This is a genomic window from Micromonospora sp. NPDC003197 (genome assembly GCF_053590565.1).
On record NZ_JBSFTE010000002.1, the window covers coordinates 165,275 to 222,945 of the forward strand.

The 57,671-nt window shown below is 69.4% G+C and carries 47 protein-coding genes, 1 tRNA gene and 1 riboswitch (2 of these 49 running past the window's edge); of the genes, 34 read left to right on the plus strand and 14 right to left on the minus strand.

What is annotated here, in order from left to right; genetic code table 11:
* On the minus strand, nt 1-4,199 hold the 5' portion of the coding sequence (locus ACWDV4_RS03030) for a DUF6531 domain-containing protein (RefSeq protein ID WP_449974395.1). 436 nt of this gene lie to the left of the window's left edge; 4,199 of the gene's 4,635 nt are visible here — the first part of the coding sequence; it begins with the start codon at nt 4,197-4,199; its stop codon lies off the left edge, out of view.
* A gap of 137 nt (nt 4,200-4,336) precedes the next feature.
* Here ACWDV4_RS03030 and ACWDV4_RS03035 point away from each other — a divergent pair, with 137 nt between their 5' ends.
* The 3 genes from ACWDV4_RS03035 to ACWDV4_RS03045 are packed head-to-tail and all read left to right on the plus strand — an operon-like array spanning nt 4,337 to nt 5,575.
* Nucleotides 4,337-4,636 (plus strand): hypothetical protein, encoded by a 300-nt coding sequence (locus ACWDV4_RS03035; RefSeq protein WP_449974397.1) that lies wholly within the window; start codon nt 4,337-4,339, stop codon nt 4,634-4,636.
* Nucleotides 4,637-4,639: 3 nt separating this feature from the next.
* Entirely contained in the window at nt 4,640-5,260 is a 621-nt protein-coding gene (locus ACWDV4_RS03040) for a hypothetical protein (protein ID WP_449974398.1), read from the plus strand.
* A gap of 15 nt (nt 5,261-5,275) precedes the next feature.
* On the plus strand, nt 5,276-5,575 hold the full coding sequence (locus ACWDV4_RS03045) for a WXG100 family type VII secretion target (protein ID WP_449974399.1): 300 nt from the start codon (nt 5,276-5,278) through the stop codon (nt 5,573-5,575).
* A gap of 64 nt (nt 5,576-5,639) precedes the next feature.
* On the opposite strand, the gene ACWDV4_RS03050 is transcribed toward ACWDV4_RS03045, so the two are convergent.
* The gene (locus tag ACWDV4_RS03050) at nt 5,640-9,968 is read right to left on the minus strand and encodes an FtsK/SpoIIIE domain-containing protein (RefSeq protein ID WP_449974400.1); all 4,329 of its coding nucleotides are present in this window, start codon (nt 9,966-9,968) and stop codon (nt 5,640-5,642) included.
* Nucleotides 9,969-10,171: 203 nt separating this feature from the next.
* Here ACWDV4_RS03050 and ACWDV4_RS03055 point away from each other — a divergent pair, with 203 nt between their 5' ends.
* From ACWDV4_RS03055 to ACWDV4_RS03065, 3 genes are all read left to right on the plus strand, one after another.
* Nucleotides 10,172-11,611: a LysM peptidoglycan-binding domain-containing protein gene (locus tag ACWDV4_RS03055; protein ID WP_449974402.1), complete on the plus strand. Its 1,440-nt coding sequence runs from the start codon at nt 10,172-10,174 to the stop codon at nt 11,609-11,611.
* Nucleotides 11,612-11,667: 56 nt separating this feature from the next.
* Entirely contained in the window at nt 11,668-12,156 is a 489-nt protein-coding gene (locus ACWDV4_RS03060) for a DUF6153 family protein (RefSeq protein ID WP_449974404.1), read from the plus strand.
* 96 nt (nt 12,157-12,252) lie between these two features.
* Nucleotides 12,253-12,912, plus strand: coding sequence for a DUF305 domain-containing protein (locus tag ACWDV4_RS03065; RefSeq protein ID WP_449974405.1), 660 nt, complete (start codon nt 12,253-12,255; stop codon nt 12,910-12,912).
* Between the two features lie 96 nt (nt 12,913-13,008).
* On the opposite strand, the gene ACWDV4_RS03070 is transcribed toward ACWDV4_RS03065, so the two are convergent.
* Complete coding sequence (locus ACWDV4_RS03070) at nt 13,009-14,127, minus strand: winged helix DNA-binding domain-containing protein (RefSeq protein WP_449974407.1); 1,119 nt, start codon at nt 14,125-14,127, stop codon at nt 13,009-13,011.
* 30 nt (nt 14,128-14,157) lie between these two features.
* A complete protein-coding gene (locus tag ACWDV4_RS03075) occupies nt 14,158-17,043 on the minus strand; it encodes an AfsR/SARP family transcriptional regulator (protein ID WP_449974408.1) in 2,886 nt (961 codons plus the stop codon).
* Between the two features lie 188 nt (nt 17,044-17,231).
* On the opposite strand from ACWDV4_RS03075, the gene ACWDV4_RS03080 reads away from it, so the two are divergent.
* On the plus strand, nt 17,232-18,092 hold the full coding sequence (locus ACWDV4_RS03080; RefSeq protein ID WP_449974409.1) for a hypothetical protein: 861 nt from the start codon (nt 17,232-17,234) through the stop codon (nt 18,090-18,092).
* Between the two features lie 235 nt (nt 18,093-18,327).
* Nucleotides 18,328-19,932 carry a hypothetical protein gene (locus ACWDV4_RS03085; protein WP_449974410.1) on the plus strand — a complete coding sequence of 535 codons (1,605 nt, stop codon included), beginning with the start codon at nt 18,328-18,330 and terminating at the stop codon, nt 19,930-19,932.
* Nucleotides 19,933-20,024: 92 nt separating this feature from the next.
* Here ACWDV4_RS03085 and ACWDV4_RS03090 read toward each other — a convergent pair whose 3' ends face one another.
* The 3 genes from ACWDV4_RS03090 to ACWDV4_RS03100 all read right to left on the minus strand — a co-directional run bounded on the left by ACWDV4_RS03090 (nt 20,025) and on the right by ACWDV4_RS03100 (nt 23,252).
* On the minus strand, nt 20,025-21,611 hold the full coding sequence (locus ACWDV4_RS03090) for a multicopper oxidase family protein (protein WP_449974412.1): 1,587 nt from the start codon (nt 21,609-21,611) through the stop codon (nt 20,025-20,027).
* Nucleotides 21,611-22,000 carry a hypothetical protein gene (locus tag ACWDV4_RS03095; protein ID WP_449974413.1) on the minus strand — a complete coding sequence of 130 codons (390 nt, stop codon included), beginning with the start codon at nt 21,998-22,000 and terminating at the stop codon, nt 21,611-21,613. Before ACWDV4_RS03095 ends, ACWDV4_RS03090 begins: the two co-directional genes overlap by 1 nt.
* A 109-nt stretch (nt 22,001-22,109) precedes the next feature.
* Nucleotides 22,110-23,252 (minus strand): amidohydrolase family protein, encoded by a 1,143-nt coding sequence (locus ACWDV4_RS03100; protein WP_449974414.1) that lies wholly within the window; start codon nt 23,250-23,252, stop codon nt 22,110-22,112.
* A gap of 192 nt (nt 23,253-23,444) precedes the next feature.
* On the opposite strand from ACWDV4_RS03100, the gene sigJ reads away from it, so the two are divergent.
* Entirely contained in the window at nt 23,445-24,428 is a 984-nt protein-coding gene (gene sigJ, locus ACWDV4_RS03105; RefSeq protein WP_449974416.1) for an RNA polymerase sigma factor SigJ, read from the plus strand.
* A 74-nt stretch (nt 24,429-24,502) separates the two neighbouring features.
* Nucleotides 24,503-25,690 (plus strand): serine hydrolase domain-containing protein, encoded by a 1,188-nt coding sequence (locus ACWDV4_RS03110; RefSeq protein ID WP_449974418.1) that lies wholly within the window; start codon nt 24,503-24,505, stop codon nt 25,688-25,690.
* 387 nt (nt 25,691-26,077) lie between these two features.
* On the opposite strand, the gene ACWDV4_RS03115 is transcribed toward ACWDV4_RS03110, so the two are convergent.
* Nucleotides 26,078-27,721, minus strand: coding sequence for a dolichyl-phosphate-mannose--protein mannosyltransferase (locus tag ACWDV4_RS03115; protein ID WP_449974419.1), 1,644 nt, complete (start codon nt 27,719-27,721; stop codon nt 26,078-26,080).
* Between the two features lie 26 nt (nt 27,722-27,747).
* Here ACWDV4_RS03115 and rsmI point away from each other — a divergent pair, with 26 nt between their 5' ends.
* Nucleotides 27,748-28,593 carry a 16S rRNA (cytidine(1402)-2'-O)-methyltransferase gene (rsmI, locus tag ACWDV4_RS03120; protein ID WP_449974669.1) on the plus strand — a complete coding sequence of 282 codons (846 nt, stop codon included), beginning with the start codon at nt 27,748-27,750 and terminating at the stop codon, nt 28,591-28,593.
* A gap of 26 nt (nt 28,594-28,619) precedes the next feature.
* Here the strand turns inward: rsmI and ACWDV4_RS03125 are convergent, their stop codons facing one another.
* Nucleotides 28,620-29,594, minus strand: a complete 975-nt coding sequence (locus ACWDV4_RS03125) for a hypothetical protein (RefSeq protein ID WP_449974421.1) — start codon at nt 29,592-29,594, stop codon at nt 28,620-28,622.
* Nucleotides 29,595-29,747: 153 nt separating this feature from the next.
* Between ACWDV4_RS03125 and metG the strand changes: the two genes are divergently transcribed.
* Nucleotides 29,748-31,538 (plus strand): methionine--tRNA ligase, encoded by a 1,791-nt coding sequence (metG, locus tag ACWDV4_RS03130; RefSeq protein ID WP_449974423.1) that lies wholly within the window; start codon nt 29,748-29,750, stop codon nt 31,536-31,538.
* A gap of 175 nt (nt 31,539-31,713) precedes the next feature.
* Here the strand turns inward: metG and ACWDV4_RS03135 are convergent, their stop codons facing one another.
* The gene (locus tag ACWDV4_RS03135) at nt 31,714-32,715 is read right to left on the minus strand and encodes a coiled-coil domain-containing protein (protein WP_449974425.1); all 1,002 of its coding nucleotides are present in this window, start codon (nt 32,713-32,715) and stop codon (nt 31,714-31,716) included.
* A 4-nt stretch (nt 32,716-32,719) separates the two neighbouring features.
* Nucleotides 32,720-32,853, minus strand: a riboswitch (cyclic di-AMP (ydaO/yuaA leader).
* A 269-nt stretch (nt 32,854-33,122) separates the two neighbouring features.
* Between ACWDV4_RS03135 and ACWDV4_RS03140 the strand changes: the two genes are divergently transcribed.
* From ACWDV4_RS03140 to ACWDV4_RS03165, 6 genes are all read left to right on the plus strand, one after another.
* On the plus strand, nt 33,123-34,076 hold the full coding sequence (locus ACWDV4_RS03140) for a TatD family hydrolase (RefSeq protein WP_449974427.1): 954 nt from the start codon (nt 33,123-33,125) through the stop codon (nt 34,074-34,076).
* 74 nt (nt 34,077-34,150) lie between these two features.
* A complete protein-coding gene (rsmA, locus tag ACWDV4_RS03145; RefSeq protein ID WP_449974670.1) occupies nt 34,151-34,996 on the plus strand; it encodes a 16S rRNA (adenine(1518)-N(6)/adenine(1519)-N(6))-dimethyltransferase RsmA in 846 nt (281 codons plus the stop codon).
* 71 nt (nt 34,997-35,067) lie between these two features.
* A complete protein-coding gene (locus ACWDV4_RS03150; protein WP_449974429.1) occupies nt 35,068-36,024 on the plus strand; it encodes a 4-(cytidine 5'-diphospho)-2-C-methyl-D-erythritol kinase in 957 nt (318 codons plus the stop codon).
* 207 nt (nt 36,025-36,231) lie between these two features.
* Nucleotides 36,232-38,046, plus strand: a complete 1,815-nt coding sequence (locus tag ACWDV4_RS03155; RefSeq protein ID WP_449974671.1) for an ABC-F family ATP-binding cassette domain-containing protein — start codon at nt 36,232-36,234, stop codon at nt 38,044-38,046.
* A gap of 142 nt (nt 38,047-38,188) precedes the next feature.
* Nucleotides 38,189-38,644 carry a DUF4383 domain-containing protein gene (locus ACWDV4_RS03160; protein WP_449974431.1) on the plus strand — a complete coding sequence of 152 codons (456 nt, stop codon included), beginning with the start codon at nt 38,189-38,191 and terminating at the stop codon, nt 38,642-38,644.
* Nucleotides 38,645-38,873: 229 nt separating this feature from the next.
* A complete protein-coding gene (locus ACWDV4_RS03165; protein ID WP_449974433.1) occupies nt 38,874-39,359 on the plus strand; it encodes a DUF4383 domain-containing protein in 486 nt (161 codons plus the stop codon).
* A gap of 28 nt (nt 39,360-39,387) precedes the next feature.
* Here the strand turns inward: ACWDV4_RS03165 and ACWDV4_RS03170 are convergent, their stop codons facing one another.
* Both ACWDV4_RS03170 and ACWDV4_RS03175 read right to left on the minus strand, forming a co-directional pair.
* The gene (locus ACWDV4_RS03170) at nt 39,388-39,990 is read right to left on the minus strand and encodes a TetR family transcriptional regulator (RefSeq protein WP_449974673.1); all 603 of its coding nucleotides are present in this window, start codon (nt 39,988-39,990) and stop codon (nt 39,388-39,390) included.
* Between the two features lie 215 nt (nt 39,991-40,205).
* Nucleotides 40,206-41,180 carry an acyl-CoA desaturase gene (locus tag ACWDV4_RS03175; RefSeq protein ID WP_449974435.1) on the minus strand — a complete coding sequence of 325 codons (975 nt, stop codon included), beginning with the start codon at nt 41,178-41,180 and terminating at the stop codon, nt 40,206-40,208.
* A 151-nt stretch (nt 41,181-41,331) separates the two neighbouring features.
* On the opposite strand from ACWDV4_RS03175, the gene ACWDV4_RS03180 reads away from it, so the two are divergent.
* The 15 genes from ACWDV4_RS03180 (at nt 41,332) to ACWDV4_RS03250 (ending at nt 54,379) form a co-directional block, all read left to right on the plus strand.
* Nucleotides 41,332-41,535, plus strand: coding sequence for a hypothetical protein (locus tag ACWDV4_RS03180; RefSeq protein ID WP_449974437.1), 204 nt, complete (start codon nt 41,332-41,334; stop codon nt 41,533-41,535).
* Between the two features lie 126 nt (nt 41,536-41,661).
* Nucleotides 41,662-42,189 carry a hypothetical protein gene (locus ACWDV4_RS03185; protein WP_449974439.1) on the plus strand — a complete coding sequence of 176 codons (528 nt, stop codon included), beginning with the start codon at nt 41,662-41,664 and terminating at the stop codon, nt 42,187-42,189.
* A 24-nt stretch (nt 42,190-42,213) separates the two neighbouring features.
* Nucleotides 42,214-42,285, plus strand: a tRNA-Gln gene (locus ACWDV4_RS03190).
* Nucleotides 42,286-42,383: 98 nt separating this feature from the next.
* Nucleotides 42,384-43,967 carry a bifunctional UDP-N-acetylglucosamine diphosphorylase/glucosamine-1-phosphate N-acetyltransferase GlmU gene (glmU, locus tag ACWDV4_RS03195; RefSeq protein ID WP_449974441.1) on the plus strand — a complete coding sequence of 528 codons (1,584 nt, stop codon included), beginning with the start codon at nt 42,384-42,386 and terminating at the stop codon, nt 43,965-43,967.
* 49 nt (nt 43,968-44,016) lie between these two features.
* On the plus strand, nt 44,017-44,997 hold the full coding sequence (locus ACWDV4_RS03200; RefSeq protein WP_449974443.1) for a ribose-phosphate diphosphokinase: 981 nt from the start codon (nt 44,017-44,019) through the stop codon (nt 44,995-44,997).
* Nucleotides 44,998-45,403: 406 nt separating this feature from the next.
* Complete coding sequence (locus ACWDV4_RS03205) at nt 45,404-46,093, plus strand: 50S ribosomal protein L25/general stress protein Ctc (RefSeq protein ID WP_449974444.1); 690 nt, start codon at nt 45,404-45,406, stop codon at nt 46,091-46,093.
* A 71-nt stretch (nt 46,094-46,164) separates the two neighbouring features.
* Entirely contained in the window at nt 46,165-46,755 is a 591-nt protein-coding gene (gene pth, locus ACWDV4_RS03210; protein ID WP_449974445.1) for an aminoacyl-tRNA hydrolase, read from the plus strand.
* A 173-nt stretch (nt 46,756-46,928) separates the two neighbouring features.
* Nucleotides 46,929-47,762 carry a 3'(2'),5'-bisphosphate nucleotidase CysQ gene (locus ACWDV4_RS03215; protein ID WP_449974447.1) on the plus strand — a complete coding sequence of 278 codons (834 nt, stop codon included), beginning with the start codon at nt 46,929-46,931 and terminating at the stop codon, nt 47,760-47,762.
* Nucleotides 47,763-47,810: 48 nt separating this feature from the next.
* Complete coding sequence (cysD, locus tag ACWDV4_RS03220; RefSeq protein ID WP_449974449.1) at nt 47,811-48,731, plus strand: sulfate adenylyltransferase subunit CysD; 921 nt, start codon at nt 47,811-47,813, stop codon at nt 48,729-48,731.
* Complete coding sequence (gene cysN / locus ACWDV4_RS03225) at nt 48,731-50,047, plus strand: sulfate adenylyltransferase subunit CysN (protein ID WP_449974450.1); 1,317 nt, start codon at nt 48,731-48,733, stop codon at nt 50,045-50,047. The genes cysD and cysN overlap by 1 nt, the downstream gene beginning before the upstream one ends.
* A 59-nt stretch (nt 50,048-50,106) precedes the next feature.
* Nucleotides 50,107-51,102: a hemolysin family protein gene (locus ACWDV4_RS03230; protein WP_449974452.1), complete on the plus strand. Its 996-nt coding sequence runs from the start codon at nt 50,107-50,109 to the stop codon at nt 51,100-51,102.
* A gap of 92 nt (nt 51,103-51,194) precedes the next feature.
* A complete protein-coding gene (trpS, locus tag ACWDV4_RS03235; RefSeq protein ID WP_449974454.1) occupies nt 51,195-52,220 on the plus strand; it encodes a tryptophan--tRNA ligase in 1,026 nt (341 codons plus the stop codon).
* 186 nt (nt 52,221-52,406) lie between these two features.
* A complete protein-coding gene (locus tag ACWDV4_RS03240) occupies nt 52,407-52,922 on the plus strand; it encodes a 2'-5' RNA ligase family protein (RefSeq protein ID WP_449974674.1) in 516 nt (171 codons plus the stop codon).
* 31 nt (nt 52,923-52,953) lie between these two features.
* On the plus strand, nt 52,954-53,874 hold the full coding sequence (locus ACWDV4_RS03245) for a YihY/virulence factor BrkB family protein (protein WP_449974456.1): 921 nt from the start codon (nt 52,954-52,956) through the stop codon (nt 53,872-53,874).
* A gap of 58 nt (nt 53,875-53,932) precedes the next feature.
* Complete coding sequence (locus tag ACWDV4_RS03250) at nt 53,933-54,379, plus strand: hypothetical protein (RefSeq protein ID WP_449974458.1); 447 nt, start codon at nt 53,933-53,935, stop codon at nt 54,377-54,379.
* A 108-nt stretch (nt 54,380-54,487) separates the two neighbouring features.
* On the opposite strand, the gene ACWDV4_RS03255 is transcribed toward ACWDV4_RS03250, so the two are convergent.
* On the minus strand, nt 54,488-56,149 hold the full coding sequence (locus ACWDV4_RS03255) for a glycoside hydrolase family 13 protein (RefSeq protein ID WP_449974460.1): 1,662 nt from the start codon (nt 56,147-56,149) through the stop codon (nt 54,488-54,490).
* 103 nt (nt 56,150-56,252) lie between these two features.
* Nucleotides 56,253-57,329: a LacI family DNA-binding transcriptional regulator gene (locus ACWDV4_RS03260; RefSeq protein WP_449974462.1), complete on the minus strand. Its 1,077-nt coding sequence runs from the start codon at nt 57,327-57,329 to the stop codon at nt 56,253-56,255.
* Nucleotides 57,330-57,523: 194 nt separating this feature from the next.
* On the opposite strand from ACWDV4_RS03260, the gene ACWDV4_RS03265 reads away from it, so the two are divergent.
* Nucleotides 57,524-57,671, plus strand: partial view of a sugar ABC transporter substrate-binding protein gene (locus tag ACWDV4_RS03265; RefSeq protein WP_449974463.1) — the start only. The gene runs 1,100 nt beyond the window's last position; 148 of the gene's 1,248 nt are visible here — the first part of the coding sequence; its start codon is at nt 57,524-57,526; its stop codon lies off the right edge, out of view.

A 57,671-nucleotide genomic window follows, 5' to 3' on the forward strand; every position in this document is an offset into this window, starting at 1 on the left:
TTCTGCTGGTGCAGCTTGATGTCGTAGTGCGCGTCGCTGTTCTTGAACATCGCGTTCGACTTGAGGCCGCTCTCGAAGATGACCTCTGGCCGCACGTCCGAGCCGTGGTAGAGCCAGTCGGGCAGCGCGTCGTTCGGCTGCCGGTCCGGAATGACGTCGAACGGTAACTTGTACGTCACCGGCGGCACCGAATCCCGCCAAGCTAGTCCGATGTCGCCCAACTCGTCGAACGAGTCCAACAGCGCCGCGCTGTCGCCACCGCCGGGAGTGACGTGTGGGACGCTCGACCCGGTGGGGCTGGAGCAGACCAGGCCGAGCGGGTCGGCCTGCAACAGGGGGTTGCTGACGTAGCCGGCCGGGTCAGGGGCGGGTGCCAGGCCGAGCGGGTCCTGGCTCAGGTAGCGGCTGGTCAGCGGGTCGTAGTACCGGTAGACGTTGTAGTGCAGACCGGTCTCGTCGTCCCGATACTGGCCGGGAAAGGCGAGTGGCTGCGCTGCGGCCGAGGTGTCAGTGGCACCCCAGAGCGTGGCGTTCCCCTGCCAGCGCAGGGTGCCGTCCGCACCGAGCAGCTCGGTCGGGGTGCCGACCTGGTCGGTGACCACGGTGGCGTAGTCCAGGTCCGCGCCGATCCGGACGACGCGGGCGACGGGACGGCCGTCGACCGGGTGGTGGTCCCAGGTGGTGACCCGTAGCGTGCCGTCCACGTCGGTGTGCGCCTGTTCGACCAGTGCACTGCCGGACCAGGTGAAGTCGTAGCGTTCGACGGTCACCGGGCCGGTCAGGCGCTGCTTGGAGATCCGGCGGCCCAGCGGGTCGTAGCCGTAGCGCCAGCGGTCCCCGCCCGGGGTGAGCACCTCGACCAGCTGGTCGTCGGCGTTCCAGGTGAAGTGCCAGGTGCCGACGCCGGTCACGGTCCGGGTGGTCATCCGGCCGTGCGCGTCGTAGCTGCCGGAGACCGTGCCGCCGCCGACCAGCAGCGTGCCGTCGTACTCGCCGTCGGGGCGTCCCTGCGGGTAGCGGTAGGTCTCGTCCCGGCCCGGGCCCTGCACCCGGGTGACCCGTCCGGTCTCGTCCAGGCCGAACTCGTGCCGGCCGGTCCAGTCGGCGATGGTGGTCACCACGCCGTCGGCCCGGTACGCGAAACCACGCGCGCCGACCGCAGGCAGATCCTGGTCAAGCAGGTGGCCGTCGGCGTCGTACCGCTGGGACAGGACCGGCTGACCGTCTACCGCCCGGTGCGTCTCCCGGCCCGGCCCATCGTGCCGCAGCAGCACCTCGTGGCCGCCGCTGCTCAGCGCGAACGGGCGACCGAACGGGTCCGCCGCCCAGACGCTGACTGCGCCCGCGGGGGTGTGCCGGGTGACGGTGCCCCGGGTTTCGTCCCGGTCGAGGCGCAGGGTCCGGCCGTTGACCGTCTCGGCGCTGCGGCGTCCGGTCTCGTCCCAGGCGACGGTCAGCTCCGCACCAGGGCTGCGGGCCGCGACGAGACGGCCGTCGCGGTCGTACGTGAAGTGGGTGCTGCCGTCCGGGGTACGCCGCTCGACGAGGTTGCCGAGCGGGTCACGGACGTACTCGACAAGCTCGCCGACGCCGTTGGTGGCGGCGCTGAGGTTGCCGGCCGCATCGTAGGTGAAGTGCCGGGTACGGCCGTTGAAGTCGGTCTCCGCGACGACCCGACCGGCCGGGTCGTACGCGTACCGCCAGACCAGGCCGCCCGGGTCGGTGACCGAGGTGACCCGCAGCTCGGTGTCATAGGTGTACGTGGTCCGCAGCCCGTCCGCGTCCACGGTCGCCAGCACCACGCCGAACGGCCCGTACTCGGTGCGCCGGACATTGCCTGCGGCGTCGGTCCGTTCGACCGGGTAGCCCTCGGGGTCGTAGTGGACGGTCTCGCCTTCGCTGCGTACCGCCCAGCCCGCCAACCCTTCGGCCCGCTCCGGCCGTGCGGGCCGCGAACCGCGCAGCCGGTCCAGGTCGAGGCGGGCCGCGGTACCTGGCAGGTCCACGCTGGGCACGCTCTCCCCGCTGCCGGGAACGGCCACGACACTGCTGGGGACGTCCAGCCCGGTGTCGGAGACGTCCATGACGCTGCCGTCCGGCCGGGTCACCGTGGTCAGCCGACCGTGCTCGTCGTAGACGTACCCGGTGGTGTACCCCAGCGGGTCGGTACGGGAGAGCAGCTGGTTGTGCCGTCCCCAGGTGAAGCGCGTCGTGTTGCCCAGCGGGTCGACGGTGCTGGTCCGGTGGTGGTACTCGTCGAAGGTGTAGACCGTGGCGTGTCCGAGCGAGTCGGTGTAGGTGGTGCGCTCGGGCTCGTACGCGAGCGTCGCGCTGAGGTAGCCGTCCTCGCCCATGGTGCCGACGCAGCGGCCCTGCTCGTCGTACGTGTAGCGGTAGCCGAAGCCGTTGCGGTCGATCCATTGCGTGATCCGGCCATCGTCGTCGTACCGGAACCGGGCCGGCTGCCCCGAGATGTTCGTCACCTCGGTCAGCTGGCCATCGTCGTCGTACCGGAAACCGGCGATCGCGGTCTCCGCGTTGCCGCTGGCGAGGGTGATTCCGGTGATCCGGCCCTCCTCGACGGCGAGCCGGATCCGGCGGCCGGATGGGTGGTGCAGGGCCAACGGGGTGCCGTTCGCGTCGCGTTCGATGTGTAGCTGGTTGCCCACCGGGTCGGTAACTGTGCTCAGTCGGCCGGCGGCGTCGAAGGTGAGCACCTGCTCGCCGGTCTCCAGCCGGGCGCTGTTGTCCGCGGCGACGGTCAGGGGCCAGCGCGGGCCCTCCTCGGGCAGCACCGCCGTACCCGGCTCACCAGCGGGGTAGACCAGGACCATCGCGTCCGCGGCGAAGAAGAGGGTCGCCTGCGTGTCGCTCTCGATCCGCTGGTCCAGCGTGGAGGCCCAGGACGCGCCGAAGAGGCCGCCGGCCCGGTACGACGACAGGTGGGTGCGCTCCAGCGCGAAGGGCAGCGGCGCAGGCAGTTCCAGGTCGACCTCGGGCAGCACCATCTCGCCGGTGGCGACGTCGATCGGGTCGCTCACACACGTCCGGATGTCGATCGAGCGGGACACGTCCTTGGGTACCACCGGCACCTTGACGTGGAACAGGTCGGAGAGCTTGGCCGCGCCCAGGTTGGCGAGGCCGCCGAGGTTCTTGATCAGAGTCAGCGCGTGGGACCCGCCCGCCTTGATCAGGTTCACCATGTCGTTGGCCAGGTTCTTCATGCCGGTGAGAGCGGCCTTGCCGATCTCCTTCAGCCCGCCGGCCTTGTAGAGCGAGCTGAGCTTCGACAGCGACGTCAGCCCCTTGACGCCGGGGATGACGCCGAGCAGGCCGAAGACCAGGTCCATCACCGAGCCCTTGCCCTGCGAGAAGTCCACCACCGCCTTGATCAGCAGAATCGCGCCCGCAGCCAGGGCGACCCAGGCCAACGGGCCACCGATGATCATCGCGATGACGCCGGCGACCAGCGCCACCCACTTGGCGACCTCGCAGATGATTTCCCACAGGTCCTTGAACGCGTCGGCCAGCTTCTCCCAGAAGGAGCGCGGCTGGATGCCCGCGTCCGACGCCTCGTCGATCTCCCGGGCGCAGGTACGCGCAGCGCCGTCGCGCAGCTCCTTGGCCTGCGCCGCCAGCTGCTTGGCCAGGTCCAGCTCGCCCTGTGCGCCGGCGACCGCGCTGCGCGCCTGATCACGTTTCTGCTGTGCGGACTCGGCGTCCCGGACCGCCTGCTTGACCTGCTCCGGGTCCGGTGCTTGGGTCTCCGACCGGGCCCTCTCGGCCGCGTGGGACGCGCCGGTGAAGTCCAGCTCCGCGAGACTCAGGGAACCCTGCAACGAACTCAGCCTGTCGGCCGCGACCCGGCCGTCGGCCAGCGCCCGGTCCGCCTGCGCCTGCGCGTTCTCCAGCATCGGCGCGTACGCCTCCAGCGCGTCACCCACCATCAGGTGCGAGCGGTACAACTTGTTCACCTGGCTGGGAAACTCGCCGAACTGCTCCCGGAAGGCGTCACCAGACTTGCCCACCCAGGTGAGTAGCGCACCGTCGCCCTGCAGCGAGTCGACGGCGAGCTTTGCCCGGTACGCGTTGTCGGCGAAGTCATGGAAGCGCGATGCGAGTAGCCGGACTCGTTCGGGATCACCGGGCGTGGGATCGCTGTCCAGGTCGAGGACCCACCAGTCAGTCGGCCTAGCCATGGATGCCTCCGCTCTCGGTGTGGACGCCGGGAGTCTAACGTGCTCCGTCACTCAGTGTTGAGGTCGTGAGGTTGGATGATCTCGCTTTGGGCACGTACGCTGCGTTCGACGGGCCGATACGACAGAGGCGGGATTGCATGGCTGCCGACCGCTTAACGGTCAATCTGGACGGACTGGCGGAGTTTGCTGCCCAGTTGGAGAGCATTCGGGTCGGTATGGACTCGGCCAAGGCCTGGATGAACGAATTCTCCGGAGATCTTGGCGGCCCCGAGGTCGACAGCGCGATAAGTAACTTTGAGTCACATTGGCGAGACGGTCGAGGCCGTGTCGACGAGAACTGCGCGCAACTGATCAAGATGGCGAACCAGGCCGTCGAGAACCTGCGTAAAGCCGACGACGACCTGGCTGCGGAACTACGTGAGAGCACAAAGGGCTGACCGATGACCAGCACACCCGCCCCGGCCGTCACCGGGTTCTCGATCACCGTCCCGGACTCGTGGTTCGAGGTCGAGCTGCACCCGGACGCCCGCAATGCCGCGATCAACGCGCTTGTCAACGCGCGTCTCAAGGACGTCCCGGACCTCTACGAGCACCGGTCCGCGCTGGCCAAGGTGCTGCGCGAGACATCGCGGCGTGCGTACGACAGCGGTGCCCGGTTCTGCGGCACCATGGTCACCCCCGTCGGCGGGGCGATCATGTCCGCGACGGTGACGGTGACGATCGTGGACGCCCCGGACCAGCAGGGTGCCGCAGACGCGATCACCCCACATCTGACCGCCCGCCCCAAGCGGGGCATCGACTCGCTCTGGCGCGAGGTCGAGTCCGTCGAGATCCCCGGTGCCGGTCGAGTGCCCCGCACGCGGGGCGTCGACGACGTCACGCTCCCCGACGGGGCCGGCTGGGTCCGCTCGCTGATCATGCAGACCTTCGTGCCGTTCCCCGGACCCGAGCCGACCCGGGTGGCACTCATCACCGGCAGTTCCCCAGTGCTGGCGTTGGAGACGGAGTTCTTCGAGGTCTTCGACGCCGTCACCGGCACGTTCCGATTCACCAGCAGCTGACAGGAGAGGTACGACATGGCAAACGTCAATGTGACCTACCAGGAGATGCGTGACGCGGCCAATCGGCTCACGCAGGGCAAGGAAGAGATCCTCAGCAAGCTCACCGAGCTGAAGAACATGGTCAACAACCTGGTCAACGGCGGTTACGTGACCGACGCGTCCAGCAAGCAGTTCGACGAGTCGTACACCGAGTTCAACGAGGGTGCCAGCAAGGTGATCGGGGGCCTGGAGGGCATGGGCAAGTACCTCACCACCGCCGCGGACACCTTCCAGCAGGCCGACGACGAGCTGGCCAAGGCGCTGCGCAGCAACTGACCACGGTGGGAACCGAAGAAAAAGGGCGGGCACCGAGGTGCCCGCCCTTTTTCGGATCACCGGACTACTCCGGCACCTGCACAGTGATCGGCTCGCCGTCGCCGAGGTGCAGCATCGCCCGGCCCGGCCGTACCGGCTGTCCCACCGCCGTACGGGGCAGCCGCAGGCCGATCAGATCCCCGTCGGTGCGGTTCTGCGGCGAGAGCAGCGCGCCACGCCGGCTCCGGCGGGCGTCGACAAGCCAGCCGCTGAACCCGACGCTCAGGTCCTCCGGGTCGCCCGCGTAGATCACCGCGAGCTGCCTCGCCTCGCCCTTCTGGATGATGTCGCGCAGCTCGCCCGACGCGGCCGCGTCGCGCAGCGTGGCCGCGTCGTCGACGACGATCAGCGCCCGCCCGGTGACCTGCGCCAGCGCCTCGTTGAGCTCGTCGGGCGTCACGTCCGTACCGGTGAGGACGGTGATCACGCCGGGGGTACCGGCAAGGTCACGCAGCGGCGAGGTTCGGGGTGCCAGGACGATGACCTGCTGACCGTTCTCCAGAGCGGAGCGGGCCATGCTCGCCAGCATGGTGCTGCGCCCCGACTTTGCCGGACCGCCGATGCCGAACGCCGGTACACCGGTGGCCAGGTCGGGCCCGTACCCCAGGAGCTGGTTCTCCCCACCGACCCCAGCCAGCAGCCAGCCGGCACCGGCAGCCGCGCGGGGCAGCGCCGCGGCCTGGGCGTACCCGATCTGGTTGGGCACCTCGCCCAGCCGGAACGGCCGCAGCGAGCCGGGGACCGCAGCGTCGCGCTGGGTCGCCTGGCGTCCGATCTCCGCGAGCGCCGCAGCCTGCGCCGCGCCGCTCGGGTCGGCGGTCAGCAACGCCACCTGGACCTCGATGCCGCTCTCCGAGCGGAACGCCCGACCCGGAGCGATCTCGTCCGGCAGGTTGCGCGGGTGCAGACCGAGCATCGCCACGTCGGTCTTGTCGGCGAGCCGGAACGCGATCTTGTCCTCGGTGAGGTTGGAGATGCGGCCGCTGAGCACCGACCGGTCGCCGGTGATGACCACGTGTACGCCGACGCTGGCACCCTCCCGCAGGAACGTGAAGACCTTGTCGGTGAGGGTGCCGGCGTCCAGCTCGCCGAGCGAGGAGAGGAACCCCTCCCAGCGGTCGAGCAGCAGGAAGATGTGCGACAGGCGACTCGCCTCGTCGACCGCCGCCCGCTGCTCGGTGACGTCGGCGTAGCCACCGGCCGCCAGCACCCCCTGCCGGCGGCGGATCTCTTCGCCGAGCCGGTCGATCAGGCGGACCGCGCGTTCCACCTCGGTACGGGTGACCACCGCGCCACAGTGCGGCAGGCCGTTGAGCGGCAGCAGCGCGCCGTTGCCGCAGTCCAGTCCGTAGAGGTGTACGTCGGCGCTGGAGTGCGTACGGGCCAGCGAGCCCGCGAGAGTGCGCAGCAACTGCGAGCGGCCGGTGCGGGGCGCGCCGGCGGCGATCAGGTGACCGAACTGCTCAAGCCGTACCGCAGCGGTGCGCTGCGACTGCTGGGCGGGCAGATCCTCCACCCCGTACGGCACCGGCGCGAGCGCGCCCGGTTCGGCCGCAGCGGCAGCCAGCTCGTCCACGATCACGGAGGCGGGCAGCGCCGGCAGCCACGGGCTGTGCTGTGCCGGCACCCCGGCCTGCTCGGCGGCCTCGCGTAGCGCCTCCACCAGGACCTGAAGGTCGGTGACCTCCTCCTGCCGGGTCTGCTGGGTCGGCCGGTTCGTCTCGATCGGCCGGATCAGGTCCGCCCAGTCGAGGATGCGCAGCTCCGGTGGGGCGGTCTCAGTGGGACCGCTCGTCCCGGGGCGGCGGCCACCGACCCGGCCGGACTGGAACGGCACCAGCGAGGCGTGCCCGAGCCGTACGTATGCCCGGCCCGGCGTGCTCTTGGCGATGCGCGCCGCGTCCGGAGCGTTGAGTACGTCCTGGCTTTCCGAGGCGTCGGTGACCCGTAGCGCGATGCGCAGGTTCGTGTTGGCCCGGATCTCCGGCGACACCACGCCGCTGGGCCGCTGGGTGGCGAGCAGCAGGTGGATGCCGAGCGAGCGGCCTCGCTGCGCGATGTTGACCAGACCGGTGACGAAGTCCGGCAGCTCCCGGGCCATCGAGGCGAACTCGTCGATGACGATCAGCAGCCGCGGCAGGGCGACCGAATCGGACTGTCGGGCGGCGACCCGGGTGTAGTCCTCAATGTCCTTGGCTCCGGCTGCGGCCAGCACGTGCTCGCGGCGGCGCAGCTCGGCCGAGAGCGACTCCAGCGCCCGACGGACCAGGTGCTCGTCAAGGTCGGTGACCATACCGACGGTGTGCGGTAGGCGTACGCAGTCGCCGAAGGCGCTGCCGCCCTTGTAGTCGACCAGCACGAAGGTCATCGCATCCGGGCGGTTGGCCACGGCGAGCGCGGCCACGATGGTCTGTAGCAGCTCCGACTTGCCGGAACCGGTGGTCCCGGCGATCAGGCCGTGCGGGCCGTCGCGCCGCAGGTCGATCTCGAACTGCCCGTCGAACGACTCGCCGACCACCGCCGATGTGCTTGCGCCACGAATCGACCAGCGGGCGAGGATGTCCTGCGCCCGGGGCGGGTCCAGCGACAGCACGTCGAGCAGGCGGCTGGAGGCGGGCAACGCGGCGTCGTCCTCGTCGTCGCTCACGTCGCGGATCGGCGCGAGGGACCGGGCCACCCGGGCACACCAGGCCACCGACGGGAAGTCCGGTTCGATTCCGGTCAGCTCGTCCACCCCGGTACGGGAGATGCGCAGCGTGCTGCCCTCGACCACGGCCACTGCCTGGCACTCTGCGGGCAGCAGGCGCTCGTCGGTGTCCAGACAGATCGCGTACACGCCGACGGACGGGCCGTTGCGCAGCAACTGGACCACGCCGGGCAGCGACCGCAACCGGCGTGAGCCGTCCAACACCACCAGCATGTCCGGTTCGCGGAAGCCGGCGGAACCGGTCTCCTTGCGCACCGCGGCACGCTGCTCGATGAGCTCCAGCAGCCCGGCCACCCGGCGGCCCACCGAGTCGGCGTCGAGGCCGATCAGCACCGGCGGCGCGCTCGGGTTGTTCGATCGCGCGTGCGGCAACCACCGCAGCCAGTCCCAGCTCTGCCGGCCCGCCGGATCGGTGAGCACGGTCACCTGTACGTCGGTGGGGCTGTGTAGCACCGCAGTTTGCAGTACGGCCCACCGGCCGAGGGAGCGGGCGCTGTCACCGGGGCCGGCGAAGCCGATCACCCCGTGCTCGCGCAGCGGCAACGTCACCGGTACATCCGGGATGGACCAGTGCACGGTACGCCGATGCTCGTCCTGCTCGGGGTCGTCAAGCGCGACCTCGGCGGGCAGTTCCCCGCTGCCCACCCGCACTAGCAGGTGGTCCTCGTCCCGGCGGCGCCGCTCCCAGAGCCGGCGGCGGGGGCCGGTGGCGATCACCGCGATCAGCGCCGGGTCGGGGCAGAGGTCGCGCCGCTCGATCTTTTCGACCTCGAGGGCGTCGTGGGCGTCCTGCTCGATCCGAGCCTTGCGTTCGGTGTATTCGCGGCGCAGCTGGGCGTACGACTGCTTGCCCTGTCGCCGAGACATGATCCAGTTGCCGACCAGCGACAGCGGGCTGAGCAGCGCGAGTAGCAGCATCGTCTTGTTGCCGGTGATCAGCATCAGCGTGACCGCGCCGACCAGCGGGATGACGGCCATCAGCCAGGGCAGCGGGCTGCGCTGCGGTTCCTTCGGCGGCATCGGCAGCCGGAACCGGGTCTGGTGACGTGTGGGCCGGATCCGCGGCGGTCGGTTGTAGTCCAGGCCGGTGCCGTCCGCAGAGAGCTCCAGCGCCGCGTCGGGCCGGGTGTACTCGACGAGTTCCATCAGCGCGTCACCGATGCGCAGCACCTGGCCGGGACGCCACTCGATGGTGCCGGTGACCTCTTCACTGTCGAGTGTCATCGGCACGCCCGGTGCCGGCTCGATCGTGCAGCGGGCCCGGACGTCCACACTGACCGTGGCAGCGACCGCTGGCAGCGCCGGGTTGTCGACCACCACCCAGCCCTCGGGGTCGCTGCCAAGGTCACCGCCGCCGGTGCTGAGGCGAACGAAGGTTCCGGTGCCGGGCCCGCCGATGATCCGGACCTCGAGCAGGCCGGACTGCTCCGGCGGTGGCCACCCGGCGGGGGCGTCCAGGCCGATGACCACACCGTCGCGTACCGGGGAGGCGACCAGCGGCAGAGCGGGGTCGATCGCCTTGCCGTCGACATAGAGGGTGGCCGATCCGGTGGGGCCGCCGGTGCGTTGCCTCGCATCTCGCAGGAGCTGTTGCGCAGCGTGACCGAGTGCGCCTACGGTGGCATTACCGTCTGTGACTAGCGCCACATCCGCAGCGTCGTCCGTCTTTTGGTCGACAATTGTCAATAATAGCTGCACAGTGCCTCCGGGCAGGGGGGTCCGCGCGGTCGCGGTCCTTCAAAATGGAGGTGGCAGGGGCGCGATGCGCGTGGACGGTCGCCCAACAGTATTGCACAGCGTGAATGTAGGGTGTCGGTGTTGCAATCAGCTCTGCGTGAGGAAGATGCCCAATGGACCGTCCACAACTTCGTCACCGCGGCGTTGTTCTGCTGGGATTGGTGCTCGGCGCGGCGGTAGGCACGACCGCTGCCCCAGCCGTCGCGGCGCCCCTGTCAGCCCCGCCAGGCCGGCACGCGGCTGCGCTCTTCGAGCAGCGTGCCGAGACGAAGTGGTATGAGGTCAAGCCGGCATTCCAGGGCCAGCCGGAGTTCTTGTTTGCCATCGCCGAGCGCCTCCTGGGCGACGGCAATCGGTGGCAGGAGATCTTCGATCTCAACAAGGGACGGGTGCAGCCCGATGGCGGTAGCCTGACTGACCCGACGCGAATCACCGCCGGCTGGATCCTGGTCCTACCGGCGGATGCCAAGGGCGAGGGCGTCCAGACAGGACCACTGCCCACTGCCGGCGCTCCCAGCCCGGCACCGACCAACGGTGGGCCGGCCGCGACCGGCGCTCCCGCAACCGCTGCTCCCGCCGCTGGCCCGCCGGCAGCAGAGGAGGACGGCGGCTCGGCCGGGCTCGTCGTGTCGATCGTCATCGGGCTGCTGGCCCTCGCCGGCATCGGTGCCGGTGCCTGGTGGTTTCTGCGGCACCGCAATGCTGGGGGATCCGCCGGTGCTGCGGCTCTGGGTGCGACGGCCAAGGGTGGCACGTCTGACGCCGTACCCACCCGCACCTTCGACACTGCCGCCGCCTGGACCATCGACCGCGCGCTACAGGCGCTGGTCACCGGTGCCGAGGCCGTCGGCCGTCCGGTGCCCCCGGTGTACGGCGTGTCCCTGGAGGAGAGCCGCGTCGCGCTGCGCCTCGCCGCACCCGACGAGGAACCGATCGAGCCGTGGGAGGCCGTCGAAAACGGCCGGGTCTGGCAGGCCTCGCTGCGCGACGTGCAGTCGCTACCCGTCGACAACGACCTCGCGGCCCCGTGCCCGCGCCTGGTCACCCTCGGTACGGCCGGTGGAGTCCGGGAACTGATCGACCTTGGCCAGGCCACTGGCGTGATCAGCCTGCAGGGTGACAGTGCCGCCGCCCGGGAACTCGTCGCGGCGTGGACGGAGGAGTTGAGTAGCAGCCCGTGGGCGGGCGGGGTCCAGGTCGTTGCTGGCGATATCCGGCCGCACCTGACCGGCGGCGAGCGGGTCAGCGTTCGCGACGCGCTGACCCTCGCCGAGGGCGAGGGGGCCGACACTGCGTACACCCTCCGGGGTGGCGGCGCCGGCGCAGACCGCCGACTGGGCGTGCTGATCCTCGGCTCGGCCCCCGGCAGCCGCGAATTGGAGCGGGCACAAGCCCTGGTGAACCGTCCCGATGCCGCGTGGGTGGTGATCGTGCTGGGCCAGACCCGGTACGACCGGTGGCGGTTCACCGTCGCCGCGGACGGCCAGCTCGACACCGGCGCCCTCGGCATCACGGTCTATACCGGAAGTGCGACCGCCAAAGCTGGGCGCTGAGCACACCGGGCAGACTTGCCAGGTGTCGCCCAGCTCGTCGGCGTAGCATCCCATAGGTGACCGTCACCCGCCGTGACCCGAGCCGCCGTACGAGCGGATCGGCTGTGCGGTGGTGGATGCGGTGGGCTCTGCTGGTGGCGACCCTGGCCGGGCTGGTGGTGATGCATCAACTCGCCGGCGGCCCCGATGCCGAGGCAACTGCCCACGCGGGGGCGATGGCCGTCGCGGAGGCCGGCGATGGGCACTGTTCGACACCTGGTGACGGGTGTCCGGACGACGAGCACCCGGGTGGTAGTGGAAACGTCAGCCGGGACCACCAGCGGGAGCATGACCGGAACGACCCTCGGCACGGACACGCCGGTCAGGTCTGCCAGTTCATCCCACCGACGGGTGGGCCGGTGCCCGTACCGGCGCTCGTCGTCACGCCGGGCGCGGTGGCCACCGCCCCGCCGGTGATCTCGCCCCGGACCGCCGCCGCACAGGCGGCGAACGGGTCCGGGTGCGGGCCACCTTCGTTGCCCCAGCTCTCCGTCTTCCGGATATAGGCCGACTCCTTGCCGGCGCACACCGTCGCGTTCTCGCGGCGGCGTACGCCAACGCGCTCGTACCCCGATTCGAGTTGACCAAGGAGTCGATCCACCATGCGTAACCTTCCGATGATCCGTCGTGCCACCGGCGCGGTGGCAGCCGCCGTGGCTGCCCTCGCCTTCGTCGCCGGCTGTAGCGAGGACTCGCACGACAGCGGGCACGACGGCGGGGCCAGCCCCACCGTGAGCGCATCCGCACAGGCCGGCGCGGAGCAGCACAACCAGGCCGACATCAACTTCGCGCAGGGCATGATCCCGCACCACCAGCAGGCCGTCGAGATGTCGAACCTGGCCGAGACCCGGGCCGGCGCCGAGGTCAAGGCGCTCGCCGCCAAAATCAAGCAGGCACAGGCGCCAGAGATCCAGCAGATGACCGACTGGCTCCGCCAGTGGGGTGCCCCGCTGCCATCCAGTTCGGCCGACGGGCACCACGGCCAGCCCAGCGATGGGCACGGCTCGCACGGCAGCGGCCAGGAGGGCATGCCCGGGATGATGACCGAGCAGGAGATGACCGAACTGACGGCGTCGACCAGCGCGAAGTTCGACCGGATGTTCCTGGAGATGATGATCCGCCACCACGAGGGGGCGGTGCAGATGGCCACCACCGAGCAGCAGCAGGGCCAGAACCCGGCTGCGAAGAAGCTGGCCGGCGAGATCATCAGCGCGCAGAACACCGAAATCCAGGAGATGCGGGCACTGCTGGCCAAGCAATAGCCCTACCGGGGTGCCCGGCGCGGGGCGATGCTGCTCCGCACCGGGCACCCTCACCGCCGTAGTGCGCGACGCCGCTGCGCGCCGGATGCCCTGTCCTCAGTCCGTCCTGATCGATATTGGGAATTCGGTGCCGGCGTACGCGCCGAGACGGGCAACCTCGGCCTCGATCCCGTCCGTCGGCACCGGGCCGGACTCGGCGAACAGTGCGACGTCGAGCGTTCCGTCCTCGACGTCCCAGGTGCCGACCACCCGGCCCCGGTGCAGCACCACTGGGGAGATCCAGCCGGCCGCCCGACTGACCGCACCTCGGCGCGCGGCCGGGATGAGCCGGGTGTCGTTCGTACCCGGGCCGAGCACGTAGTGGTCGAAGGCGGGGAGCAGGCGTACGTCGTCGAACCGTTCGGCACCGGCTATCTCGTCCACGTCGGCCGTCCGGGCGTACGCCGGTTGACCATCCACCTCGACGCGTACCACTGTGCCAGTGTCGACTAGGTTGCCGAACCAGCCCCGCAACGTCACCTTCTTCGTGGCGCCCCGGCAGAGCCACTGGTCGAACACCTCCGGGGTGGTTGGCCCGTATGCGCCGAGATAGTTCGGAATGACGGTCCGCGCCGCAACCTCCGGGGCGGGCAGCCCCGACCAGCCGTCCAGCCACGTGTCGGGCCGGGTGAAGGTGACCCGGTTGCCCTCACTGGGTCCGTTGACCAGCAACCCCTGCCAGGCCAGCGGCTTGAGTACCGCGCCCCAGCCAGAACCGAGATGTGCCTGGAGCGTGACGTCTCCGGTGTGCTCGACGATCTCGGCGGTCAACTCTTCCCGGGTAAGCACTCGGCCATCCAGCACTTTTGCGGTCGCCGCTGCGATGGCGTCCAGCTGTGCCGTGGTGACGAAGGTGCGTTGCCAGGAACCCTTTTCCCAGGTCCGCCCGGCGGCCAGCAGCGACAGGTAGGCGGGGGCGTCGGCCGGCGTGAGCAGGTGCAGGGTGCCACGCATTGCCCAGGTCTTGACCAGTCTGCCGTTGGCGAGTGCCTCGGCCACCAGACCGGGCCGAGGAACCGGCAGCCGAGCGGCGAGCGCGCGCTCGGCTGCCGAGGTGACCTGGGCCTGCAGACCACAGAGCCGCCGTACGACCTGCGTGGTGTCGACCTCCACCGCGCGGTCCAGGTAGTGCCGACGCATCCGCCAAGCCAGAGTGTCGTCCAAGGTCAGTTTCACGTCACGGCTCCACTTTCCAGGTGTCTGCGATCAGACCCTATGGGTTCGCTCCGACAGCACGACCCCGGTCGGCGTGGCGGGCCGGAGCAGATCGGCGATCTTGATACGGAGTTGGTCGGCGTCCGGATGCCCCAACTCGTCGAAGACGAGCAGGGCGTCCCGCCAGTCGATCAGGGCCGCCTCGACGTCACCGGCCGCCCGGTGGGTCTCCCCGAGGTTGACGAGCACCTCGGCCTCGTCGTACCGATCACCGAGGGCACGGTGCAGGTCGAGCGCCCGCTGGTAGCACTCGATCGCCTGGTCGTACTGGCCGAGTTCGTGGTGCACGTAGCCCAGGCTGTCCCAGGTCAGGGCAGCACCGTGCCGGTCACCCGTCTCCTTGTGGAGCAACAGCGCCTGGCGGCACGAGTCGAGCGCCAACCGGTGTTCCCCGAGCCGAGCCTGCAACCAGCCGAGACTGTTCAGCGCCTTGGCCTGCCCCACCTGGTAGTCGGCGGACCGGTACAGAGCGAGCGCCCGACCAGTTTGATCCAGGGCGGCCTGATGCTCGCCCTCGCGGGCGAAGACCCAGCACAGTCCGAGGTGCGTGTGCGCCTGGCCGGTCAGGTCACCCAACTCGCGGTACAGGTCAAGATCTCGCTGGTAGTGCCGGTGCGCGTCCTGGTGTCGGCCCAGCCAGGTGGCGGCGATGGCCAGCCCCCGGTGCGCCTGCGCCTGACCGAATGGATCGGCCCGTCGCTGTGCGGCGTCCAGCGCCGTACGCTGCACCGCGGCGAGATCGTGCCAGTGGCCACGACGGTCCAGATAGGTGGTGGACGCGGCCGCCAGGCGCCAGGCGTGCCCGTCGAACCCGTACCTGGCCGCCTGCTCGACCGAGGCCAGCAGGACGGGGTGCTCGGCGGTGAACCAGTCCATGGCCCGGGTGTGGTCCGCCGGGCCGTCCACGACCGCACCCGGTCGCGGCTCGGTGACGGGCACCGGATGCGCCAGCCGGTACGGGTCGAGCAGTTGGTCGGCCGTCTGCGTGACGTGCAGGTAGTGGTCGAGGAGACGATGTCGGGCCGCCCGCCGTTCCGGCGCGTCGTCGACGGTGTCGCACAGTTCGGCGGCGTAACTACGCAGCAGGTCGTGCTGGCTGTATCGCCCCGGCAGCTGTTCGGTGAGCAGATGCGCCCGGGTCAGGGCGGCCAGCAGCGGACGTACCCGGGACAACGGCAGGCCGACGAGACTGGCCGCCGCCGGCCCAGCCAGGTCCGGGCCCGGATGGAGCCCCAGCAGCCGGAACAGCCGGCCGGTCGGGGCATCGAGCGCGCGGTAGGACCAGGAGAAGACCGCCCGTACGTCGGTGGCCGGATCGCCCACGTCCAGCGCCGCCAGCCGGCCCCCCTGCGCGTCGGCCAGCTCGGTGGCCAGCGCGGCCAGCGAAGCGCCGGGTTCGGCGGCGGCCCGCGCCCCCACCACGGCCAGCGCGAGCGGCAGTCGAGCGCACCGCCGGACGATGTCGTCCACGGCGCTGGGCTCGGCAGCGACCCGTTTCCGACCGAGCCGGCGAGCCAGTAGCTCCCGGGACTCCGCAGCGGACAACAGGTCCAGGGTCAGCGGGCGGGCCCCCTCCGAGGCAACCAGTCCGGTGAGCCGATTTCGGCTGGTCACCACCACCAGACAGGTCGCCGAACCGGGCAGCAGGTCGCGTACCTGCGCCGGGTCGCGGGCGTTGTCCAACACCACCAGCATCCGTTTCCCGGAGAGCAGGGTGCGGTAGAGCGCGGCCTGTCGGGGCAGGTCGGCGGGGAGCCGCTGGGCGGGAACTTGCAACGCTTCCAGGAACCCCCGCAGCGCCTCGCCGGGGGTTACCCCCCGATCCTCGATGTCGAAACCGCGCAGGTTGACGTAGAGCTGCCCGTCCGGGAAACGGTGCGCCACCCGATGTGCCCAGTGCACCGCCAACGCCGTCTTGCCGACGCCGGCCGTACCACCGATCGCGGAGATCACCACCGCTGTGCCGGCCGAGTCGTCGTCGCCGGACAGTAGCGCGTCGAGTTCGCGCAGCGCCGATTCGCGCCCGGTGAACCCGGCGACGTCGGCAGGCAGCTGCGCCGGTGCCGGTGTGTTAGGAAGGGCCCCTTCCAAGGCAGAAAGCGATAAGAGGGGGCCCTTCCTAACATCAGCCGGTGCGGCGACCTCATTACGCAAGACGCGCAGCTGCGCCTCCGCCAACTCGGCAGACGGTTCCACCCCCAGTTCCTCGATCAGTCGGGCCCGGGTCTCGGCGTACACCTGTAGCGCGCGGGCCTGCTGACCGCTGCCGGCCAGAGCGAGCAGATAACGGGCCACCAGGGCTTCCCGTAGCGGATGCGCGGCCACCAGCGGTTCCAGGGCTTGGACCACCGCGTCGTGATGACCCAGCGCCGACTGGATCGAGGCGAGCAGTTGGTGCCCGACGAGGTGCTGCTCGTCCAGGGTGGCGGCTGCCGCCTCGACGAACGCGCCGGCCGCCCCGGCCAGCGCCGCTCCCCGCCATAAGGCCAACCCGGCCCGCATGATTTCGGCTGCCGTCGGCAACCGTCCCGCGTCAGCGGCCACCCGGGCCTGGTCCAGTGCGGCACTGAACGCGGCCAGGTCGAATTCGCCGTCGTCGACCGCGATCCGGTAACCACCCGCGCGGGTCGCCAACACGTCGGCCAGGTCGACGGTACGCAGGGCGGCGCGGAGTTGGGACACGCAGACCTGGATCTGGGTACGGGCACTTGCCGGCGGATCGTCGCCCCAGAGCGCGTCGGTCAACTGCCCGACGGAGACCACCCGGTTGGCGTTGAGTAGCAGCAGGGCCAGGACCGCACGCTGCTGTGGTCGATGGATCCCGAGTACGTGCCCGGCAGCGGTCACCTCGACCGGCCCGAGGATGCGCCACCTCATCTGCTTCCTCATTCGACGTGACCAGCCGATGTCATCGTAGGGGTGCAACCGCCCCGGCGACCCCCGCCTAGCGGTCGGATAGTGGACGGCTAGCGCCACCGCACACGCTGATCCCAGCCAGCAGGACACGGGGGAGAGCGGCTACCCGAGCCGCCGCCGTCCTGCCTGAAACCGAGGGGGAGACAGCAATGCGTACGACGGTAAGCAGGCACGGGATTACCGGGCTCGCCACAGCCGTGGCTGCCCTGGTGGTGGTCGGGATCGGTCCGGCCGCGCCGGCTTCGGCGGACCCGCCCGGGCTGGAGCTCGTCTCGAGCACTTCGGCCGATACCAGCGCCGACAAGACGATCACGGCGAGCTGCCCGACAGGCAAGGTGGTCAGCGGCGGCGGTGGCTACCTTGCCGCCTCGGCGGGAGCGAAGGCACACGTCGCCCTCGACCGGCTGGAGCCGTTGGCCAGCGGCACCGGATTCGTGGCGGCGATGCGGGAGGCGGGGCCCGGTAGCTACGGGGACGACTGGATGGTCAGCGCCGTGGCGGCCTGCGTCACCCAGCCCGCCGGCTACCAGGTGGTTGCGACCACCGGGGCTGCCGAAACCGAGTACGTTACGGCGAGCTGCGGCACGAAGAGCGTCATCGGTATGGGTGGTCGCGTCAACAGCGGCTTCGGGGACGTGGTGCTGGACCAGGTTGTTCCCTCGTCGGACCTGAAGTCGGTGACCGTACGAGGTGTGCCGGTGCAGGGCTCCACTCGGACAGGCTGGAGCGTCACCGCGTTCGCCGTGTGCGCCAACACCCCGGCTGGTCTGGAACGGATCACGACCGCGCCGACGAGCAGCAACAGCAATGCCGGTCAGTCCCGGCTGCTGGTGTGCCCGGTTGGTAAGGCGCTCTACAGCGCGGGCGCGGACATCAACGCCGGCAACGGCCAGGTACGACTGACCGCGGTGAACCTGATCACCACCGACCGGATCGGTGTCGGCGCGGACGAGGACAGCGACGGCTACAGCGGCAACTGGGCCCTTGACGCGTACGGCATCTGCGCGTAGCGGACCAGCCAGGACCGGCCAGGACCGACCCACCGTCGTAAGCGGTGGGCCGGTCCTGGCATGCCCTGATATTGGTCCGTGCGGACCAGTGGTGCTGTGATTGAATCGGTACCCATCCACGTGTACCAGGGCCACTCTCGCCGGCTGCTCCTCATGGGACAGCGGCATTTGGCCTATTCGGTCCGATTGATGTTTATCGAATCTTCGGAGGGCTCCGATCAAGAACTCACGCCTCGTGTCCGCCGTCGGGCTCGCCGTACTCCTGCTTGGTATGGCGGCCACTCCCGCCCACGCGGACCCGCTCGACCCGAGCCGCTACGAGATCAGGTTCAACCGGCTGGACATCACCGTGCCCCGGCCGGCCATCGTGGCCAATCCCAGCGGCCCCACCAAGGCCGACCTCGACGGCGACGGCGTCGACGAGATAATCACCAGCTCACCGCCGCAGGTGTACGTCGACTATTCCCGGCTGCGGGTGACCGACAAGGTTCAGCCGGTCGAGGTCGACAACAGCACTCTGGGCTTCGGCGAGAGCCTTGCCACGGGCGACTTCGACGGGGACGGCTACGACGACCTGGCGGTCGGCAATCCTCGGGAGGAGATCCGGCGACAACTCGCCCCACCGATCAAGGGCAAGCCCATCCTGGGCCCGCCGATGGAGAACGCTGGTGGCGTCTGGGTTCTCCGGGGTGGGCCAAACGGCCTTCGGCAGGATGCGGCCCAGCACTTCACCAAGGAGTCGCCGGGCGTACCCGGATTCGCTGCGCGGGTCGACATGTTCGGCTACGAGCTGGCCGCAGGTGACCTCAACGGTGATGGCCGCGACGACCTGGCGATCGGGGCATACGGCGAGGCGGTGAACGGGCTCGAACGCGCCGGCAGCGTCACGGTGCTGTTCGGTGGGCCAGCCGGGGTCAGCGCCGACGGCGCGGTGCGGCTCGACCAGTCGCTGCCCGAGGTGCCCGGCGTAGCCCAGCGAAACAACAGCTTCGGCTATTCGCTGGCCATCGGGAACGTGACCGGCGACCGGTATGCCGATCTGCTCATTGGCGTGCCCTGGGAGAACGACGATTCCTGGGCTATCGGCCGGGAGGGCACCGGACGGATCGTCCTGGTCAAGGGAGCCGCAGCCGGCTTGTCAATGACCGGCATGACTTCGCTGGTCTCCTGGGATCAAACGCTGCGCGACCAGGCGTCCCCGCTTCAGATTCCGCAGGTTCTCGGCTTCAGCCTCGCGATTGCCGATGTCACCGGGGACGGCTACGGGGAGGTGTTCTCCGGGGCGCTGGCCACGCAGATCGGCGACGTGCTCAGCGGCGCGGTATACATTCTGCCCGGCCGGGCAGCCGGTCTCTCTGGCACCGGACGTCAGATCATCAAGCAGGGGACAGGTGGTGTGCCCGGCACGCCTGGCGAGGATGCGTTCGGCGAAGCGATAGCCGTTGGTGACGCCACCGGTGACGGTCGGCCTGACCTGCTCATCTCCGCAGCTGGCAAGAAGATCGGGAGCAGCGCCGGTGCGGGGGCAATCGTGCTCGTTCCCGGGACGGGCAGCGGCTTCAACCTGTCGGCGGCACGCAGCTTTGACCAGCGTTCGTTCGTCGATCTCGGTGCTCCGGGCACGGATGAGAATTTCGGTCGTCGGCTGACGCTGCTGAATCTCGACGGTACGGGCGGCCAGGACGCCCTGATCAGCTCGATCGGTGAGAAACAGTTCGGCGGTTACGGTGCGGTCAGCAGCATGCGCGGTGGCGGCGGGACGCTCGCCCCGGTGGGCAGCTGGGGTGCCACCGCGTACGAGACCTGGGCCTACGGTTACGGATTCGAGCTGGTCAGCTAGCCCTTCTGAGGGGCCCGGGACGGCCATCGTCCCGGGCACACTCGATACCACTCGCGTCGGTCAGCCGGTCTACCCTGTCGGCGGTACGCCATTCATCCCATAGTGGTGAAGTCGGCCATCATGGCCATGTCCTCGTGTTCGAGGTTGTGGCAGTGCAGCATGAAGGTCCCGGGGTAGTCGGTGAACCGAACGGCGATCTCGACAGCCTCCCGGGGGCGTACGTCTACAGTGTCTTTCCACCCGGAGTCGTAGCGTCCGGGCGCACGGTTGTTTCGGCTGATCACCTGACCCGGGTCCAGGTGTATGTGCACCGGGTGGTGAAAGTCACTGATCAGCCGCCAGATTTCGGTGCTTCCCAGCCGGGGTCGGGCCAATGCCCGGCCAGGCTGATACGGGTGGCCGTTGATCGTCCAGCCGTGGTCGGGTCGAAGCTGGAAGTGGAAGGTGCGGGTCGTCTCGGCACCGGCCGGGTCCAGCCTGGGGATGTGGCTCAGCCGATCGGGCACGGCGGATTCGTCGTGGATGGTCGTACCGGCGAGATCGAAGCGCATCACGTGGGCGGTCGGGCCGTCGCCGAGTCGGTTGACCAGACGTACCTGGGTGCCGGGACGGTAACGGGAGAAATCGATGACAACGTCGAAACGTTCGGCCGGCGCGATCTCCAGGGTCTCGTGGGCCACGGGTCGTTCCAGCAGCCCACCGTCGCTGCCGATCTGAATGAGGCCCTGACCGCCGGGCGGCGGTGGGTCGAGTTCGAGCCGGTACCGACGGGCGTTGGAGGCGTTGAGTAGCCGCAACCGGTAGCGGGCGCGCTCGGCGTGGAGCACCGGCCACGGGGCACCATTGACCAGGATCACGTCGCCCAGTACGCCGTTCATGTAGGCGTCGGTCACACCCGGCACCCGCAGCGATGGGTCGGTGAGGGGATAGCGGAAGGATCCGTCGGCGGCGAAGGACCGGTCCGCGATCATCACCGGGATGTCGCGTACGCCGGTAGGCAGCGGCAGCGCGTCCTCTTCGTCGTCGTGGACCAGGTGGAAGCCGGCCAGCCCCTGCCATACCGCGAGCCCGGTGTAGCCATGTCGATGATCGTGGTACCAGAGCGTCGCCGCGCGCTGCTCGAACGGATAGACGTAGTCGCGGTGGCCGGTGGTGGTTTTTCCGACCGGCTGGGAGGTTTCGTGGTGACCGTGGTGTGTGGCGGCGTTGGTGGCTCCGCCCACCGGCAGGATCAGATCCATGGGGTAGCCGTCGCTGTCGGCGGGTGTGTGTCCGCCGTGCAGGTGCACCACGACCGGCTGGGGCAGTTCGTTTCGATGCCGTACCACCGTGCGTCGGCCGGCCCGTGAACGAATGGTCGGGCCAGGGAAGCTGCCCTGGTAGGTCCAGGCCTGGGTCTGCATTCCCGGAAGGATGCTGAGCGAGGCGAGACGTTGGGTGATCTCGTAGTAGTCGGTGGTCGCATCGCTGCGGGTGGGTTCAAGCACCGTGGGGATCGGTAGCTGAACCTGGTAGGGCCGGGGCAGCGGCACCTGGCTGGGCAGCAACTTTCCTGGTTCACCCGGTGTCAGGAGTTTACCTCCGGCCAGCCATCCGGCTGAGCCCAGCGCCGTCGCGCCGACCGCTGCCGCGCCCACGCCCACGCCCAGGAAACGGCGTCGATTCATGCTCCGGTTCATCAGTCCTCCTTCGCGGCGGCACCGATGGGGGCTGCCCGCCACGATCGGACCAGCAGGAATGCCACACCAACGGTGAGCCCTACCGCGAGCGGGACGTGGGCCGTCAGGACGCGTTGCTCTCCCAGTGGAATCAGCGCGATCGCGATGAGCAGTTGGATGATGCTGGTGCGTAGCGGCCAGGCTGGCCCGGAACCCACCCGCCAGGTGAGTAGCGCGGCAACGCACTGGAGCAGTAGCGCGATGCTGATCGCGCCGCCGGTGCCGGCGTGCGCGGCCAGCGCCTCGTAATGGCCGGACAGGAAGCCACCGGCGAGGCTTGCCTGCACGATGATCAGCCCGGCGACGCAGGTTGTCATGGCGCGGAAGAACAGCCACGGCCAGGTCCGCACCCGTCCACCAACGGGTGGATGGGTGGGTGGATCAGCGGTGGATAGCACAGAATTTCTCCTTGGTTCGGGCTCGCGTGCCGGTTCAACTGGGTGTGTTGGGCAAGGTCGACTACCGGGACTGGCGAACCCCTCGGCGCCATACCTCCACGATCGAGCTGGTAGCGGCGATGTCAGAGGTGGGATCGCCGGCCACGAGGACGAGGTCGGCGCGGAGACCGGGTGCGATCCGACCCCGGTCGGTCAGCCCGAAGTAGTGAGCCGGTCCACTGGTGGCCGCCGCGAGTGCCTCCTCATTGGTGAGACCGGCCTGGGTGAGCAGAGTCAACTCGCGATGCATGCTGGTGCCGTGTACCGGAGCGAACGGGTTCGAGTCGGTGCCCGCCAACAGCGGCGCACCGGCCAGGTGCAGCGCCTGGGCGGCGTACCTGGCGTTGTCCGCGCTGCCCGGTACGGCGTGGTCGGCTGCCTGCCTCGCCTGCTCGGTGATCGCTTCGAAGTAGGCGAGCGTGCTGACCACGAACACACCCTGTGCGGCAATTCGGGCGGCCAACTCGTGGCCCGTCGAATCGTCCGGCCCGAGGTCGGAGAAGACGTGAGCCAGGCCGTCGACGCCAGCGTCCAGGGCGATCTCGACCTCCCGCGCGGTGATCGCGTGCGCGATCGTCTTGAGCCCGGCGGCGTGCGCCGCTTCGACAAGAGCAGCCACGATCTCCGGCGGCAGAGCTGGCAGTTGCGTCCCGTGCACCGCGCCGTCGTCGACGACGATCTTCAGATAGTCGATGCCCTCGGCCAGCCGGGCCTCGACGAATGCCGCAGCCTGGCCGACATCGGCCACCGAGTCGAACGCGCCGGCAGCATCGCCGAGAGCTTCCCGCGCCGATTCGTCGAACGCGCTCATCAGCTGGCTGGGGTGCCCGCCGGGGGCGGTGGCGAGCATGCCCGAGCTACGCAGGTCGGCCACGTCGTCCCGGTCGGCGGCCAGTCGACGCTGCCGGACCAGGTTCCCGGGCAGGCAGAACATGTCGAGTTCGGTGGTCACCCCGAAACTCAGGGCTTGGGCGAGGCTGCCGTCGAAGGTGTGGGTGTGTGCGTCGATCAGCCCGGGGATCAGGGTCTTTCCCGATCCGTCGATCTCGACGTCTACCCGCCGATCGTCGGGTACGGCGATCCGGTCACCATCGATCAGGACGTCTGCGCGGGGCACGGTCTGCTCGCCGTCGAACACTCGAACGGCACGGATCAGCGTACGCATCAACATCTCCTCGGGTTGCGCTTGATCGCAGAGGCGGATCGCCTCGGCTGACGGAACCCAGGAGGGCGGACGTGCCGGCGAGTGTGACATCGAATGGCGTCGGCAGCGGTATGGATCACATTTGCGCGATACCGGTCACGCTTACCGGGCTGGTTCTCCTCTCCATGGGTGACCCGTGACAGGAGGTACGAGATGACCGATGGCCAGAAAGCCGGACCGGCCAGCGATTCCCGGCTGGTGGGGCGGCCCGAGCAGGTAGCCGACGACCTGGCGACCCAGGTGTTCCTCCAATACCGGGAACTGCTGTTCGCCATCGTCTACAACATGCTCGGCAGCGTCGCCGACACCGAGGACGTACTCCAGGAGACCTGGTTGTCGTGGGTGGCCAGGGCGCGGGCGACGAGTGCGGGCCAGGTCGAGAATCCGCGGGCCTACCTGGTGCGGATCGTGGTGAACCAGGCCCTGGCCCAGCGGGCCGCCATCAACCGCCGGCAGGAGACGTACGTCGGACAGTGGTTGCCGGAACCACTCGTCACGTCGTTGGCGGGGCCTGACCCGGTCAGTGACGGGGCCGACGTGGTGGCACGTGCCGAGTCGTCCTCCATGGCGCTGCTGGTGGTGCTGGAGACCCTCGCCCCTGCCGAGCGCGCCGTGTTCGTTCTGCACGAGGTGTTCGGCTACGCGCATACCGAGATCGCCGGCATTCTCGGCCGTAACCCTTCTGCGGTACGTCAGCTCGCCCACCGCGCCCGCGAGCATGTACGCGCCCGCCGCCCTCGCTACCGGGTCGATCCCCGGCTACGGCAGGAGGTGACCGAACGGTTTCTTTCTGCGGCGCTCGGCGGCGATCTGGAAGCGCTCCTGCGGGTCCTCGCGCCGGACGTCACGTTGTGGACCGACGGCGGTGGGAAGGGGCCCGCGACCAGCCTGCGTCCCGTCCACGGCCGCGACGAGGTGGCGCGGCTGTTCGTGGCGATCGCGTCGAACGTCCCGAGTGGTCTGGACGTGCGCTACCGGTGGGTCAACGGCGACCCGTCGGCGGTGCTGTTCGTGAGCGGCTCCCCGTTTGCCGTACTCGTGTTGGACCTGACCCGACGGGGTGACCAGGTATGTGGCGTCTACTCCGTGACCAACCCCGACAAACTCGCTCGGCTCCGCCCGGAGGGAAACCCCTGATCCGGTCACACCCCGCACCTACGCTGTGGTCGGTTGGTAGCTCGGGGCATCGACGCGACCACAAGGGAGTACGGATGACGCACGCTATATCGTCGGCCGGGCGGGACCGGCTACGCGCGGCAATGACGGCTCGGGTCGCGAAGGGGGAGTTGCCCGGGCTGGTGTATCTCGTGGCCTGCGGCGATGAGGTACATGTCGAGGTGCTTGGGGAGAAGTCGTTCGGCAGCGGGGATCCGATGCGTCGCGACACGATCTTCCGGATCGCGTCGATGACGAAGCCGGTTCTGGCGGTCGCGACGATGATGCTGGTGGCGGAGGGGAGACTGGCCCTGGATGAGCCGGTCGACCGGTTGCTACCTGAGTTGACCAACCGCCGGGTGCTCCGGAACATCGAAGGTCCGCTCGATGACACGGTCCCGGCGATCCGCCCGATTACCGTCGCGGATTTGCTGACCTTCCGGATGGGCTACGGCCTCGTCGTCGAGCCCAGCTTCGATCCGCCGTACCCGGTGATCGCCGCTGCCGCCGAGCTGCAACTGACCCTGGGAGCGCCGGACCCACGTACGCCGTACGACCCGGACGAGTGGATGCAGCGGTTCGCGACGCTGCCGCTGATGTACCAGCCGGGCCAGCGGTGGCAGTACAACGTCGCCTCGCTGGTGTTGGGGGTCCTGGTGGCCCGGGCCGCGGGGCAGTCGCTGTCGGACGTGTGCCGGACCCGGATCTTCGACCCGCTGGGCATGACCGACACCGGTTTCGCGGTCTCGTCCGAGGATGCGGGTCGGCTACCGGGGTACTACCAGACCAACCGCGAGACTGGGCGGTCGGAGTTGCAGCCGTACTCCGTGCCGAGCGAGTGGACGGTGCCGCCGGTCTTTCCGTCCGGGGCGAGTGGGCTGGTTTCCACCGTGGACGACTACCTGGCCTTCGCTCGCCTACTCCTGGCCAAGGGGACACATCAGGGCCGGCGGCTGTTGTCCGAGCGCGCGGTCGAGTTGATCACGACCAACCATGTGACGCCGGAGCAGGCGGCTGGCAGCGGGTTCCTGCTGGCCGGAAACGGCTGGGGGTACGGCTTGGGCGTGGTGACCCAAGCAGACGACGTGTCGCCGGTGCCCGGCCGGTACGGCTGGACCGGTGGCTACGGCACGGCGTGGTCCAACGATCCGGCTCGGGGCCTGGTCGCCATCGCCCTGACACAGCACACCGACTTCCTGTTCAACGGCGGCTGGACCGAGTTCGAGAAGCTGGCCCATTCCTAGTCTCAGCTTCGTGTTCCTAGCCTCAGCTTCGTGGTCGGTCAGGCGGACCGCCGAAGAAGGCGCGGACTACCGAAAAAAGGTGCGGACGGACGGAGTACTGGGAGCGCTGCCACTCTGGCCGGAGCGGGGCGGGCGGCGCGGGCTCACATAGCTGGTGAAGTGGGCGAATGATCGGGTCTCGGGAGCTATGTCGGACTGGTCCGGACTGTTCCACGGTGCTCCGGCTGGAAATCTGACCAGGGGTGACCCGTTGTGCAGGTGATCCAGGGGTGGTTAAGCTCATCATGCGCGCCCCAATCGCCCGCTTCCCCCGTGGCAGGCGATCGGGGCGCGCATCTTTGTCTGTACCGGTGGGTGCCGCAGCGAAAGCGCGGGTGGCTCACGCGGTCAGATCCAGCGGCCGCCGAGCCACATTCGGGCTGACCAGTCCGCGTACGGGATCGACACCCCGGTGTATATCGGATAGAAGTAGGCGAAGCAGATCGCCACCACCAGCACGTACGCCCCGGCGAAGATGGCACCGATCATCCGGCGGTCCACCGTACTGGTGCGGCTGACCGGGGCACTGCCCTCCACCTCGGGAACCGGTGCCGGCGACATGATCGCCCCGAGTACGTAGACCACCGCCAGCACCATGAACGGCAGGGCCGGTGCGGCGTAGAAGAAGAACATCGTGCGCTTGTCGAGGGCGTAGTAGAACCAGGGCAGCAGGCCGGCGGCGACCGGGAGCAGGATTGCCGCGCCCCGCCAGTCGCGACGGGCGATACCCAGCCAGGCCAGCGCGGCCAGTGCGGGCAGGAACGACCACCACAGTATCGGCGTACCGAGCAGCAGCACCTCCTCGGCGCAGTTGGCGGCCCCGCACGGACTGTCGGCCGTCCAGTGGAAGGCCACCGGCCGGCCGAGTAGCAGCCACTGCCAGGGCCAGGACTGGTAGGTGTGTGCGGTCGTCAGCCCGGTATGGAAGGTGAGCGCCTGCTTGTGGTACTCGAACAGGCTCCAGAGCGCATTGGTGACCGGGTCGGCGTCGCTCCTGAAACCCCGGTAGAAGCCGCCGTCGGTCAGCAGCCAGCCCGACCAACTCACGATGTACGTGACGATGATCAGCACCCCGCTGAGCAGGAGCCAGCCACTCTCGTCGAGGAAGGTGTCCCGCCAGGGGCGGCGTACCCCGGCCGAGCGGCGGGCACCCACCTCCCAGAAGATCACGAGTACGGCGAAGACGAGCACGAAGGCGAGCGCGCTCCACTTGACGGCGACGGCGCAGCCGAGCAGCACCCCGGCCAGCAGCCGCCACCAGGGCACGCCCTGGAGCGAGAAGGGCGGGCGACCGGCCCGGCCCGGACGGCTCGGGTCCAGGCCCTCCTCGACGGCCCGCAGCCAGCGGCGACGACGGGCATCCCGGTCCAGTACCAGCGCGCCGAAGGCCGCGAAGACGAAGAAGAGCAGGAAGATGTCGAGCAGCGCGGTGCGGGACAGCACCAGGTGGAACCCGTCCAGCGCCATCAGCAGCCCGGCCGCGCAGCCGAGCGCGGTCGACTGGAACAGCCGGCGACCGACCCGTACGACGAGCAGCACGGAGAGCGTGCCGACCACGGCGGCGGAGATGCGCCAGCCGAACTCGTTGTAGCCGAACGCCCATTCGCCCAGCGCGATCATCCATTTGCCCAGCGGCGGGTGCACCACGTACGCGGCGGTGTTGTTCTTCTCGTCCCACTCGAAGCCGCGGGTGAGCAGATTGTGCGCGTCGGTGGCGTAGTAGATCTCGTCGAAGATCTTGCCCTTGGGATGGGCCAGATTGACCAGCCGCAGGATGGCGGCGATCGCCACGACCACGGCGGTGGCGATCCACGATCGCCGGTCGAGTCGGGCGTCGAACGGGGCCAGCCGGCGTCGGAGGATCGGGGGGAGGACTCGGCCGGGTGGAGCTGTGTCGTCGGTCTGTGCTGTCGCCGCCAGGGTCACCCCGTGATCGTAGGCTGCGGAGGTGTGCAGCGGCGTCCACCATTGGGCGTTCTCGGCCGAAGGCATCGATAGGGAGTCAGTTCGTGGGTGAAATGTCCGGTACTGGAAGGCTGGTCCTACTTGGTGCGCCGCTCGGCAATGTCGCCGACGCGTCGCCCCGACTTCGGGACGGTCTGGCCACTGCCGACATCGTCGCCGCCGAGGACACCCGACGACTCGCCCGGCTCGCCCGTGACCTGGACGTCACCATCGCCGGACGGATCGTCTCCTACTTCGAGGGCAACGAGGAGCGTCGTACGCCCGATCTGGTCGCCGCCATTGCCGACGGTGCCGTCGTCGCCCTGGTCACCGACGGCGGCATGCCCAGCGTCTCCGATCCTGGCTACCGGCTGGTCCGGGCCACTCTCGACGCCGGTGCACCGGTCACCGCCGCCCCCGGCCCGAGCGCCGTCACCACCGCCCTGGCCCTGTCCGGGTTGCCCTGCGACCGGTTCTGCTTCGAGGGTTTCCTGCCCCGCTCCGGCGGTTCCCGTCGGGCCCGGCTGCGAGAACTGGCCGCCGAGCCCCGCACCCTGGTCTTCTTCGAGGCGCCACACCGAGTGGCCGGTGCCCTCGCCGACCTGGCCGCGACGTTTGGCGCCGACCGCCCGGCCGCCGTCTGCCGCGAGCTGACCAAGACGTACGAGGAGGTGCTGCGCCAGCCGCTCGGCGCGCTCGCCGAGTGGGCCGCGACCGGGGAGCCACGCGGCGAGATCACCCTGGTCGTCGCGGGTGCGCCGCCGGCCACCTCCGCCGATCGTCCGGCCGACGACGAATTGCGGGCCGAGGTGGCGCGGTGGGAGGCCGATGGCACCTCCCGGCGGGATGCCATCACCGCCGTCGCCAACGAGTACGGGCTGCGGCGGCGCGACGTCTACACCATCGTCCACCAGGCCTGACGGCCACCAGACTTGGGCCGACTTGGTCAGAACGCGGCGACCAGGAACCCGACGAGGATGAGGAACTGGCCGGTCAACCCGGCCAGTACGGCGATCCTGCGGGACCTTGGGTCGGGCAGGCGAAGTGCCCCGGTCGACCACCCGATGCCGACCGAGCAGAGCACCACCAGGGCCAGTCCGAGTAGCCAGCGCAGGTGCCGGGTGACGGCGTCCCCCTCGACGTACGCCGTACCGGCGTCCGGATTGACCATGCGGGCGACGAGCGTGCTGCCGGGTGTCCGCTGCGACCCGTCCACCCCGGCCAGCCGTACGTCGGTGACAAGATCGGCCGGGGCGGCGCTCTCGTCGTCCGGTTCCCCATCGGAGTGGTCGGAAATCACCGGATCCGGGTCGCCGGGTGCCCCGGTCCCCGGGCCGGTGAGCACAGGTTGTCCCGGCGCGGTCGAGGTCAGGTCCCGCCCGGCGGCGATGCCATCATCGGCGACGAACGTGCCCCGGCACCGCAGACCGATGCCGTTACCGGTGCAGCTCAGCACGGTGGCGGTACCCCGTTCGCCGTGCCCCACCGCCAGCCACAGGGGCTCGGCGCTCACCCAGGCGAAGAAGCTGGTGAGCAGGGTCAGGGTGAGCAGGCCGGACAGCCCCGCCATCGGGTGACGCGGCGGCTTGGCCGGCTGGCCGGTCCGTCGCCCCAGAGCGGGGAACCTTCGGCTCCGATCCCGATCCGCGGGGCGGTCCGCTGCCACCGGGGTCCCATCCCAGTGGACCTCCTCGATCGGTAGCCAGAACGCCGGCTCGTCGGCCGACACCTGCTGCGGCACCGCTGCCCGCACCGACGGGCCCGACCCGGCCCGGCCGGGCACCGAACGGGCCGGCGGTACGCGTAGCGGCGCCCGTTGCGGGAGTGCGGTGAACGGGGCGCCGGTGGTCGGCTCGATGAGGGGGATGGTGTCCTCGCCCTGCTCCCCGAGGGGATACTGCTCGCCTGGTCGCCCGGTCACCCCGTCATTTCACAACGGGTGACCGGATCGATACGGCAAGCTAGTGCGCGTGTCGACGGTAAACCGGGCAAAGAGCGTCGGGACGGGAGTACGCCGAGGCAGCCCGGTTATCCCTTCGCGGCGGCCGTACGCCGGTCACTAGGCTTGACGGTCATGAGTCACGTTCTCGCGGCGGTCGCCTGGCCCTACGCCAACGGCCCGCGCCACATCGGCCATGTCTCCGGCTTCGGAGTGCCCTCCGACGTGTTCAGCCGGTACATGCGGATGGCCGGGCACGACGTGCTCATGGTCTCCGGCACCGACGAGCACGGCACCCCCATCCAGGTGCAGGCCGACAACGAGGGGGTCAGCCCCCGGGAGCTGGCCGACCGCTACAACCGGATCATCGTGGAGGACCTGCACGGCCTGGGGCTCTCCTACGACCTGTTCACCCGGACCACCACCGGCAACCACTACGCCGTGGTGCAGGAGATCTTCGAGACGCTGTACCGCAACGGCTACATCGTGCCCAAGGTCACCATGGGGGCCATCTCCCCGTCCACCGGCCGTACGCTGCCCGACCGCTACATCGAGGGCACCTGCCCGATCTGCGGCTACGGCAGCGCCCGGGGCGACCAGTGCGACAACTGCGGCAACCAGCTCGATCCGGTCGACCTGATCGACCCCCGGTCGAAGATCAACGGCGAGACCCCGCAGTTCGTGGAGACCGAACACTTCTTCCTCGACCTGCCCGCCTTCGCCGAGGCGCTCGGCCGGTGGCTGGACAGTCGGGAGGGCTGGCGCCCCAACGTCCTGCGCTTCTCCAAGAATCTCCTCGACGATCTGCAGCCGCGGGCCATCACCCGGGACCTGGAATGGGGCGTACCGATTCCGCTGGAGGGCTGGCGGGACCGTACCGACAAGCGGATCTACGTCTGGTTCGACGCGGTCGTCGGCTACCTCTCCGCGTCGATCGAGTGGGCCCGCCGCTCCGGCGACCCGGAGGCGTGGCGCAAGTGGTGGACCGCCGACGACGCGCTCGGCTACTACTTCATGGGCAAGGACAACATCGTCTTCCACTCGGTGATCTGGCCAGCGCTGCTGCTCGGCTACTCCGGGGCCGGCGACCGGGACGGTGAACCGGGCCAGCTGGGGGCGCTCAACCTGCCCACCGAGGTGGTCTCCAGCGAATACCTGACCATGGAGGGGCGCAAGTTCTCCTCCTCCCGTCGGGTGGTCATCTACGTCCGCGACTTCCTGGAACGCTACGACGCCGACGCGCTGCGCTACTTCATCGCCGCCGCCGGCCCGGAGAGCAACGACACCGACTTCACCTGGGCCGAGTTCCTGCGCCGCAACAACGACGAACTGGTCGCCGGCTGGGGCAACCTGGTCAACCGGTCGATCTCGATGGCGGCGAAGAACTTCGGCGCGATCCCGGCGATCGACGCCGCCGGGCTCACCGAGGCGGACGAGGCGCTGCTGGCCGTCGCCCGGGCCGGCTTCGCCACCGTCGGTGACCTGATCGCCAAGCACCGGCAGAAGGCGGCGATCGGCGAGGCGATGCGGGTGGTCGCCGAGGCCAACCGCTACCTCTCCGACCAGGCACCGTGGAAGCTCAAGAGCGACGAGGACAAGCCCCGGATGGGCACCATCCTGCACGTCGCGTTGCAGGTGGTCAGCGACGCCAACACGCTGCTCACGCCGTTCCTGCCGCACTCCGCGCAGAAGATCCACGAACTGCTCGGCGGCACCGGCGTACACGCCCCGATGCCGTCCATCGTGGAGGTCGAGGACCTCGACGGCGGGCCGGCGTACCCGGTGCTGACCGGTGACTACACGATCGGTGCGCGCTGGGAGTCCGTACCGGTGGAGGCTGGTCGACCGCTGGCCGCACCGAAGCCGGTCTTCCGCAAGCTCGACCCGTCGATCGTCGAGGAGGAACTCGCCCGCCTCAGCGGCTGACGACAGTCCAGGCTGCGACGAGGCGGCTGACCATTCCGACCCCTGCTACGACGAAAGCGGCCCGCTCCCTGGATCTACCCGGGAGCGGGCCGCTTCGTTTGGTCCACCGATACTTCGTCCCGCTGACGTTTCGGTCTGCCGTCGGCCGGGCGCGGTCGCCGCGCCCGGCCGGGAGTCAAAGCATCGACACGTGTACGTGGTCGGTGTGATCGCTCGCCCCGCTGTACGAACTCCAGCCGGTCGCCGGCATCCAGATCTGCTTGTACCAGATCACGTAGTAGATGCCGAGCCGGTCGGCGTTACGGACCAGGAACGCGGTGAGGTTGTTGCCATACATCCGTTGGTCCTGGTTCTGTGCCGAGACGAAGCCCCGGTTGATCAACGACCAGTCGCAGGCGCGGCCCTTCGGGTGCTCGTACGGGCCACCCGATCGGTAGCAGCCCACGAACCGGTTGAACCCGGCCTTCTTGACCTCCTTGTACATGTGCATCGTGCGCGGCGTGATGCAGCCGGAGGTCGTCGGGTCGTCCTGGTTGCACGACTCGCTCGGCCAGTCGCCGCTGGCCGTACGCGGAGCGGCCTTGGCCACCGGCGAGGTCGCGGTGACGAACCCCTTGGTCAGGCTCATCCCGCCGACCAGCGCTAGCGCCTTCTCCGCTTCCTTCTTCTGCTTGGTCATGATGGTCAACTGCTTGTTCTGCTCGGTGATCTCGGCATCGAGCTGGGCCTTGGCGCGTTCGGCGATGTCCCGGGCCTCGGTGAGTTCGCGCAGCTTCCGGTCGTTGAGCCGGTTCAGCTCGTCCAGCCGGCTCACCCGCTGGACGAACGAGTCGGGGCTGTCACTCTCCAGCATTACGGCGAGCGCGCCAAGCCTGCCCTGGCGGTAGGACTGGGCCGCGATCTGCGCCACCTGCGGGGTGAGCAGATCGAGCCGCTCCTGGGCCTTCTGGAGTTCGAGGTTGAGAGCCTGTTGCCGCCGCTTCGACTGATCCAGCTTGGCCTTCGCCTGGATGTATCCCCGGTTGGTCGACTCGATCACGTCACGGAGCAGCGGCGTCTCGGTCTCGTTGGGGTTCTCGTTGGGTTCTGCCCAGGCCCGCTCGGCGGGTGCCACCAGGGCCACAGCGGCGAGTAGCGCCAGTATCGTCGTCAGCCAACCGCGCAGGGGTGCGGTCAAGATACCTTCCTTCCGTCGGCCGCCGATCGGGTTAGCTGACGGGTTCGAGGCGGAAGTGGCCCCTACCGCTACTGCGGATTCACCCCACGAACACGGTTCCCCGATTCGCCCGGTCAGGCGATTAGGCGGCAGCCTCGCCGGCACCTGATCGTGCCTTCTGGCGATTGCCGCCAGCGAGCCTACCCGACACCCCAGTGGGCTATCTATTTCGCCGACGACCCGAGAAAAGCGTTATCAGCCAGCGCCTTTCGGTAACCGTCTCGCTCTGTGTCGGCTCGCTGACATATCGATCTGTCGTAACGTCGACCAATGTGTGCAGTGGACCCGTGGCATCGCCATTCCGTTTTCGATTGGCGGCCAAGCTCCGCTGAAGGCTGGTTGCGCCGGACGGCGTAGCTGGATATGTGATGCTGACGGGGATGAGCGATCAAACCGAGTCCCGCCGCCAACGCGCCGCGCGCCGGGCGGGGGAGTTTCCCACCCCACCCGAGCCGCTGCCCCGTACGGTGATCGACAGCCACACCCACCTGGACATCACCGTGGCCGAGGCCGGGTCCGTCAGCGGCCTGGCTGGCGCTGAACCGGTTGGCGGACCGGCCGGAGCCGGCGACCCGGTCGCGGCCGGAACGGGTGACCCGGTCGCCGCCATGATCGAGGTGGCCGCCGGGGTCGGAGTCGACCGACTGGTACAGGTCGGAGTCGACGTGGCCTCGTCCCGCTGGGGGGCCGAGGTGGCCCGACAACATCGGGCAGTCGTCGCCACCGTCGCACTGCACCCCAACGAGGCACCCCGACTCGATGACCTGGACGAGGCGCTGCGCCAGATCGAGGCGCTCGCCGCCGAGGAGCGGGTACGCGGCATCGGCGAGACCGGGATGGACTTCTTCCGTACCGGCGACGAGGGGCGGGCCGCCCAGGAGTTGAGCTTCCGGGCCCACATCGCCATCGCCAAGCGGTACGACAAACCCCTGGTGATCCATGACCGGGACGCACACGCCGACGTGCTGCGGGTCCTCGACGAGGAGGGTGCCCCGCAGACCGTGGTGCTGCACTGCTTCTCTGGCGACGCCGAGTTCGCCGCTGAGTGCGTCCGTCGGGGGTACGTGCTCAGCTTCGCCGGCACGGTCACCTTCGCCAGCGCCCACGCACTGCGGGAAGCCGCCCGGATCACCCCGCTGGACCAACTGCTGGTCGAAACCGACGCGCCCTACCTCACGCCGACACCGCACCGGGGCCGGCCCAACGGGTCGTACCTGATTCCGCTCACCGTCCGGTCGTTGGCCGAGACCACCGGGTCGGACCTGACCGAGTTGTGTACGGCGATCTCCGCCACCGGCGAGCGGGTCTTCGGCCCATGGTGACGCCACAAGGGTTAGGAAGGGACCCTTTACCTGCAGAAAGCGATAAGAAGGGGCCCTTCCTAACCCCCGGGGAGATTCGGGAGCTGGCTGCGCGGCTGGGCGTGACCCCGACCAAGAAGCTTGGGCAGAACTTCGTGCACGACCCGAACACGGTCCGGCGCATCGTGACCGCCGCCGGAGTGAGCCCCGACGACGTGGCGGTGGAGGTCGGCCCGGGACTCGGGTCGCTCACCCTGGCGCTGCTGCCCGCCGTGGCGCACGTACACGCCGTGGAGATCGATCCGGTGCTGGCCGAGGCGTTGCCGCAGACCGTGGCCGAGCACTGCGGGCCGGACGTCGCCGGGCGGCTGACCGTGCACCGGGCCGACGCGTTGCGGGTCACCGCCGCCGACCTGGCCGACCCGGCGCCGACCGCGCTGGTCGCGAACCTGCCCTACAACGTGGCGGTGCCGGTCGTACTGCACCTGCTGGCCGAGCTGCCCAGCCTGCGGCATGGCCTGGTGATGGTGCAGAAGGAGGTGGCCGACCGACTGATCGCCGGCCCCGGATCCAAGGTCTACGGCATTCCGTCGGTCAAACTCGCCTGGTACGCCGCCGCCCGCAGCGCCGGGAAGGTGCCGCCCAACGTGTTCTGGCCGGTGCCCAACGTCGACTCCGGGCTGGTCGCCTTCACCCGGCGCGAGCCGCCCCGACCGGACGTACCCCGGTCCCGGGTCTTCGCGGTGGTGGACGCGGCGTTCGCGCAGCGCCGTAAGACCCTGCGGGCCGCCCTCGCCGGCTGGGCCGGCGGTGCCGACCGGGCGGCTGAGGCCCTGGTCACGGCGGGGGTCGACCCCAGCGCCCGGGGTGAGTCACTCACCGTGGAGCAGTTCGCCGCGATCGCCGCGTCGGCTCCATCGGGTACGTCAGGTGCCGAGTAGGCTGTCGCGGTGCCCATGACGAGGTCTGCGCAACCATCCGACATCCGGCCCCGGCTCCTGGGCATCGTCCCGTGACCGAGGCGTGGCGGCCGGACGACGATGACGATCAGCAGCGACGGGGCGCGGCCGGCCCGGTCAAGGTACGGGTACCTGCAAAGATCAACCTGCACCTCGGTGTCGGCCCGGTACGCCCCGACGGCTACCACGAACTGACCACCGTCTACCACGCGATCTCCAGCTATGACGAGCTGACCGCCCGACGCGGGGACACCCTCACCCTCACCATGGCGGGCGAAGGCACCGGCGAACTGGCCCTCGACGAGTCGAACCTGGTCATCCGGGCGGCCCGAGCCCTGGCCGCGTACGCCGGGGTGCCCGCCCACGCCCGGCTGCACCTGCGCAAGCAGATCCCGCTCGCCGGCGGACTGGCCGGCGGCAGCGCCGACGCCGCCGCCACGCTGGTCGCCTGCGACACCCTGTGGGGCACCAACCTGGCCCGCGAAGAACTGGCGGCGATCGCCGCCGGCCTCGGCTCCGACGTGCCCTTCCTGCTGCACGGCGGTACCGCGCTGGGAACCGGCCGGGGCGAGGCGGTCAGCCCGGTCCTCGCCCGACCCACCACCTGGCACTGGGTCGTCGCCGCCGCCGACGGTGGCCTCTCCACCCCCGCCGTCTACCGCGAACTCGACCGGCTCCGCGCCGAACACGACGCCCCCGATCCGCTGGGCAACCCGGACTCCCTGCTCGCCGCCCTACGGCAGCGCGACCCGAAGGTGCTCGCCGCGGCGCTCGGCAACGACATGCAGATCGCCGCCCTGTCCCTGCGCCCCAGCCTGGCGGCGACCCTCGCGGCCGGCGAGACGGCCGGGGCGCTCGCCAGCATCGTCTCCGGCTCCGGGCCGACCTGCGTCTTCCTCGCCGCCGACGAGAACCACGCCCGGCGGATCGCCGCCGAACTGGCCAGCTCATCGGTCTGCCGGACCGCCTACCCCGCGTACGGGCCGGTCCCCGGGGCCCGGGTGGTCTGACCAAGGTTCGGATGCTCTGTACCGGGGCTCGGATGCTCTGACCGGAGCCTCGGTGGTCTGACCCGTCGGCCGAGGCGTACCCCGCGTAGGCTTGTCGACTCAGGCGCCCTCCCGGGCCGGCGTCACCGTACGACGCCTCCGCCGATCCCCGAATGATCGGCACCGCCCAGCCCGGCGGGCGCCTCGACCATGGGAAAGGCAGGTGTGGTGGCCAACATCGTCAACCTGGACCGCGCGTCCAAGGGCTACGGCGCGGTCGGGCAACTGCTCACCGACGTGTCCCTCGGACTGGACAGCGCCGACCGGATCGGCGTGGTCGGGCTCAACGGTGCCGGCAAGTCCACCCTGCTGCGGCTGCTGACCCGCGCCGAGGAACCGGACAGCGGCCGGGTCACCCACCGACGCGACCTCCAGGTCGCCTCCCTGCCGCAAACCCTCCAACTCGACCCCGAATACACCGTCCGGGACGTGGTGCTCGGCACCGCCTGGCTGGCCGAAGGCTTCGGTGCCGAACACGAATGGGCCGGTGACGCCGGGGTCCGCGCCATCCTCGACGGACTGGGCCTGCCGTACCTGGGACTGGATCAGCCGGTCGGGCCGATGTCCGGCGGCGAACGGCGGCGGGTGGCACTCGCCGCGCTACTGGTCCGCACGACCGACCTGCTCATCCTGGACGAACCCACCAACCACCTCGACGTGGCCGGAGTCGACTGGCTGGCCAAACACCTGGTCACCCGGCGCGGTGCCCTCGTGGTGGTCACCCACGACCGGTGGTTCCTGGACGCGGTCTGCACCACCACCTGGGAGGTCGCCGACCAGACCGTACGCGTCTACGAGGGCGGCTTCGCCGCCTGGACCCTGGCCCGGGTGGAACGGGAACGGGTCGCCGCCGCCACCGAGGCCCGCCGACAGAATCTGCTCCGCAAGGAGATCGCCTGGCTGCGGCGTGGCCCGCCGGCCCGTACCTCCAAGCCCCGCTTCCGGATCGAAGCCGCCAACGCCCTCATCGCCGACGTGCCACCGCCGCGCGACACCATGTCGCTGCAACGGCTGGCCACCGCCCGGCTCGGCAAACAGGTGTACGACCTGGAAGACGTCACCCTCAACGCCGGCCCGAAGGTCATCCTGAAGGACCTCACCTGGCAGGTCGGCCCCGGCGACCGGATCGCCATCCTCGGTGCCAACGGCGCTGGCAAGACCACCCTGCTCCGGATGCTGGCCGGGGTCACCCAACCCGAACAGGGACAGCTGACCACCGGGTCGACCGTCCGACCCGCCTTCCTCTCCCAGGAACTGGCCGAACTACCCGGCCAGCTTCGGGTGCTGGAGGCGGTCGAAGAGGTGGCCCGCCGGGTCGTTCTCGGCGACCGTGAACTGGCCGCCTCCCAACTCGCCGAAACGTTCGGCTTCGACGACCGCCGGCTCTGGACCCCGGTATCGGACCTGTCCGGTGGCGAACGCCGCCGCCTGCAACTGCTCCGGCTGCTCGCCGCCGAGCCCAACGTGCTGCTCTTCGACGAGCCCACCAACGACCTGGACACCGACACCCTGGCCGCGCTGGAGGACCTGCTCGACTCCTGGCCCGGCACGGTGATCGTGGCCAGCCACGACCGGTACCTGATCGAACGGGTCACCGACGCGGTCTACGGAATGTTCGGCGACGGGCGGCTGGTCCACCTGCCCGGCGGGGTCGACGAATACCTCACCCGCGCCGCCGCCCGACAGGAGACCCGGGAGCCGGCCCCAAGCGCTGGCCCAGCCCGGCCCAAGGCACCCGAGCGTACGGAACCGGGGCTCTCCGGCGGCGAGCTGCGGGCCGCCCGCAAGGAACTGACCCGCCTCGAACGGCAGGTCGGCAAGCTGGAGCAGCGGGAGGCGCAGCTGCACGACCAGCTCGCCACCCACGCCACCGACTACGTCAAGGTCGCCGAACTCGACGGCCAACTGCGCGCCGTACGGGCCGAACGGGAACAGGTCGAGGAGAGCTGGCTGCTCCTGGCCGAGCAGGTCGGGGAGAGCTGAGCCGACCCGCGAACCGGGTGGCGGCGGCGATCGACAGGGGCACCGGTAGCGCCGGGTCGGGGGTGTGCGGCGTCACCCTGACCCGGTACGGGACAATCGGCGCCGACCCCTCATCAGCAACAGCCTTGGAGACTCAGAAACCATGGCACACAACCCCGTCAACCACCCCGCACGCCCCATCTACCGCGCGATCGGCGGACTCACCGGCCTCTACCTGGCAGGCTTCGGTGTGCTCGGGGTGATCGAGAACAGCGGTGCCGAGTTCTTCGCCCAGGATGACACCCTGGTCCTCGGTCAGGGGGCGAATCTGGGATATTCGGTCATCTCGGCGATCCTCGGAGTGATCCTGCTGGTTGCCGCCGGGATCGGCCGCAACCTCGACGCGACCATCAACAAGCTCTCCGGCTATGCCCTGATGGCACTGGGCCTTGCCGGGCTCGCCGTGATGCGCACCGACGCCAACTACCTCGGCTTCTCGATGGCCACCGTCATCGTCTCCATGATCCTCGGGCTGGTCCTGCTGATGGCCGGCATGTACGGCAAGGTCGGCACCGACGAGGAGAACCGCGCCTGGCAGGAAGCTCGACTGCTCCTCTGACCGGCTGGTGCTCCTCTGACCGGCTGGTGCTCCTCTGACCGGCTGGCTTGCCGCGCTACAGGCCCGGGGCATCGGCCGGCGCGGCCTGGTCCGCCCGATCGGCTGATCCGCCGGTCGGGCGGTGGAGATCGGCCGCCCACCACCGCGAGGATCTGGCGTTTACCAGGCGCTCCCTGCTCTCCTCAGGGACAATCCGGAAAAAGGGTTGCCCAGCCGCGCAGGAGGAGCCATGGTCCATATCCCCGTCAATCATCCGGCGCGAACGCTGTACCGGATCTTCGCCGCGTTGATCGGGCTCTACATCCTGATCTTCGGAGTGATCGGGATAATCCAGACCTGGGGCGACCCCCTCTTCGACCGGGGCGACCACTGGGCACTCGGCCTACGGACCAACCTCGCCTTCGCCCTGATCTCCGTCGTCTTCGGCGCGGTGATCATCATCGGGGCGGCGCAGCGGAGCAACCTCGGCCACTACATGAACCTCACCATCGGCGTGATCTTCATGGCCACGGCCCTGCTGATGATGGCCGTCCTGCAAACCGAGGCCAACTTCCTCAACTTCTCGATGTCCACCGTCATCGTGTCGATGATCTTCGGGCTGTTGACGCTCGCCACCGGCCTCTACGACAAGGTCGGCCCGCCAGCGGAGGCCGCCCACGCCCGGGCGTACCCGCACCAGCCGGTCTCCAGCCCCGCCCCAGACCGCCGCCGCTGACGTCGTACGAGATCGACGTGGCCGCCGGTCAGCGGCCACGCCGGGTGATCAGCGTGGGCTTGGCATCCAGATGAGACAACCCGTTCCAGGAAAGATTGACCAGGTGCGCCGCCACCGTCTCCTTACGAGGCTTGCGTACCTCCAGCCACCAGCGGCCAGTCAACGCCACCATCCCCACCAACGCCTGGGAATACAACTCAGCCAGCTTGGGGTCGTAGCCCCGACTCTTGAACTCGGCACCCAGAATGTGCTCCACCTGGTGCGCCACATCGTTCATCACACTGCTGAAATTGCCGGTCGCCGACATCACCGGCGACTCCCGGACCAGCACCCGGAACCCGTTCGTCTCCTCCTCGATATAACCGAGCAGGGCCAACGCGGCCTGTTCCAACAACTCCCGAGGATGGCCCGCAGTCAGCGCCGTGGTGATCCGGTCGAGCAAGGAGCGGACCTCCCGGTCCACCACGACCGCATAGAGCCCCTCCTTGCCGCCGAAGTGCTCGTAGACCACCGGCTTGGAGACCTTGGCCCGGGCCGCCACCTCCTCGATGGAGGTGGCGTCGAACCCGCGCTCGGCGAAGATCTGCCGACCAATGAGGATCAGTTGCTCTCGACGCTGGGCAGCGGACATGCGTACCCGGGAACTCGGTTTGGCGGACGCCGGGGCTGGTGCCGGCGTCCGTCTGCGCCCGTTCGCGTTCGGGCTCTCTGCCACGTTGTCACCCTGCTGGCGTCCCGTGACGCCGTTTTGTCCAGTGTCATGCCTGATGGTGCCCTCGCCGCGCTCGGTCACCCGGCCATCCTGCCAGGCTAAGCCGACAAGCCGGCCCCCCGGCGTGACACTGACTACTGCGGCGTAGCCGGTTTCACCAGCTTTGCAGCGATCCGCTCTGGCTTCGGCCAGCGTACGTCGGTAGCCAGCCCCAGCTTCTCGAAGAACCAGATGACCCGGGCCGAGATGTCGATCTGCCCACGCAGTACCCCGTGCCGGGCGCTCGTCGGATCCGAGTGGTGCAGGTTGTGCCAACTCTCGCCGAAGGACACGATCGCCAGCGGCCAGAAGTTCGATGCCCGGTCACCCTGCCGTACCTCGAACGGGCGCTCGCCGTAGACGTGGCACACCGAGTTGACCGACCACGTCACGTGGTGCAGCAACGCGATCCGGACCAGACCAGCCCAGAAGAACGCGGTCAGCGCCCCCTGCCACGACCAGGTGACCAGGCCGCCGATGACCGCCGGGGTGAGCGCCGAGATGATGACCAGCACCGGGAACAGCCGGTCAACGCGGCTGATGTCCTTGTCGGCCAGCAGATCCGGGGCGAACCGCTCCCGGTTGGTCAGCTCGCGGCGGAACAGCCAGCCCATGTGCGCGTGGAACAGACCCTTGGTCAGACCCCAGAAGCTGCCCCCGAAGCGCCACGGCGAGTGCGGATCGCCCTCCACGTCGGAGAACGCGTGGTGGCGCCGGTGGTCGGCCACCCACTGGGTGACGCTGCCCTCGATCGCGAACGAACCAGCCACCGCCAGGGTCACCCGGAGCCACCGCTTCGTCTTGAACGAGCCGTGGGTGAAGTAACGGTGGAAGCCAACCGTGATGCCCAGCCCGGCGACCACGTACCAGACCAGCGCGATGGCCACATCCGTCCAGCTCAGCCAGCCACCCCAGGCCACCGGTACGGCGGCGAACAACGCCAGGAACGGGATCACCACGAACGACCAGAGGCCGATCAGGATCCCGGGTGACTGCGGACCCTCGGTGAGCGGTTTGGGCCCGCTCGGCCTGGCGGTGCCGGGCGGTTCGAGAAGCGTGGACGAGGACATGGCACCTCACAACAACAGGGTGGGGAAGATCAGAAACTTACGCCTACGTCACCGTAACCTACGGGACCGTAGTTTGCTACGGGTCGGTATCCGGCAAATGGCCGGCGAAGATCGACGGCTGTTGTCGTACCCCCGTTCTAATTTCCAGCTCATGACCGACCCGCTCGCCACCGAGGCCCGCCGCCTCCGCACCGTCGAACAGCTCTCCCTCAGCCAGATCCAGGCCCGGCTGGGCATCGGCAAGGACCGGCTCTACGAACTACTGCGGGGCGTACCGCCGCCAGCGTGGACCCGCCGACCGAACGCCAAGGACGAGCTGCGGAGCCAGGCGGTGGCGTTACGCAAGGAAGGGTGATCAGTCGTAGACATCGCCCTGGCGCTCGGCATCGCCAAGTCCACGGCGTACCAGTGGGTCAAACACCTTCCGCTCGATCCCGACTCCGACGCCACTCGCGCCAGGCAACACGCCCACGCCGCGCGAATGCGGGAGGCGCGCTGGGCTCCCTACCGCGAGGAGCGAGATCGGTCCCAGGCGGCCGTACATGCCGAGGCGGCGGAGCGGGTCGGCCCGCTCGACGATCGTGACCTGCTGCTGCTCGGCGCTGCCATCTACTGGTCCGAAGGGGCGAAGTCCAAGCCGTGGCGTCGTAACGACCGGATTCAACTGATCAACAGTGATCCGCGACTGCTCGCGCTTTTTCTGCGCTTCCTCGAATCCGTCGGGGTCAACCGCTCGGTGCCCAGCTATCTGGTCAGCATTCACGAGTCGGCCGATGTCGAGGCGGCGGTCGCCTGGTGGATCGAGGCGCTCGACCTGCCGGCCGACCGGTTCCATCCGGCCACGCTCAAGCGCCACCAGCCCAAGACGGTGCGGCGCAACACCGGCGCTGACTACCACGGTTGCCTGATCATCGACGTTCCGCAGAGCAGGAAGCTCTACTGGTTGATCGAGGGGGTGATCGATGGTTTGGGCCTCCGGGGGGATAAGGGTGTGAGCGGTGATGGGTGAGGCGCTACTCTGACGGAGATACCTTCGGCCGTGGTGTAATTGGCAACACGGTGCCCTTTGGAGGCACTTTTTCAGGTTCGAGTCCTGACGGCCGAGCTTCTTAGGTTCGAGTCACGTCGGGCGACCTGTGCCTTTAGTCCGATTCGGGGCTCATCCGGGGGGAACGGGCGACTCGCCCGGGGCGCGCGGCTAGCATGAGGCCGCAGATTGCCAGCCATCCCGACGGGAGCCCGCCCGTGTCCCAGTCCCGACCCCGTACCGTGGTCGTCCTCGCCGCAGGTGAGGGCAAGCGGATGAAGTCGGCGCTACCGAAGGTGTTGCACCCACTGCTCGGCCGTACCCTGGTCGGCCATGTCCTGGCGGCGGCCGCGCCGCTGGCTGCCGAGCGCACGCTGGTGGTGGTGGGCCACGGTGCCGAGCAGGTCGCCGCACATCTGTCCGAGGTGGCCCCGCAGTCCACCCCGGTCCGACAGACAGAGCAGTTGGGCACCGGGCACGCGGTCCGGATCGCCCTGGACACCGCAGCCGACCTCACCGGCACCGTCGTCGTGCTCAACGGTGACGTTCCGCTGCTGCGGGCCGAGACGGTCACCGCCCTCGTCGAGACGCACGAGGCGGCCGGGGCGGCGGCGACCGTGCTGGCGGCCGAAGTGGCCGATCCGACCGGACTCGGCCGGATCATCCGGGACTCCGCCGGACGCCTGGAGCAGATCGTCGAGGAGCGCGACGCCACCCCTGCCCAACGGGCGGTTCGGGAGATCAACGCCGGGATCTACGCCTTCGACGCGGCGTTGCTACGGGACGCGCTGAGCAAGATCTCCACCGACAACGACCAGGGCGAGGAGTACCTCACCGACGTCTTCGGTCTGCTGGTCGCCGCGGGCGAGGCGGTGGCCGTACATGTGGCGGCGGATGCGACCGAGACGCTGGGCTGCAACGACCGGGTGGAGTTGGCCGCGTTGCGCCGACTGCTGCGGGACCGGGTCAACGAGGGCTGGCTGCGCTCCGGGGTCACCCTGCTCGACCCGGCGACGACCTGGATCGATGTGACCGTCACCCTCGACCGGGACGCCGTGGTGGACCAGAACACCCAGTTGCGGGGCGCGACGGTGGTGGGGGCGGAGGCGACCGTCGGCCCGGACGTTACGTTGATCGACACCATGGTCGGTGCGGGTGCGGTGGTGTTGCGTAGCCACGCGATGGGCGCGGAGATCGGACCGCAGGCCAGCGTCGGCCCGTACGCCTACCTTCGGCCGGACGCCCGGCTGGCGGACAAGGCCAAGGTCGGCACGTTCGTCGAGGTGAAGAACTCCGACATCGGTGCGGGTGCGAAGGTGCCGCACCTGTCGTACGTTGGGGATGCGACGATCGGCGCACGGGCCAACATCGGCGCCGCGACGATCGTCGTGAACTACGACGGGGTGGCCAAGCATCGCACCACGGTGGGCGAGGCGGCCTTCGTCGGCTGTGACACGACTCTGATCGCTCCGGTCGAGGTGGGGCCGGGGGCGTACGTGGCGGCGGGTAGCGCCATCACCCAGGACGTACCGCCGGGAGCGCTCGGGGTGACTCGGGCTTCGCAGCGCAACGTAGAAGGTTGGGTAGCGCGGCGGCGAGCGGGTACGAAGTCGGCGGAGGCCGCAGAGGCGGCGCTTACCCGGCAGGAGGCGGAGCTTGCCCGTCGTAGGGCCGTTGACGCAAGTCAGGGTGAGGCATTCCACGGCTCTGGCGACACGGCTGGATACGACGCCGACCCGGGGGATACTGCAACCGAATAGTCCCAGGTCCCCAGCCGGGAACCACCGATCAACGGGAGCAGACGAGCCGATGGGCAGCATCGTCGCCGAAAACCGCAAAAGTCTGATGCTCTTCTCGGGGCGGGGCTTTCCGGAACTGGCCCAGGAGATCGGCGAGGTGCTCGGCGTGGCGCCGACGCCGGCCGATGCGTACGAGTTCGCCAATGGCGAGATCTTTGTCCGGTTCAAGGAGTCGGTACGTGGCTCGGACGCGTTCGTGGTGCAGTCGGTCACGCACGGCGTCAACAAGTGGGTCATGGAGACCCTGATCATGATCGACGCGTTGAAGCGCGGGTCGGCGAAGCGGATCACGGTCGTGTTGCCGTTCTATCCGTATGCCCGGCAGGACAAGAAGCACCGTGGCCGGGAGCCGATTTCGGCGCGGCTGGTGGCGGACCTGCTCAAGACGGCGGGGGCGAACCGGATCCTCACGGTGGATTTGCACACCGCGCAGATTCAGGGCTTCTTCGACGGTCCGGTGGATCACCTGTTCGCGATGGACATCCTGGCCGAGTACGTGGAGCGTCGGTACGCGGGCCGGCCGATGACGGTGGTGGCGCCGGACTCGGGACGGGTGCGGGTGGCCGAGCGGTGGACGGACCGGTTGGGTGGCTGCCCGCTGGCGTTCATCCACAAGACCCGTGATCCGCTCAAGCCCAACCAGGTGGTGGCGAACCGGGTGGTGGGGGACGTCGAGGGTCGGGTCTGTCTGATCGTCGATGACATGATCGACACTGGTGGGACGATCTGCAAGGCGGCGGAGATCCTGCACGAGGCGGGGGCGGCGGATGTCGTCGTGGCGTCGACCCATGCCCTGCTGTCGGATCCGGCTACGGAGCGGTTGAAGAACAGCCAGATCAGCGAGGTCATCGTGACCAACACGCTGCCGTTGCCAGCGGAGAAGCAGCTGGACAAGATCACCGTGTTGTCGATCGCGCCGCTGCTGGCGCGGGCGATTCGCGAGGTCTTCGACGACGGCTCGGTGACGACTCTCTTCGGCGGGCTGAGCTGACAATTTCCCATTCGGCGCGCCGACGGTCATCCCGTTTCGGTGTGGTCGAGTAGTTTTCCGGGGAAATCAAGCAGTTTTCGGGTGGACAGCGCGGCGTCGGCCGGGAGCGGATGGCTTCCGGCCGACGCGGCTGGGTCTACCGCCGGTCGGCGGCAAAGCTGTCGGGAAGTGGGCGGTACGGGTCGGGTGTGGGGTGCCGATGACACGCCCCGGCCTGGGCTCCGGTAGACTAGTGCGGTTGCCATGGCGAGGGTGCCCTGCGGGCCGCTAGAGGAAATGCCGCACGGAGGCACCGTCATCGACGCGGTGCTCTGGGTCGAGCGTGAGACGTGAGCGCCCCAGCGAGCCCCTCGCCCAGCACCGCCAGCCGACGTTCCGCCGCAGCGACCGTATCAGGAGTTTTGTCGTGTCCGAGGTAAAGATCAGCGCCGAACCCCGTACCGAGTTTGGCAAGGGTGGTGCCCGTCGTACCCGTCGGGCCGGCAAGGTGCCCGCCGTGCTCTACGGCCACGGCGAGAAGCCCAAGCACATCGCGCTGCCCGCGCGCGAGTTCGCCGCCGCCATCCGTAAGGGCGGTGCCAACCAGCTCTTCGCGATCGAGGTCAGCGACGGGACCCAGGCGCTGGCGCTGCCGAAGGCGATCCAGCGTGACCCGATCAAGGACACCTTCGAGCACGTCGACCTGCTGCTGGTGCGCCGGGGCGAGAAGGTCGCCGTGGAGGTTCCGGTGCAGCTGACCGGTGAGGCCGCTTCCGACACGCTGCTGGTGCACGAGCACGCCACCCTCGCGGTGACCGCCGAGGCGACGAAGGTGCCGGACCACCTGGAGGCCTCGATCGAGGGCCTGGAGGCCGGCTCGCAGGTGCTGGCCCGGGACGTGAAGCTGCCGGCCGGGGTCGAGCTGACCGCTGACCCGGAGCTGATCGTCGCGGCGATCACCGCGGCCCCGACCGCCGAGCAGATCGCGGCCGAGCTGGGCGAGGTCGAGGAAGAGCCGGCTGAGGCCGAGGCTGGCGAAGAGGGTGCCGAGGGTGAAGAGGGCGTCGCTGCCGCCGAGGGCGAGGAGTCCCCGGAGCGCGAGCGCACCGAGGCCTGACCGATTCCGTCTCAACAGGCACTCCCGACTGCTCGGGGGTGCCTGTTCGAGTTTTCGCCGAGGATGTGAAGGTGACGGACGAAGCACAGCCGTGGCTGGTGGTCGGGCTTGGCAACCCGGGCAAGGAGTACGCCCGGAATCGCCATAATGTCGGGTTCATGGTGGCGGAGTTGCTCGCCGGGCGGATCGGTGCGAAGTTCGGCCGGCATCGTCGGGCGGTGGCTGAGGTGGCCGAGGGGCGGCTCGGTCTGGGCGGGCCGAAACTGGTGCTCGTCAAGCCGTTGACGTACATGAACCTGTCGGGTGGGCCGGTTGCCGCGTTGGCCCAGTTCTTCAAGGTGCCGCCGACTCAGGTGATCGCGGTGCACGACGAGCTGGACATCGACTACGGCCAGTTGCGGGCGAAGAGCGGTGGCGGCGAGGGTGGCCACAACGGGCTGCGTTCGATGACCAAGTCGCTGGGGACGAAGGACTACCACCGGGTACGGTTCGGCATCGGCCGTCCGCCGGGTCGACAGGACCCAGCCGCCTACGTGCTTTCCGACTTTTCCGCTGCCGAGCGCAAGGAGCTGGAGTTCCTGGTCGACCGGGCGGCGGACATGACGGAGTCGATTGTCACTCGTGGCCTGGAGTGGACACAGAACGCCTATCACGGTTCGTGAGCCAGGGGGCCGGACACTCGCGCTGTTGGGCGGTCGCGCTGCGGCAGGGGCCGGTCCCGGTAGTCTGCGGGCAGGGCGCGGACCGGTCTGTCGGCCGCGGGCGGATGCCCCACCGGTCGGTCCGGTGAGGAGGCGATCGTGGCTGTGATGCGTACCCGTGTGGTGGTTGGCCGATGCTGACGGACCCGCCGGGGAACGACGACGCTGGTTTCGCCCGATGGCTGGCGGCGCGGGCCGGGCGGGCGTTGCTGGAAATCCGTACGGAGTTGGGCTACGCCGATTCCGGTGCGCTGAAGGCGGCCGGTGACAAGGTCTCGCACGAGGTGCTCCGTACGGAGTTGGCCCGGTGGCGGCCGGCGGATGCGGTGTTGTCCGAGGAGGACGAGGGTTCCCGACTGGCCTGGACCGCCGAACTGGGGGCGGGGGCGGTACGCCGGCTGAGCGCGGACCGGGTGTGGATCATCGATCCGTTGGACGGGACACGGGAGTTCGCCGAGGCGGGGCGGGCGGACTGGGCGGTGCATGTGGCGCTCTGGGACCGGCGGTCGGCCGGGACCGGGCACGGGTTGGTTGTCGGGGCGGTGGCGCTGCCCGCCCGGGGCCGGGTGCTGGGGGCCGACGCGCCGCCGCCGTACCCGCCGACGGGGGAGTCGACCGAGCCGGGCGGGACGATCCGGCTGGCGGCCAGTCGTAGCCGGCCGCCGGTGTTCCTCACCGACTTCGCTGACGAGGTCGGCGCGCAACTCGTACCGATGGGGTCGGCGGGGGCGAAGATCGCCGCGGTCATCGACGGCGAGGTGGACGCGTACGTGCACGCCGGTGGCCAGTACGAGTGGGACTCGGCAGCCCCAGTGGCTGTGGCGACGGCCACGGGACTGCACGCTTCCCGAATCAACGGATCCGCGCTGCAATACAACGAGGCGGATCCGCGACTGCCGGACCTGTTGGTGTGTCGTACCGAGCTTGCTCCGCGACTGCTTGCGGCGCTGCGGCGTCATTCGAGGTAGTCTGTCGGCGTACTCCTGACTTAACCAATCGGAAAGGTCTGGAATCGCATGGGCGAGCGGAGTGGAGTCGGCGCGTACCGGGTGTCCCACCTGGATGCGCTCGAAGCCGAGAGCATCTTCGTCATCCGGGAGGTGGTGGCCGAGCTGGAGCGCCCGGTCCTGCTCTTCTCCGGCGGCAAGGACTCCATTGTCATGCTCCGACTGGCGCAGAAGGCGTTCGCCCCGGCCAACATTCCGTTCCCGGTCATGCACGTCGACACCGGGCACAACTTCCCCGAGGTGCTCGAATACCGCGACCAGCGGGTCGCCGAACTCGGCCTGCAACTGGTGGTGGCCAGTGTGCCCGACGCCCTGGCGGCCGGGCTGGTCCAGGAGACCCCGGACGGGACCCGCAACCGGATCCAGACCCCGGTGCTGCTGGCGGCGGTGGAGACGTACCGGTTCGATGCGCTCTTCGGCGGCGCCCGGCGCGACGAGGAGAAGGCCCGCGCCAAGGAGCGGGTCTTCAGCTTCCGGGACGACTTCGGCCAGTGGGATCCAAAGAACCAGCGTCCCGAGCTGTGGTCGCTCTACAACGGCCGGCACCATCCCGGCGAGTCGATCCGAGTCTTCCCACTGTCCAACTGGACCGAGCTCGACGTCTGGCACTACATCGCCCGTGAGCGGCTGCCGCTGCCGGCCATCTACTACGCGCACGAGCGTGAGGTGGTCGAGCGGGACGGGATGCTGTACGGGGTCAACGAGTTCCTCCGGCCCCGGGCCGGCGAGGAGACCGGCAAGGCGCGGGTGCGCTACCGCACGGTCGGGGACGCCTCGTGTACGGCAGCGGTTCGCTCCGACGCCGACACGGTGGAGCAGGTGATCGAGGAGGTCGCGGCGACCCGGGTCACCGAGCGGGGCGCGACCCGGGGCGACGACCGGGTCAGCGAGGCCGCGATGGAGGACCGCAAACGGGAGGGCTACTTCTGATGTCGACTGCGACGAACGCGGTCCCGGCCGCGACGATTGGTCCGGTCCCGGAGAGCCAGACGATGGACCTGCTGCGGTTCGCTACCGCCGGCAGCGTCGACGACGGCAAGTCGACGCTGATCGGCCGGCTGCTCTACGACACCAAGTCGCTCTTCACCGACCAACTCGCGGCGGTGGAGGCGGTCAGCGCCGCCCGGGGCGACGAATACACCAACCTGGCGTTGCTCACCGACGGCCTGCGGGCCGAACGGGAACAGGGCATCACCATCGACGTGGCCTACCGCTACTTCGCCACCCCCCGGCGGAAGTTCATCATCGCCGACACCCCGGGACACATCCAGTACACCCGCAACATGGTGACCGGGGCGTCCACCGCCGACCTGGCGTTGATCCTGGTCGATGCCCGCAAGGGCCTGGTGGAGCAGTCCCGCCGACACGCCTTCCTCTGCTCGCTGCTGCGGGTGCCGCACCTCGTCCTCTGCGTCAACAAGATGGACCTGGTCGACTGGTCCCAGGAGGTCTTCGAGCGGATCGCCGACGAGTTCACCGCGTTCGCCGCCAAGCTGGACGTACCCGACCTGACCGTGGTGCCGATCTCCGCGCTGCGCGGCGACAACATCGTCCGCCGGTCGGAGAACATGCCCTGGTACGAGGGCCCGTCGCTGCTACACCACCTGGAGCGCGTACACATCGCCTCGGACCGCAACCTGGTCGACGTACGGTTCCCGGTGCAGTACGTCATCCGGCCCCAGTCGACCACGGTCACCGACTACCGGGGCTATGCCGGGCAGGTCGCCTCCGGCGTACTCAAGCCCGGTGACGAGGTGATGGTGCTGCCCTCCGGGTTCACCAGCCGGATCGCCTCGATCGATACCGCTGACGGGCCGATCGAGCAGGCGTTTCCGCCGATGTCGGTGACCGTACGGCTGACCGACGAGATCGACATCTCCCGGGGTGACCTGATCTGCCGGCCCCACAACGCCCCGGCCGTCAGCCAGGACATCGAGGCGATGATCTGCTGGATGGACGAGAGTCGGCCGCTGCGGGTCGGCGCGAAGTACGCCATCAAGCACACCACCCGGTCGGCGCGGGCGGTGGTACGCGGACTGCACTACCGGCTCGACGTGAACTCGCTGCACCGGGACGAGGCGGCCACCGAGTTGACGCTCAACGAAATCGGCCGGGTGCGGCTGCGTACGACCGTTCCGCTGCTCGCCGACGAGTACCGGCGCAACCGGACGACCGGCGGCTTCATCGTCATCGACGAGTCGAGCAACCGCACCGTCGGCGCCGGGATGATCATCGACACGCGTTGACGTCTGGGTCGGCTCGGATCGGGGTACATCGGCCGTCGCGGTGTCTACCATCTAGTGGCATGCGGGTATCTGGCAGTACCAGGCCCCGGCGTCGAGCGTCGGGGCGCACTCTGCGACAGCCCGGGCCGGTGGCCCGGGGCGCGGCCCGGCTCGTCGTACGCGGCGCCGACGCGGCCACCCGGCTGGTCACGGCACTGCTCGGCGCGAGTCCGGTCGCCGGCCGGGAACGGATCAGCGAAGCCGAACTACGTGACCTGGTCGCCGGGAACACCCTGCTCGATCCGGTGGAGCGCCGGATCATCGACGAGGTGCTCGTCGCCGGGGCCAGTTTGGTCCGCGAGGTGATGATGCCGCGTACCGAGGTGGTCTTCCTCGACGTACGGCTGACCCTCAAGGAGGCCGCCCAGTTGGCCCGGGCGGAGACCCACACCCGATATCCGGTGGTGGACGGAACACCCGACGACATCGTCGGTTTCGTACACCTGCGGGATGTGCTGCTCCGCCCCGACGGCGACGGACTGGCCACCGTCGCGGAGATAACCCGGGAGGTCAAGCGGCTGCCCGGCAGCAAGCGGGTGCTGGCCGCGTTGACCGAGATGCGCCGGGAGCGACAGCATCTGGCGGTGGTGGTCGACGAGTACGGCGGCACCGCCGGCATCGTCACCCTGGAAGACCTGATCGAGGAACTGGTCGGGGAGATCCACGACGAGTACGACAACGCCCCCGAACCGATCCTCGGTGGGCTGCCGGCGGTGGTGGACGGCCGGCTCAACCTGTCGGACTTCGCCAAGCGCGCCGGGTTCGTGCTGCCGGCCGGCCCGTACGAGACAGTCGGAGGGTTCGTGATGGCGGCGCTGGGCCGGCTGCCTGCCAGCGGTGACGAGGTCCACGTACCCCCGGAGGAACCGGAGCAGGGCGGCTGGATGCTGCGGGTGTTGACCCTGGACGGCCGTCGGGTGGCCCGGGTCGGCGTCTCCCTCACCCACCTCCCCGGGCAAAGGAAGGGCCCCTTCTTATCGCATTCTGTAGAGGAAGGGCCCCTTCCTAACCGCTGAGCACGATCTCGTGCTGTCCCCGTTCGATGCGGCGATGGGCTGGTGCGGGGGCGTCACGCGCCGCGCTCCGGGATGCTGACAGAATCGTCGGCATGTCCGACGTACCGGCCCGGCCTCGGGTTCTCTCCGGCATCCAGCCGACCGCCGACTCGTTCCACCTGGGCAACTACCTGGGCGCGGTGCGCAACTGGGTGGCGCTACAGGAGACCCACGACGCCTTCTACTGCGTAGTCGACCTGCACGCCATCACCGCCGGCCACGATCCGGTGGTGCTGCGGCGGCGAACCCGGGTCGCGGCGGCGCAGTTGCTCGCCGTCGGGCTGGACCCGGAACGGTGCACGCTGTTCGTGCAGTCGCAGGTGCCCGAGCACGCCCAGTTGGCCTGGGTGCTGGACTGTCTGACCGGCTTCGGTGAGGCGAGCCGGATGACCCAGTTCAAGGACAAGTCGGCCAAGCAGGGTGCCGAGCGGGCCAGTGTCGGGCTGTTCGTCTATCCGATCCTTCAGGCCGCCGACATCCTGCTCTACCAGGCGGACGCGGTGCCGGTCGGCGAGGACCAGCGGCAGCACCTGGAGTTGACCCGGGATCTGGCGCAGCGGTTCAACAACCTCTTCGGCGCGACCTTCACGGTGCCCGAGGCGTACATCGTGCGGGACACCGCGAAGATCACGGACTTGCAGGACCCGAGCAGCAAGATGTCCAAGTCGGCCTCGTCGCCGGCCGGAATCATCGAGCTGCTGGACGAGCCCGCCAAGTCGGCCAAGAAGATCAAGTCGGCGGTCACCGACACCGGTCGGGAGATTTTCTACGACCCGGAGCAGAAGCCGGGCCTGTCGAACCTGCTCACCATCTACTCGGCGTTGACCGGCCGCACGATCGACGAGCTGGTCGAGGCGTACGCGGGCAAGGGGTACGGGGACCTCAAGAAGGACCTGGCCGAGGTGCTGGCCGAGTTCGCCCGGCCGATCCGGGAGCGGACCAACCTCTACCTGGACGATCCGGCGCAGCTGGACAAGGTGCTGGCGGCCGGTGGGGAGCGGGCCCGCGCCGTCGCCTCGACCACCCTGCGGACCGTGTACGACCGGGTCGGCTTCCTTGCGCCAGCGAGGAACGACTAGCGCGGTCTCGCGCCAGCGAGGAACGACTAGGGCGGTCCTGAACTAGCCCGGTCCTGCCGGCCGGGGACCGACCGGCGGCCCCGCACAGTGGCGGGGAAACCGGATAGCGTGGACATCGACGGTAACGACTGGTGGGATGAGCGGAGCGTGGATCGCACGGACGGGACGCCGGAGGCTGGCATCGCGATGACCCAGGTCGGCATCGCGGTGGACATTCCTGAGCCCTGGGGTAGCTACCTCACCCGTCGTCGGGCCGAGGCGGGCGACCCCCAGGCGGCGTTCGTACCGGCGCATCTGACGCTGCTCGGCCCGACGGAGATCCCGCTGGCCAGCCTCTCGATGGTCGAGGAGAGACTGGCCGAGGTGGCCGTCGCGCATCCGTCGTACACCCTGCACCTGCGGGGGACGGGCACCTTCCGGCCGGTCACCGAGGTGGTTTTCGTGGCGGTGGCGGCCGGGATCAGCGAGTGCGAGCTGCTGGCGGGGGCCATCGGGGCGGTGCCGGAGCTGCAACGGGAGCACCGATTCCCCTACCACCCGCACGTGACGGTGGCGCAGGATGTCGCACCGGAGGCACTGGACCGGGTGTACGAGGATCTTGCCGGTTTCTCGGCACGGTTCGAGGTGACCGCGTTCACCCTGTTCTCGCACAGCGGGGAGGCGCGCTGGCAGCCCCGGCGAGACTTCCGGCTGGGTGGGTGACAGCCCGCCACGGGTGGGCAAGGATGACGGCGTGAACGCCTTCGACCGGGCGGTGGCCGGCATCGCGGATCGCCTGGCAGCGGCCCGCCGTCGGTCCCGGGTGTTCGACCATGTCTGGCGGGCCGGGCAACGCTATGTGGACGTGCTGGGCGGCCGGCTCGCCGCAGCGATCGCGTACTACGGGTTCTTCGCGGTGTTCGCGCTCGGCCTGGTGGCGTACTCGATCTTCGGGGCGATCCTGGAGTCTGTCGACGAGGTCAGCTTCGCCGCTGCGGACTTCCTCAACCAGAACCTGCCGTTCCTCAATCCGCAGCAGATCGAGGAGAGCAGCGGCAACGTGGGCGTCGTCGGCCTGATTCTGCTGATGATTACCGGTGTGGCCTGGGTGGAGGCGATTCGGTCGTCGCAGCGGCTGGTCTATGGCCTGGAGCAGCAGCCGGGCAACCCGCTGGTCCGGTGGCTGGTCGACTTCGCGGTGCTGATCGGGGTGTTCCTGCTGCTGGGCCTGTCGATCGCGGCGATCGACGCGTTGGAGTCGTTACTGCGTTGGCTGCTCAGCAGTACCGGATCGGTCGGTCTGCTGATCGTCAGCGGGGGGCTGAGTGTGTTGGTCAACGTCATTCTCGCGGCGGCGCTGCTGATCGCGGTGCCCCGGCTGCGGATGACCGTACGGCGGCTGCTGCCGTCGGTGTTGCTGGTGGCACTCGGCATCACCCTGCTCAACACGATCGGCCGCTACTACGTGGTACGGACCGAGCGGAACCCGGCGTACGCGGTGGTGGCCGGCGCGGTCGGGCTACTGCTCTACCTGTATCTGCTCAACCAGTTGCTGATCTTCGGCGCGGCGTTGGCCGCGACCAGTAACCGGGGTCGGGTCGTCGACCTGGCGACCGGCCGCCGACCCCCGCTGGCCGAGGCCGAGGCAGAAGGGGAGGACACCGGGCCCGGCTGAGGTGGGCAATTGGGGCAAATGGCATTAATGCCTTGGTCTTGCTCGCGATGATGGACCGGTGGGCGCACTCGTGACATTGGAGTTGCCGGACGACTCCCCGCTACTCGAACTGCCGTGGATCATCACCATTGGTCCGCTCGGCGAGGACGACGACTGGGAGCCGGTGGTCTGCGGCCCGTACGAGCGACCACACGCGTTGGCGCTGGCCGAGTCGGTGGTAGCCGACGAGGAGCTGATGGCGGTGGTCGAACCACTGCTGCCCGCGGTCTCGGCGGACGAGATCCGCAGCGAGATCATCTCAGCCCGGGCCGTCGCCGAGGACGAGTTGGCTCAGGTCGAGGCAGCCGATCTCTACGGCGATTTTGAGGACACCGTGGACGAGGAACTTGAGGCGCTCACCGAGACCGATCAGGCGGGGGCACCGGTAACCCTGCCGCCGAGCGAGCAGGAACTGCGCGCCGGGTTCGCCCGCATCGCTGCCCGGCTTCCCGGGATGGCGGGCTGAACCGCGGCCTGCGCGGCCGCGTTCGCCCACTACCCCGGTCCGGAAGCGGCCCAGCCGCCCGTCGGCGCGGAGCACAACGGACGACCAGGTAACAGTGGACTACCCGAATCAGGGCCGTTCGAACCAGGCCGCAGCGTCGACCGGCAGCATCGGCTGCCCGCTGGACTCGTCGAGCGGCTCACTGGCCAGGATCAGGTTGCCATGGTCGGCGACCCGGATCGGGGCATCACTGAAGTTGACCACGCAGACCAGCGCGGGCGCGTCGGGCGTTGCGGCCCGGCTGAAGGCCAGCACCTCCGGCTCGGTGGTCAGCCAGGTCAGGGCGTCGGCCCCGGTGTCGCCGGCCGGGACGTCGACCAGTGCCGGGTGGTTCCGGCGGATCCGCAGCGCCGCGCGGTAGAGCTCCAGCGTCGACGCCGGGTCGCCGGTCTGGGCGGCCACCGACAGGTTTGCCCAGGTCGCGGGGGCCGGCAGCCAGGAGAGTTCGCAGCCGGCCGGTCCGAAGCCGTACGGGGGCAGCTCGCCGCTCCACGGCAGTGGCACCCGGCAGCCGTCCCGGGTCTGGCCGGTGCGCAGGAAGGCCGGGTCCTGGCGTAGCTCGTCGGGGAGGTCCAACACCTCCGGCAGGCCCAGTTCCTCGCCCTGGTAGAGGTAGGCGCAACCGGGCAGGGCGAGCATCAGCAGGGCGGCGGCGCGGGCCCGGCGCAGCCCGACCGGGCCGTCGCCGTACCGGGTGACGTGCCGGTGCTTGTCATGGTTGGAGAGCACCCAGGTGGTTGGCGCACCCACGATGGTGGACTCGGCCAGCGCACTGTCGATCACCTTGTGGAACGAGTCGGCCGACCAGGTGGCGTCCAGGAAGTCGAAGTTGAACGCCTGGTGCAGTTCGTCCGGGCCGATGTAGCGGGCCAGCCGCTGCGGGGTCTCGGCCCACGCCTCGGCGACGGCCATCCGCCCGCCGGGGTAGCTGTCCAGGATCGGCCGCCAGGCCCGGTAGATGTCGTGCACCTCGTCCTGGTCGAAGTAGGGCAGCCGACCCCGGCCGAGCAGTTCGATCTGGGGCGCGCCGTCGGCGGAGGTACGCCCGACGTCCGGCAGCCCCTCCTGCTTGATCATGCCGTGGGCCACGTCGATGCGGAACCCGTCCACGCCCCGGTCCAGCCAGAATCGCAGCACGTTCTCGAACTCGGCGCGTACCTCTGGGTTGCGCCAGTTCAGGTCAGGTTGGGCGGGGTCGAACAGGTGCAGGTACCACTGCCCGTCGGGCACCCGGGTCCAGGCCGGTCCGCCGAAGATGGACTCCCAGTCGTTGGGTGGCAGTTCGCCGTCGGCGCCCTTGCCGTCGTGGAACATGTAGCGATCCCGCTCGACCGATCCGGGCGCGGCGGCCAGCGCCTCGACGAACCACGGGTGCGCGTCGGAGGTGTGGTTCGGCACGATGTCCACGATGAGCCGCAGCCCCAGGGCATGCGCCTCGCTGATCATCTCGTCGAAGTCGGCGAGGTTGCCGAACATCGGGTCGACCTCGCGGTAGTCGGCCACGTCGTAGCCGCCGTCGATCATCGGCGATCGGTAGAACGGGGTCAGCCAGAGCGCGTCCACCCCGAGGTCCCGCAGGTACGGCAGCCGGTCACGGATACCGCGCAGGTCACCGGTGCCATCCCCATTGGAGTCGGCGAAGCTGCGTACGTACACCTGGTAGACGACCGCGGACCGCCACCAGTCGGCGTCGGTGGTGGTGGAGGGGGTACGGCTGCTGGCGGCAGTCATGGTTGCCTTTCCCGTTCTGCTGGCACCGGAGGGAGATGCCAATGCAGGATGCCGGGCCAGCGTTGCAAGAGTCAAGCAATTCTTGCGCAAGAAGTTGCTGTCGTCAGGCAGGTACGGACACCGTGGGCGACTGGGCGACGGCCCCCGGTGTCGGGTTGGTCGATCGGCTTGGCGCAACCGCAGTCGATTGCCGGACCACCAGTTCGGGTCGGAAGACGTACTCGGAGTGGGGTGCCCCGTGGCCGTTGATCTCGTCGACCAGGGCGCGGACCGCCGCCACCGCCATCGAGATCACCGGCTGTCGCATGGTGGTCAGCGGCGGATCGGTGAAGGCGATCAGCGGGGAGTCGTCGTAGCCGACCACGGACAGGTCGCCGGGCACCGACAGGCCCCGGTGCCGGGCGGCCCGGATCGCGCCGAGGGCCATCAGGTCGGAGCCGCAGACCAGGCCGGTGATCCCGCGGTCCAGCAGTCGGCTCGCGGCGGCCTCGCCGCCCTCCACGCCGAACAGTGACAGTTCGGTCAGCTCGTCGATCTCGGCGTCGTCCACCCCCACCAGTCGGCGCATGGCAGCCGTGTAGCCAGCGAGTTTGCGTTGTACCGGACTGAATCGGGAGGGGCCGGTGATCAGGCCGATCCGGCGGTGCCCGAGCGCGACCAGGTGCGCCACCGCCAGCTCGCCGGCTTCCCGGTCGTCGCAGGAGACGAACGGGGCCGGGACTCCGGGAACGTAGCCATTGATCATGACGATGGGCATCGGGCGGGCGAGCAGGGTGCGGTAGCGCTCGTGGTCGGCAGCGGTGTCAGCGTGCAGGCCGGAGACGAAGACGATGCCGGAGACCTGCCGGTCGAGCAGCATCTCGACGTACTCGTCCTCGGTCACCCCGCCCGGGGTCTGGGTGCACAGCACCGGGGTGAAGCCGGTCTGGGCCAGCGCCGACTCGATGCTCTGGGCGAAGGCCGGGAAGATCGGATTGTCCAACTCCGGCACCACCAGGCCGACCAGGCCAGCGCTGCGCTTACGCAGCCGGGCCGGTCGTTCGTAGCCGAGTACATCGAGGGCGGTCAGTACGGCCTGGCGGGTTTCCGAGGCGACCCCCGGGCGGTCGTTGAGCACCCGCGACACCGTCGCCTCGCTGACCTGAGCCTGTTGGGCGATATCGGACAGTCGTGCGCGCATGGCGGAACTGTAACCCAGGGGCATCTTCCGATGCGGCCGCCCTGCAAGCTCTTCCAAAACCTGAAAACTCTTGCTAACGTCCCGGAAACATCCGGGAGTAGCGGCGCGGCTATCCGGCGCCGACGGCAATAACATCCCCCAAACCCCCTGGTTGGGCCGTCCCGGCGGATCCCGCCACTACGACAGGAGTACCGATGCGCATCCGTACTGCGGGTGTCGTCGCCGCCGGGCTTGCCCTGGTGCTGGCCGCCGGTGGCTGCGGCGGCGGCGACGAGCCGGCCGACGAGAAGACCACCAAGGCCGACGGTGGCAAGCTGGTGATCTGGGCGGACGACAAGCGCA

Excerpts from the sequence above, each read along its gene's own strand:
- metG (WP_449974423.1), top strand. The coding sequence starts at position 29,748 with ATGAGTCACGTTCTCGCGGCGGTCGCCTGGCCCTACGCCAACGGCCCG.
- ACWDV4_RS03175 (WP_449974435.1), bottom strand. The coding sequence starts at position 41,180 with ATGTCCTCGTCCACGCTTCTCGAACCGCCCGGCACCGCCAGGCCGAGC.
- ACWDV4_RS03035 (WP_449974397.1), top strand. The coding sequence starts at position 4,337 with ATGGCTGCCGACCGCTTAACGGTCAATCTGGACGGACTGGCGGAGTTT.
- ACWDV4_RS03170 (WP_449974673.1), bottom strand. The coding sequence starts at position 39,990 with ATGTCCGCTGCCCAGCGTCGAGAGCAACTGATCCTCATTGGTCGGCAG.
- ACWDV4_RS03080 (WP_449974409.1), top strand. The coding sequence starts at position 17,232 with ATGCGTACGACGGTAAGCAGGCACGGGATTACCGGGCTCGCCACAGCC.
- cysD (WP_449974449.1), top strand. The coding sequence starts at position 47,811 with ATGGGCGAGCGGAGTGGAGTCGGCGCGTACCGGGTGTCCCACCTGGAT.
- glmU (WP_449974441.1), top strand. The coding sequence starts at position 42,384 with ATGAGGCCGCAGATTGCCAGCCATCCCGACGGGAGCCCGCCCGTGTCC.
- cysN (WP_449974450.1), top strand. The coding sequence starts at position 48,731 with ATGTCGACTGCGACGAACGCGGTCCCGGCCGCGACGATTGGTCCGGTC.
- ACWDV4_RS03240 (WP_449974674.1), top strand. The coding sequence starts at position 52,407 with ATGACCCAGGTCGGCATCGCGGTGGACATTCCTGAGCCCTGGGGTAGC.
- ACWDV4_RS03215 (WP_449974447.1), top strand. The coding sequence starts at position 46,929 with ATGCTGACGGACCCGCCGGGGAACGACGACGCTGGTTTCGCCCGATGG.
- ACWDV4_RS03200 (WP_449974443.1), top strand. The coding sequence starts at position 44,017 with ATGGGCAGCATCGTCGCCGAAAACCGCAAAAGTCTGATGCTCTTCTCG.
- ACWDV4_RS03230 (WP_449974452.1), top strand. The coding sequence starts at position 50,107 with ATGCGGGTATCTGGCAGTACCAGGCCCCGGCGTCGAGCGTCGGGGCGC.
- ACWDV4_RS03115 (WP_449974419.1), bottom strand. The coding sequence starts at position 27,721 with ATGCCTTCGGCCGAGAACGCCCAATGGTGGACGCCGCTGCACACCTCC.
- rsmI (WP_449974669.1), top strand. The coding sequence starts at position 27,748 with ATGTCCGGTACTGGAAGGCTGGTCCTACTTGGTGCGCCGCTCGGCAAT.
- ACWDV4_RS03040 (WP_449974398.1), top strand. The coding sequence starts at position 4,640 with ATGACCAGCACACCCGCCCCGGCCGTCACCGGGTTCTCGATCACCGTC.
- ACWDV4_RS03045 (WP_449974399.1), top strand. The coding sequence starts at position 5,276 with ATGGCAAACGTCAATGTGACCTACCAGGAGATGCGTGACGCGGCCAAT.
- ACWDV4_RS03110 (WP_449974418.1), top strand. The coding sequence starts at position 24,503 with ATGACGCACGCTATATCGTCGGCCGGGCGGGACCGGCTACGCGCGGCA.
- ACWDV4_RS03100 (WP_449974414.1), bottom strand. The coding sequence starts at position 23,252 with ATGCGTACGCTGATCCGTGCCGTTCGAGTGTTCGACGGCGAGCAGACC.
- sigJ (WP_449974416.1), top strand. The coding sequence starts at position 23,445 with ATGACCGATGGCCAGAAAGCCGGACCGGCCAGCGATTCCCGGCTGGTG.
- ACWDV4_RS03165 (WP_449974433.1), top strand. The coding sequence starts at position 38,874 with ATGGTCCATATCCCCGTCAATCATCCGGCGCGAACGCTGTACCGGATC.
- ACWDV4_RS03065 (WP_449974405.1), top strand. The coding sequence starts at position 12,253 with ATGCGTAACCTTCCGATGATCCGTCGTGCCACCGGCGCGGTGGCAGCC.
- ACWDV4_RS03075 (WP_449974408.1), bottom strand. The coding sequence starts at position 17,043 with ATGAGGTGGCGCATCCTCGGGCCGGTCGAGGTGACCGCTGCCGGGCAC.
- ACWDV4_RS03185 (WP_449974439.1), top strand. The coding sequence starts at position 41,662 with ATGCGGGAGGCGCGCTGGGCTCCCTACCGCGAGGAGCGAGATCGGTCC.
- ACWDV4_RS03260 (WP_449974462.1), bottom strand. The coding sequence starts at position 57,329 with ATGCGCGCACGACTGTCCGATATCGCCCAACAGGCTCAGGTCAGCGAG.
- trpS (WP_449974454.1), top strand. The coding sequence starts at position 51,195 with ATGTCCGACGTACCGGCCCGGCCTCGGGTTCTCTCCGGCATCCAGCCG.
- ACWDV4_RS03160 (WP_449974431.1), top strand. The coding sequence starts at position 38,189 with ATGGCACACAACCCCGTCAACCACCCCGCACGCCCCATCTACCGCGCG.
- ACWDV4_RS03055 (WP_449974402.1), top strand. The coding sequence starts at position 10,172 with ATGGACCGTCCACAACTTCGTCACCGCGGCGTTGTTCTGCTGGGATTG.
- ACWDV4_RS03255 (WP_449974460.1), bottom strand. The coding sequence starts at position 56,149 with ATGACTGCCGCCAGCAGCCGTACCCCCTCCACCACCACCGACGCCGAC.
- ACWDV4_RS03140 (WP_449974427.1), top strand. The coding sequence starts at position 33,123 with ATGCTGACGGGGATGAGCGATCAAACCGAGTCCCGCCGCCAACGCGCC.
- ACWDV4_RS03090 (WP_449974412.1), bottom strand. The coding sequence starts at position 21,611 with ATGAACCGGAGCATGAATCGACGCCGTTTCCTGGGCGTGGGCGTGGGC.
- ACWDV4_RS03180 (WP_449974437.1), top strand. The coding sequence starts at position 41,332 with ATGACCGACCCGCTCGCCACCGAGGCCCGCCGCCTCCGCACCGTCGAA.